The sequence below is a fragment of the Gemmatimonadota bacterium genome (assembly GCA_026706845.1).
Classification (GTDB): domain Bacteria; phylum Latescibacterota; class UBA2968; order UBA2968; family UBA2968; genus VXRD01.
The window spans coordinates 1-56,851 of record JAPOXY010000063.1 but is presented as its reverse complement, the minus strand read 5'-3'; the positions used below and the strand labels follow the sequence as shown (position 1 = coordinate 56,851).

Genomic DNA, 56,851 nt, shown 5'->3' with positions numbered 1-56,851 from the left:
CCTGTTCAGTGCCCCTTGCAAAATTTTGAGAGGCAATAAATACTTATAGCGCATCTTGCGGCGAAATTGTGACAGCGTTGGATAGGTCCACGGCGTCACCGCAATGGGTTTGCCATTGCGATCTCGCATTGGATTATTCACAAAATACTCGTACACATACCGGGCAACCTCACCCATCTTCACCGGATTCTTTGCACTTGTCGTCACATGATAAACCTTCAAATCGGTATTTTCACGTATGAAAGGCAAAACACCGATAATCACATTGATAATAATATCCACGGGAATAATGTCTAAAATCGCTTCGGGGCGTGCGGGAAAATCCGTCAAACGCCCCTTGCCGTAGTGTGCAATAAGCGGATCGGCCACTTTTAGCCCCTCCAGCCATCCCGGCTCTGGATCGGACAAACTGCTCTCAATAATAGAAGGGCGCACGATCACCGTTGGCAAATCGCCCCGGGCCCTGGCAATCATCTGCTCGCCCATGGCTTTGGTAAAAGAATAACTGTCGTGCCAGCCCAACTCTCGCCCACGCTTTATACCGCGTGTCACCATCCGTTCCCGCACCCAGCGCTGGCGCAAAGCCTCCAACTGATGCTCCCGCCGATGCGCTGTAACGCGCTTGCCCCGGTCCTGTCGGTCAAGCAACCGCGTAAATTCCGAAAATCGCTCGGGACTCCGCGACGCCACCTCTACCTCGCGGCTATACGCCAGAATATCTTCAATTTCCGAATCCAGACTATAATCGGGCGCGCGACCATTTCCCATCTGTTGTGCCACAGTTTGATCGGGCACGGGCGCGTCTTCAGAAATGATCCTCTTTTGCCGCCCATTGACATAAGCCGTTGAAACATGCACGAGCACAGCATCTCGACACGCCCTGGCAAATTCGACCACGCGCCTGGCCCCAAGCGTATTTTGCATCAGCGCCGTATCCAGTGGCTCGTCAAAAACCACATTGGCTGCGCTGTTAATCACAATATCGACTTCACGGGTTAACCGCGCATATATCTCGGCGTCCATGCCGAGGTGGTCTTGTGTTAAATCGCTCGGCACTGCAATGACTTTTTCGCGCATCACAGCATCAAAACGATCCCCGAGTTCTGCGCGCAATCGCGCAAAGGCACTGGATTGCAAAATCTCCTTTTGCAGCCGGTCTTCGGCACTAATGGGCTTGCCCCCTCCCCGCCTTTGGGGGCGCACCATAAGATAAATGCGCCCAACATCTGGCACCTGGGAAAGGATTTTTTCCACCAATCCCTTGCCCAAAAAACCCGTTGCACCCGTAATAAAAAGAACCTTGTGGTTCAAAAATGGGATAACGACACTCATAACAAAGACTCCGGCATTCCAAAAAAATTAAAACGCAACAGCGCTAAAAACCGCCTTCCCAATTAAAGGCGACCATTGGACTTGTGTCAACCTCTTTCTCGCGCAGTTCACAAGCGCAAATCCTTATCAAAAATGGGGTTGACAAAAAAATGATCAACTCCTATCTTGTCCATCTTCAAGCCGATCTAAGCCGTATTTCTCACATGGAATTTTATGCATGGAACGCACCTTGCTCATCGTCAAACCCGACGCTGTTGCACAAAATGTAATCGGTGAAATCATCCGCCGTCTCGAAGAAAAAAACTTTCGGATTGTAAACCTAAAAATGGTTCGCCTCACGCGCCAACAGGCCGCCGAGTTTTATGCAGTACATCGCCAACGGCCTTTTTACAACGACCTGCTCGATTTTATGACCTCTGGCCCCTGTGTGCCCATGGCACTCAATCGAGACAATGCCGTTGCATTTTTGCGCGAAGTCATTGGCAGCACCAATCCCGAAGAAGCCGCGGAAGGCACCATTCGCAAAGACTTTGCAACCGATATTCAAAACAATGCCGTACACGCCTCGGACTCACTGGAAAACGCGGCCAAAGAAGTGGCTTTCTTCTTTGGCTAAACGCAGTCAGCTACCCTATGAAAATCGACCTGAGAGATATACAGGAAGGCGAAACCGAATTTGCGTTTGAAGAAACGCCAGCCGACCTGCACATTACCGAAGAAGACACCCAATTTACAGGTGCCATAAACACCCGTCTCGTCGTGTACAAATACGGCGACTCGCTCTCGGCCAAAGGGCAAACCACCTGTCTGGTGCGCCCCGAATGCGCGCGGTGCCTGGAACCCATCGAATTCCCCATCGCCATCTCATACACATTCGTCTTTCAAAAAGGTCGTCCCGACCAGATGGACGATGACGATGATGAAACGCTGATTTGGCTCAATGAAGAACCCGGCGAAATAGACCTGGGTAATGACGTAAAAGATTACATTTTGCTCGAACTACCCATGATTCCAACATGCGCTGCATCTCCTTCTGGCCCTTGTGAACGCTATGAACAAGATCCCCACGAATTGCTGGAATACGAGCGTGAAAAGAGCCACGATCCACGTTGGGATGCACTCCGCGCACTCAAAGAAAGCGAACAGTAAACAGAGCATCAATTAAAAAGGAATATCCCATGGCTAATCCCAAACGAAAAAGTTCAAATTCTCGCACCGGTAAACGCCGTGCCAATTGGAAACTGCGTCAACCCACCTTTAACGAATGCCCCAACTGCGGGCAGCAAAAAATACCCCATCGGGTCTGTGGAAATTGCGGTTATTACAATGGGCGCGAAGTTATTGAAACCGACGGCTTTTAGTTTGGTCTAATGTCGCGCAGACTTTGAGGAGCAGAGTAATTATTATGTATCCCCTTACAGCCACCATCAGCGGGGTGGGGCACTACGTACCAGAACAAAAGCTGACCAATGCCGACCTCGAAAAAATGGTCGATACATCCGACGAGTGGATCACATCCCGCACAGGCATCAGAGAACGCCGCATCCTCGACGAGGGATTGGGCACATCTTTCATGGCTCTAAAATCTCTGGAATCCATTCTGCACAACAAAGGACTCGATGCCAGAGATATCGACCTGATCATCGTCGCGACCATCACGCCCGACATGGTATTTCCGTCATCAGCCTGTCTGGTACAGGACCAAATTGGCGCCACAAATGCCTGGGCTTTCGACCTATCGGCAGCTTGCAGTGGTTTTCTATATGCTCTAATGGTGGGAGCGCAATTTGTTGAAACAGGCGCACACAAACGCGTAGTCGTCATTGGAGCCGACACAATGAGCAGCATCACAGACTATACCGATCGCGAGACCTGTGTGCTCTTCGGCGATGGCGCGGGCGCGGTTTTACTCGAACCCGGCGAACCCGGTTTGGGACTTAAAGACTTTATCCTCTATTCTGATGGCAGCGGCGTAAAATATTTGCGCCAACCCGCTGGCGGCAGTCTGCTTCCGGCCTCTCGTGAAACCGTCGATAAGAAAATGCACTATATTTATCAAGATGGTCGCGAAGTTTTTAAATTTGCAGTTCCCAAAATGGCCGAAGTTTCCGCTCAAATTCTCGAACGCAACGGCCTTGTCGGCAAAGACATCGCGCTTTTTGTACCGCATCAGGCCAACAAGCGCATTATCGACGCATGCGTCAAACGCACGGATATACCCCAAGATCGCGTTGTGGTCAATATCGACCGCTATGCCAACACCTCGGCTGCCACCATTCCCATTGGCCTATCTGAAGCGGTCAAACAGGGCCGCCTCAGCCGCGGTGACAATGTGCTGCTCGCCAGTGCCGGTGCGGGATATACCTGGGGCAGCACCCTGCTAACCTGGGCTTATTAAATGACAAAAAAAGCTTTCCTATTTCCAGGGCAAGGCTCCCAATCTGTTGGTATGGGACACGACCTGTACAGGACCGCACCAGAAGCACACAAAATTTTTGATCTTGCCGACGACGTGCTCGACATAGAAATCAAATCATTCTGCTTCAACGGTCCTGCCGAGTCACTCAAACAAACCGCAGTCACACAACCGGCAATTTTTGCCCACAGCATTGCCGCCCTTGAAGTGCTCAAAAGCCGGGGGATACACCCCGACCTCGTGGCTGGACACAGTGTCGGAGAACTCGCCGCTCTCGTTGCGGCAGGTGTCATGCGCATCGCAGACGGCTTTCGGGTCGTCAGCGTTCGCGGACATGCCATGCAAGTCGCAGGAAAAATTCGACCAGGTGCCATGGCTGCAGTACTCGGTCTCGACGACGACGTAATGATTCAGCTTTGCGATGATCTCAGTTCTTCGGGCCATGTCACAACAGCCAATTTTAATTGCCCCGGGCAAGTGGTCCTATCTGGCGAGGAAAACGCCGTTGACGAAGCACTCGAAAAAGCCAAGGCATTGGGAGCCAGGCGGGCCGTGCTATTGCCCGTAGGCGGCGCATTTCACTCGGCCCTGATGCAGCCAGCCATAACAGCACTGACCGACATACTCGACGATGTGCCATTTGCCCAGGCGCAAATCCCCGTGATCCCCAATGTCACGGCTGAACCCACACGCGACCCGGCTCTGCTCAAAGACCTGTTGATCGAGCAAGTTATTTCGCCGGTTCGCTGGACCGAATCCATGCAACAACTCATTGCAGAAGGCATGACCGAGGCTCTCGAAGTGGGGCCAGGCAATGTGCTCAAGGGTCTCATGCGCCGAATTAACCGAAATATTCCAGTTCACGAAGCCGGCACATTGGAAGCTATTGAACAACTTTAGAGTATTCAACTGACAGGTAACTATACTCATGAACCGACTCACAGGTAAAACAGCCCTTGTAACGGGCGGATCTCGCGGCATTGGCGAGGCCATTGCCCTGCGCTTCGCGCGCGAAGGAGCCAACATTGCCGTATGTGCCAGCCAAAGTACAGAAGCTGCTGAAGCTGTAGCCGAAAAAATCCGCGCACAAGGCCGTGAAGCCCTTGTACAACAGACCGATGTCTCCAATGCCGAATCTGTTGAAGCCCTTGTCGAGACCGTCCTCGACACCTGGGGCAAAATCGATGTACTCGTCAACAATGCGGGTATCGCCCGCGACAATTTGTTGATGCGTATGAAAGAAGACGAGTGGGATGCAGTTCTTGACGTCAATCTCAAAGGTGCGTACCATTGTATCAAAGCCGTCACCCGTCCCATGATGAAAGCGCGAACTGGTCGCATCATCAATGTCTCATCGGTCGTGGGACTTCTGGGCAATGCCGGGCAGATCAATTATGCCGCATCCAAATCGGGTCTTATTGGCCTGACCAAATCCGTAGCCAGAGAATTGGCCAGCCGCAATATTACGGCCAACGCCATTGCGCCCGGTTTTATTCCAACGGACATGACCGCCAAACTCAACGCCAAAATACAAGAACAGTTGATCGAACAGATTCCACTGGGCAAACTCGGCAGCCCCGAAGATGTCGCTGCTGCCGCAGCCTTTCTCGCCTCTGACGACGCGGCCTATATTACCGGACAGGTGCTCGTTGTCGATGGCGGAATGGTGATGTAAATAATCACTACACACTAATCACGGAGGGCTTTACATGACCGATGATATTAAACAAAAAGTTACCGACCTGATCGTTGATCAACTCGGCGTCGATGCCGATAGCGTCAATGCCGACGCCCATTTTATTGACGATCTGGGCGCAGACTCGCTCGACACAGTCGAACTGGTCATGGCTTTCGAAGAAGAATTTGACATGGAAATATCCGATGAAGACGCCGAGAAGCTCGAAACAGTTGGCGACGCCATCGCATACTTAGACGAGCGTCTGGATTAACTCGGAAACTGGAGGCTGGAACCAATCTCCAGCCTCCAGGAGGTCATTTAGTGAACAGACAACGCAGAGTGGTCATCACCGGCCTGGGTACACTCGCCCCCAATGGCAATACCACGGAAAGCTATTGGGAAGCATTGTGCAATGGACAAACAGGTGTTGGCCCCATAACAAAATTTGACGCCACTGATTTCCGCGTGCAGTTTGCCGCCGAAATCAAAAACTTTGATCCAGCGCACTTTGGCATTGACAGTCGAAGCCAGCGGCGCATGGATCTCTTTACACAGTATGCCATTGCATCATCTGTACAGGCTGTAGAAAATGCAGGTCTCGATATCAGTAATGAACAGCCCGAACGCATCGGGGTTGTATTTGGCTCGGGCATTGGCGGCATCCAGACTTTTGAGAATCAGCACGAAGCCTATCGCAAAGATGGTCCAAGACGCATCAGTCCGCTTTTTGTACCCATGATGATCCCCGACATGTCCGCAGGTCAGGTATCCATCCACCTCGGTGCCAAAGGCCCCAATTATACCACCGTCACAGCTTGCGCCTCGGCAGCCCATGCCATTGGCAACGCAGCCCGCGAAATTTGGGACGACGAAGCCGATGTCATGATCACAGGGGGGGCAGAAGCTGCCATTACCCCAATGTCAGTCGGTGGATTTGCCGCAGCGCGAACGCTTTCAACCCGCAACGATGCCCCAACGCAAGCCAGTCGTCCCTTTGACGCAGACCGAGATGGATTTGTAATTGGCGAAGGCGCTGGCGGGCTTGTTCTGGAAGAACTCAAACGCGCAACACAACGGGGTGCCACTATCTATGCCGAAGTTGTAGGAACTGGCTACACTGGCGATGCCTATCACATTACCGGTATGGCACCTGGCGGCGAGGGGGGTGCCCGCGCCATGTGCCGCGCCATGCGACAGGCGCAGATCAATCCCGAAGACGTGTCTTATATCAACGCACACGGCACATCAACACCTGTGGGCGATCCGGCAGAAACAGCCGCCATCAAATCCGTATTTGGCGACCGGGCCAAAAAGCTCGCCGTCAGTTCGACAAAATCCATGACCGGACATCTTTTGGGAGCTTCGGGTGCGATTGAAACCATCGCAGCAACCCTATCAGTTCACCACAATGTAGTACCGCCCACGATCAACTATGAAACACCCGATCCAGAATGCGACCTCGATTACGTACCCAATGAAGCGCGAGAAATACCCGTTGAAATCGCCATCAGTAACTCTTTTGGCTTTGGTGGTCACAACGCAGTACTCATCCTGCGTAAGTTTCGCAACTAACGAGACCATACATGCTACGCGAATTGAAAGGAGGCGGTTTTATCCGACTCGGAACCGTCTTACAAACGATCAGACGCTGGTCCGCAAGCGGCAGGGTGCGTTCCCAGGAAGAACTCCAACGCAAACTCGGTTACACCTTTTCCAATACCGCTTTACTCGAACAAGCCCTTAAACACCGGTCCCATGTTTACGTCACCCAAGAAGGCAGCATTGCTTCCAACGAACGCCTGGAATTTTTGGGCGACGCAGTGCTCGATCTCATTGTGACAGAACATCTCTACAATCAGTTCAAAAAGAAAAGAGAAGGCGAACTCACACAGATCAAGTCTCTGCTCGTCAGCAAGGTCGTTCTGGCCGAAAAAGGCCGCAAAATCCAACTCGGAGAATATCTCTATTTGAGCAAAGAAGAAATCTCATCTGGCGGGCGCCAACGCACCTCAATTATCGGAGATGCTTTTGAAGCGCTCTTAGGTGCGATTTACCTCGATGGCGGGCTTGAGGCTGCTCGCTCATTTGTCGAACGCACAATTCTAACCAATGTTGAAGAAATCCTCGCCGACGGCAACTATCTCAACTTCAAAAGCCTGCTTCTCGAACACACGCAAAGTACGGGACAGGGCCATCCGCGATATCAGCCCATATCCGAAGAAGGTCCAGATCACCGAAAAATTTTCTTCATCGAAGTAACCCTTCAGGGCGATCGATTGGGCGAAGGACAGGGGCGTAGCAAAAAAGAAGCCCAACAGATGGCCGCAAAAGACGCGCTCAGACATCTGGGCCTGCACTAACCGTGACACAATCTAATCCCCCCACATGGCGTTTCCTGAATACCCAACATGGAAACGCCTTTTTTAATATGGCAGTAGATGAAGCCCTCGTGCGATCAATAGCAACAGGTGCTCAGCCCGCCTTTCGCGTTTATGGGTGGCAACCACCCGCGGTCTCCTTTGGGTATGCCCAGCGTATCAGCCGCGAAGTCGATGTCCAAAAAGTGCGCGAGCGCGGTATCGACATTGTCCGTCGTCCCACCGGTGGTCGCGCTGTCTTGCACTGGAACGAACTGACCTACAGCGTTGTCTGCCCTGCCGACAATCCCGTAATGGGGGGCAATATCAACGAAGCCTATCGCAAAATCAGCGAGGGTCTCCTGGCGGGTATTCGCGCTCTCGGCGTCGATGCAACCTTTGAATCCCGTCGCCAAACACAGCCCTCACCGCGCGGTAAAGAACTCACCGCGCCCTGTTTTACCAGCACGGCGCAATACGAAGTCAAATTTAAGGGGCGCAAACTTATCGGCAGTGCGCAGCAGCGCATCGGCACAATGCTCTTGCAGCACGGATCGCTCCTGCTCGGCGCAGAACACAAACAAATCGCCGACCTTCTGCCCGGCGACAAACCAGGCCTGCAAAAGCGTTTTGCAGGCGAACTCGACCGCCACACCACCTCGCTCTCTGAAGCCCTCGCATACCCCATCAATTTCGACACAGCGGCCACAGCCATCCGGCAAGGCATTCAAAATACCTTTAACATCCAGCTTGTTGAAACCACACTCAGCGAAACCGAAATCGCCGAAACCCAGCGCCTCATCGCCGAAAAATACGCAACCTATGAATGGAATGACAAGTATTGACGCTTCAAAAACCTGGACCTCACATCCCCTGCGCGAAGAGCCTTTGGCAAAATCTGTTTTACTCGTACTCATCATCCTGGGCGTCGCGTTTATTGTCGGCGTGAGCTTTCAGAGCATCACCTTCGCCTTTCTTTCACTCGTATTGCTCACCGCGGCGATGACCCGTTATTTTTTTCCAACGCACTATGTTCTCAATGATCGCGGTTTTACCATTTCACATATCGGTACGCACAGGCAATATTTATGGACAAATTTTCGCCGCGCCGCACATCATCCCGACGGCGTCTTCTTAAGTCCTTTTGCCAAACCGCATCGCCTCGACACATTTCGCGGTCAATTCCTGCGTTCGAAAAATCCCTCAGAGATCTACCATGTCGTCCAAAAACACATCAATATTGACCCGGCTTAAGAATTACTGCGCCCATGCCTTTGCCGTCTCCCCCCCCGAAAGTGCCATCACCAAAGAAGACGAAATCCTCGCCGAAAAAGCCGCCGCCTTCATCGTGAAGCGCAGACTCACAGCACCTGCTATTATGTTACTTGAAACCGGACGACCCTTTAACTATATTGGCAGCCAACTTTTGACTTTTTTGTCGCCCTTTGTATCCATCATCTTTTCTTCAACAGCCGAGTTTGACCGCTTCACGCGCTTTCTGGAAAAGCGAGAAAGCATTCCCTGCCTCATTCGCCATATTGAAACCCTGGAAAACAAAAACCATGGATAAACTCGACGTCATCATCGCTACCGATTGCGGCAGCACCACGACCAAAGCCATCCTCATAGAAAAAAAGGGCGATGTCTATCGCCAAACCTATCGAGGCGAAGCACCTACCACAGTTGAAGCCCCCTATGAAGACGTCACGCGCGGCGTACTCAACGCCATTCAAGAAGTCGAAGAACTCTCTGGCAGGCAAATTCTCGACGGCGAAACCATCATCACACCCGCGCAGGACAATCTCGGGGTTGACATCTACATTTCTACCAGCAGCGCAGGCGGCGGTCTGCAAATGATGGTCGGCGGCGTCATTCAGGCCATGACAGGCGAAAGCGCGCAGCGTTGCGCCCTCGGCGCAGGCGCAATTGTCATGGACATTCTCGCGTCCAACGACGGGCGGCAGCCCCACGAAAAAATCGAACGCATTCGCCAGTTGCGCCCCGATATGGTACTCCTTTCGGGCGGCACAGATGGCGGCACCGTTTCGCACGTCGTCGAACTGGCCGAATTTATCTCCGCAGCCGACCCCAAACCGCGATTTGGATCGGGATATCAACTGCCCGTCATTTACGCGGGAAACAAAGATGCCGCGCCGGAAATCGAACGCACCCTGGGCGACAAAACAGCCCTCACCACCACGGAAAACATCCGTCCCACGCTCGAAGAAGAAAATCTCGGACCGGCTCGCCACGTGATCCACGACCTCTTTCTCGAACACGTCATGGCGCAAGCCCCCGGCTATCGAAAACTCATCTCCTGGACAGGCGCGCCCATCATGCCCACACCTGGCGCAGTTGGCCTCATGATGCAAACCGTCTCCAAACAACAAAATATCAATGTCGTGGGCGTTGACATAGGCGGCGCCACCACCGACGTATTCAGCGTCTTTGACGATATCTTCAACCGCACGGTATCTGCCAATCTCGGCATGTCCTACAGCGTATCCAACGTACTCGCAGAAGCGGGCCTCAACGACGTCATGCGCTGGGTACCTTTCAAAATCGACGAAGCCGACCTGCGAGACCGCATCAAAAACAAAATGATCCGCCCCACCACAATTCCGCAAATGCTCGAAGAACTTCAGGTCGAACAGGCCATTGCCCGCGAAGCCCTGCGCCTGGCCTTTGTTCAGCACCGCGCACTGGCCGTGGGTCTCAAAGGCGTACAGGCAGAGCGCACTCTGTCCGATGTATTTGACCAATCCGCAGGCGGCGAAAGCCTCATCAAAATGCGCGACCTCGACCTCCTCGTAGGAAGCGGCGGCGTTCTATCTCACGCCCCGCGTCGAATGCAAACAGCCGCCATGCTCATCGACGCCTTCCAGCCCGACGGCATCACGCGCCTCGCCGTTGACAGCATCTTTATGATGCCACACCTCGGCGTACTTTCATCGGTCAACGAAATCGCCGCCACTCAGGTTTTTGAACGCGACTGCCTCATTTACCTCGGCACGTGTATCGCGCCCATCGCCCAGGGCAAAATCGGCACACCCTGTACGCAATACGAAATCGGCCTTCCCGACGGAACCCAATCCGGCACCCTGAATATTGGCGACCTTCTACACTTCCCCCTCGAAGCCGATCGAGAAGCACACCTCACCTTGCAACCCGAGCGCAACACAGACGCAGGTGCAGGGCCGGGTAGAGAACTGAACACCACAGTCAAAGGGGGCACCGCCGGGCTGATCCTCGACGGACGCGGTCGCCCCATTGTATTTGCCGAAAATCAATCCGAACGCGCCGATCAAATAAGCCAGTGGAGCAAAATCCTCGACCTCTATCCCCGGTAAAAGCAAGGCCATGATTTAATTTATTTTCTTGTAAAGTAACCCACGCATTGTATATTCCGTTATCCAATTAACTCAGGTATTACTCTATGGCACATGCATACACACCCGGCCTTCGCGTCACCCCGCAGACCCTTCTTCAACGCCAGCGCCAACTCCCCCTCAAAGGTGAGGTCGTCGTATCACAAGGCGATAGCGTAACGCGCGATCAAGTCGTCGCACGTACGCACCTGCCCGGCAACGTCACCACCCTCAACCTGGTCAACATCTTGAGTTGCACGCCGGAAGAACTGCCCAATTACATGCTCAAACGCGAAGGCGACCCCGTCGAAGCCGACGAACCCATTGCCGAAACCCGTCCCTTCATCAAATGGTTCAAAACCACCGTTAAAGCACCCATTAGTGGCACCCTCGAAAGCATCTCCAAAATTACCGGACAGGTCATCTTTCGCGCGCCCCCGCGCCCCGTTCAGGTACAGGCATACATAGATGGCAACGTGATCGAAATCCTGCCCGAAGAAGGCGTCATTGTCGAAACCACAGGTGCATTTGTGCAGGGCATCTTTGGCGTAGGCGGTGAAACCTGGGGGCCTCTGCACGTCATCTCCGAAGAGCCAGATCAAATATTAACCCCCGACCAAATCGACGACTCGTGCGCGGGAAAAATCGTCGTAGGCGGCAACCTGCTCACCCTCGACGTAATTGACAAAGCGCGAGAAAGCGGCGCCGTTGGCATCATTGGAGGCGGCATCCGCGACGCCGATTTGCGAGACCTGCTCGGTTACGACCTCGGCGTAGCCATCACCGGCACCGAGAATATTGGCCTCACCGTCATCGTCACCGAAGGCTTTGGCCCCATCGCAATGGCGCACAAAACCTTTGACATACTGAGCGAAAACAACGGCAAAGAAGCCTCTATCTCAGGTGCCACCCAGATTCGCGCAGGTGTTCTGCGTCCCGAAATCATCATTCCAGAATCCAGCATCCACGAACAAACCGAAGAATCCGATCATCCAGGCCTCATTGAAGGCGCACTCTTGCGCGTGATTCGCGCGCCCTATTTTGGTCAGGTGGGCAAAGTCACGGCACTGCCCCCCGAATTGCAAACAGTCGAATCCGAAACCCATGTGCGCGTACTCGAAGTCGAATTTGACAATGGCGAAGGCGCCACTGTCCCGCGCGCCAACGTCGAACTCATCCAAGAGTAAACGACCCATCGGGAGATTGCGTATGAGATATTTTTTGTGTTGCATCACACTCGTGCTCTGCGCGGCACAGTTGTATGCACAACAACCCACCGGTGTCAAAGCCGAAGACACCCCCAACGACTCAGGAGGCAGCATCACCGTCACCTGGGACTACCCAGAATCCTATGAGAGAGCCGAACAAATCAGATACACAATTTCAATCGGCGAATCTGAAAATGGGCCTTTTCATGCCGCTAAGTTCGATGCAGCGAATCTGCAATCCACCGATCCTGCCACCTTTGGACATGGCGAAGAGACATACAAAAAAATCTTTGCCAAAATCACCGCATATGTTGCTCCAACCGACCCACCTAAAAGAATCGCCATTGAAAATGGCAAAACCTATTACGTACAGGTCACGGCTCATCTTCCCTCTGGCGAATCATTTCCCTCTGCAATCGCAAGCGCAGAAGCCTATGAAAATTTTTTCAACTGGACCAAAGATAACAACTTCGTCATCGGCACAATCTTCTCTCTCATCATTTTAGGCGGCATTCTCCTCGCCCAAAAACGCGAACTCTTCATCCGCCGCATCGCCGGTCTCGAAGCCCTCGACGAAGCCCTTGGTCGCGCCACTGAAATGGGCAAACCCGTGCTCTTTGTGCATGGATTGCATGACATGGACAGTGTTTCCACCATTGCGGCAATCAATGTTCTCTCTCGTGTAGCCCACCGTACAGCCGAATTTAATACCGAATTGCGCGTTGCCAATCGCTACTCAGTTGTCATGGCCGTAAGTCAGGAAGTCGTTAAAGAATCCTATCTCAATGCGGGCCGTCCCGACGCATATTCCGACGACATGGTCTTTTTGGCAGCGACAGAACAATTCAGCTATGCCGCAGCCCTCGACGGTATGATGGTGCGCGATAGACCAGCCACCAACATCATGATGGGATCCTTCTACGCCGAATCGCTCTTGCTGGCAGAAACAGGTGCTTCCATCAATGCTATTCAGATCGCGGGCACTGACTCCTACACCCAACTACCCTTTTTTATTACTACCTGCGACTATACGCTCATGGGTGAAGAACTCTATGCAGCAAGCGCGTACCTCTCTCGCGAACCCAAACTGCTGGGCAGTCTCAAAGGACAGGACATCGGCAAAGTCGTGCTCTTAATCGCCATGATTTTGGGCACGCTCCTGGCAACCCTTGGAAATCAAACACTCACGCATATTTTCACGGCATATTAACAGGGGATTCTTTTATGCTTTTTTTACGACGTACATTTCCGCTGATCATCGCCTTTGTTCTGGGTATGATTGGTATTCTCGTTTACTACATTCCATACAGCGGCGCCCAAAATCTCGAGCAGGACTTGACAACCTGGAATCGAATTATCGCGGCCTTCGCTCTGGTGTTGGGCATCTACAGCCTGATGCGCTTGCACTGGAGTCGCGTTCAGCGGCAACAAGCCGGATGGGGATATAGTTTCCTTGTATTCGTGGGCTTTGTGCTCATGTCCATCTTCGCAATCTACAACAATGGACAAGGTCCTTTCACCTCCCAGGTACTTGATTCGGGTCCTTTTGACTGGATGTTTAAGTATGTACAGGTACCAGCTGATGCCACCATGTTCTCTATTCTCGCGTTTTTCATCGCATCTGCTGCCTATCGAACCTTTCGCGCACGCACGCCAGAAGCGGCAATCCTGCTCGTATCGGCTATTATCGTGATGATCGGCCGTGTACCCATTGGCGCATCAATTTATCAGGAGCTTCCCCAAATTGCCCAATGGATGATGGATGTGCCCAATCTGGCGGCCAAGCGCGGCATTTTGCTCGGCGTCAGCCTTGGTGCTGTCGCCACGGCATTACGCATCATTTTTGGCATCGAACGCTCTTATCTCGGCGGAGGTGAATAATGAAAGAATTTTTGCTCAATATCGACCGCCGTATCATCTTTGTCTTTGTCGCGCTCGGTATCATCATTCCCTCGTTGGCTGCCATACGCCTGCCTATCCACATCACGGAAGATGTCAAAGCGATTTACGACACGATCGAAGAAGTGGCAGAAAAAAACGGCACCATTCTCATCTCCTTTGACTACGGACCCGGATCCATGCCCGAAGTACAGCCCATGGCCATTGCAGTTTTGCGCCACTGTTTCAAGCGCAATGTCAAAGTAGTTGGGATGTCACACTGGGTAGATGCTGTTGGCCTTGCACAAGAAGCATTTGATACCACATCAAAAGAATTTGGTGCACAATACGGTGAGGATTATACGTATCTGGGTTATAAAACGGGCTTCGGTTCACTGGTCATCAACATGGGCAACGACTTTCATAATGCATTCCAAAAAGATCTGCAAGGTAGCGATACGACCGAATTACCTGTCACCAAAAACATAAAGGGATTGGCGGACTTCGACTATGTGATCTGCCTGGCATCGGGCAACACGCCGGATGGTGTCTGGATACCCTACGGGCAAGAACGCTACAAATTCAAATTTGGCATTGGCTGTACTGCTGTTATGGCACCCGATCAATATCCCTACTTACAATCGGGTCAAATGAACGGCATGATGGGCGGATTAGCCGGTGCCGCCGAATACGAGACCCTGATTGAGACATCGGGCAAAGCCACCGCGGGTATGGGTGCCCAATCCGTTGTACATCTCATCATCATCGCCTTCATCCTCCTGGGCAATGTGATGTACTTCCTTTATGGACGACAGAGAGGAGGTGCCCAGTGAGCCGCGATCAGGTCATTTTTATTGCCTTCTTATTCATATTTGCCGCCATCAATATCTACCTCTTTGGCTGGGACAAACTCTCCGCAAACTGGACCGGCTTTGGCACGTTTATTGCAGCTGGCATCACCTTGTCGCTCTATAGCTTTCTCTACAAAGACAACCCCCTCTTCAAATTCGCCGAAAATCTCTATGTGGGGGTCGCAGCCGCATACTCTCTCACCCAAATTTGGTACACCGTGCTTTGGGCCGATGTCGTGGAGCCTTTCTCTGAACTCGACAGTGAGAGCATGAGCGATTTGTGGCTCATCGTGCCCACATTGCTCGGCCTCTTCATGCTCACCCAACTCTCCTCGGCGAAATTTAGCTGGCTCAGTCGTATCGCATTCGCATTTGTGGTCGGTCTGGGAGCGGGACTGACCATCCCACGTACTATTGCGGCCAATTTGCTGGCCCAAATGGAACCGACCATGCAACCCATATCAGCTACCTGGGAAGGATTAAATCTGCTCATTATTCTGGTCGGCGTCGTTACAGTACTCGTGTATTTCTTTTATTCTGTCGAACACACTGGTCCCGTGGGCGTGGCGTCCAAAATTGGCATCTGGTTCCTCATGATCTCGTTTGGCGCATCATTTGGCTACACCATCATGGCGCGTCTCTCACTGCTGATTGGGCGCGTCGGATTCTTGCTCGAAGACTGGCTCGTGCTCCCATTGCCTTATTTTTAATTCGTGGAGAAACGCGTGTCCATTCGCGCATCTCCCTAAAAAAACGGGAACGTTCAAACCCGTATAGAAGTCCAAAGAAACATTACATGCCCAATTCCGTGCTGACAGTTGACAACCTCCAAACGCATTTTCACACAGACAGCGAAACAGCGAGGGCGGTAGATGGCGTATCATTCACACTCAACAGGGGCGAAACGTATGGCCTTGTTGGTGAATCGGGGTGCGGAAAAAGTGTCACTTCGCTGTCAATCATGCGATTGGTACCTCATCCTGGCCGCATTGAAGGTGGGCATATTTTTTTTCAAGACCGGGACCTGGTATCCCTTTCAGATACCGAAATGCGCGACATACGCGGCAATGACATTGCCATGATCTTTCAGGAACCCATGACCAGCCTCAACCCGGTTTACACCTGTGGGTTCCAGATTGACGAAGCCGTAAGGCGGCATCAGGGATTAGAAAAAACAGAAGCGCGAAAAAAAACAGTTGAAATGTTCCACCTTGTGGGCCTGCCCGATCCCGAACAACGCGCAAACGAATACCCGCACCAATTATCGGGCGGGCAACGCCAGCGCGTGATGATCGCCATGGCCCTCTCGTGCAATCCCAAAGTGCTGATAGCCGACGAACCCACAACGGCACTCGATGTCACCATACAAGCGCAAATCCTGGACCTGTTGCGCGACTTGCAACAACAACTCGGCATGGCAGTCCTGCTCATCACACACGATTTGGGTATTATTGCCGAAGCCGCCGATCAGGTCGCGGTCATGTACGCAGGAAAAATTGTAGAAACCGGACCATCAGACGCGATCTTTCACAATCCCAGGCATCCCTACACGCAGGGGTTACTCGCATCAGTGCCCCGTCTGGATATCGCGAACAAGCGCCTCAGAACCATTCCGGGCACAGTACCCGAAGCCACGCGATTTCCATCGGGATGTCGATTTGCAGATCGATGTGAAAAGGTCGATGCAATTTGCAGGGAAACCACACCGCAACTGCAAATAATTGACGGCGATCACCAGACCGCGTGTTGGATGGCATAAGGCGAGAAATTGTGCTACTTCAAGTTCAAAATCTAAAAAAACACTACCCCATTTCTCAGGGACTCTGGGGGCGCAACACCGGGCATGTCAAAGCAGTAGATGACGTGAGCTTCGATATATCTCCCGGCGAAACCCTCGGCCTGGTCGGCGAATCCGGATGCGGAAAAACCACAACAGGACGCGCCATATTGCGCCTTATTGACGCGACATCAGGCACCGTGCGATTCAAAAATAACGACATCCTCTCCCTGAAAAAAAAGCAACTTCGAACACTGCGCCGACACATGCAAATCATCTTTCAGGACCCCTACGGATCGCTAAACCCCCGCCTCACCATCGGCGGCATCCTCTCGGAACCTCTGAAAATCCACGGCGACAAAACAAGAGATCGAGTCGCAGACCTGCTCAACACCGTGGGCTTATCTCCCGACGTCGCGCGCCGATATCCGCACGAATTTTCCGGTGGACAGCGACAGCGCATTGGCATTGCCCGCGCATTGGCCGTAAAACCGCAATTCATTGTCGCGGACGAACCCGTGTCTGCACTCGACGTATCGATTCAGGCACAAATTGTAAACTTGCTCCAGGATTTACAGACACAGTTTGGCCTCGCCTATCTATTCATCGCGCACGACTTAAGCGTGGTCAAACACATCTCCAATCGCGTAGCAGTCATGTACCTGGGCAAAATTGTAGAACTGGCAGAAAGCCAGGAACTCTACGACAATCCGCAGCATCCCTATACGCGCGCATTGCTCTCATCAATCCCCATACCCGATCCGCGCGTCAGGGGATCGCGCACCATTCTAACAGGCGATGTGCCCAGCCCGGTCAACATCCCTTCGGGCTGTGCATTTCATCCGCGCTGTCCCGAAGCAACCCCGGACTGCGCCCACCGCAAACCCGAACTCTTAGACATCGAACCCGGCCACAGCGTGGCCTGTATCTTGCGGCACAATTAATAAGCAGGAGCCCAATCCATCCACCATCTCAAGGAGTCATAAGTGAAGGTCTTCAAAATATTAACGTTGCTGTGTCTCACCGGCCTCATATCCCACACCGCCCTGGCACAGCCCCCCTCTTTAGGTCCCGCCAAAGCCATTGGTGTTGACCTCGCCAACACCCCGTTGAACCGTCCGTCTCCCGATCAAAAAAGCTACACGTATTGGACGTCCGAAACTGCCGACGGCTTCTTCCCAGCGCTTTTGGGACTGCGTGCGGCCAGTGCCAAAATGATTCGCACCAGATATTTCAACATCTACTTCTCCACAGCCGAAAAAACCGCACGCCAAATTGCCGACTTCTGCGATGAGGTCCTCTCGAATCTCATGCGCCATTATCCCACCTTTGTCGATCGCATCGCACCCATCCATGTCGTCGTTGACGATCAAGCGGATTATCTGGGCAATGCCTTTGCCGTGTACAGCGCCAATTATATCCACTTCTGGACCAACCCCATCGACTGGGAAATCCGCGGCACCAGCGACTGGGTACGCAATGTTTTTGTCCACGAACTCGCCCATATCGTAACACTGAAAGCCGCCTATAAGGGCTTGCCATTCCAAATTGGCATAGTCAACGCCTCTCGCGCCAATGAAAATCCCGATTTCAGCTTTACACTTGGCCTGTATCATCTCGCCGTCAACTCGGGTTTTGCCGAAGGCATCGCGCAATACGAAGCCACCCAATACGGCGACGACCACTGGGACACACACCGCGATATGCTCCTGCGCATGGCCGCTCTCGAAAATGATCTGCTCTCCCTCCCCAGCATGGGACAACTCGGCGGCAAGGGCAATTACCACGGCGAAATGGTCTATAATCAGGGATTCGCCATGCTCAACTACATTGGCGAACGCTTTGGACCCCCCGTTGTCAGGCAAATTTTTGAACACAGACCCATTATCAACTTCAACTCCTCGCTCAAAAAAGCCACTGGTGTATCGGCCAAACAACTCTACCGCGACTGGAAAGCGCATATTGAAGAACAATACAGCGCGGTTCAAAGCGACATCCAGGAAGCTGGTGAACGCGAAGGCGAAATGATGGTCGATAGGGGCAATTTGGACTATCACCCGGTCTATTCCCCCCAGGGCGACAAGCTGGGCTTTATCTCCAACGACGACAGCGACTATTTCATCACCGAACTCAAAGTGATGGACCTCACCACCAAAAAAGTCACAAAAATAGCCGATCGCGTCGATAATCGCTTTGTCTGGACAGCCAGCGGCGACAGCCTGATGTACATCAAAGCCGTAGGCGCGCGTTGGGACATCTTCACCTATGATACTAAAACGAAAAAAGAAACCCGCGTCACCGTGGGTCTGCGCGGCAAAGACCCCACCCTCTCCCCCGATGGCAAACAAATCGCCTTTGTAACCATGAGAGATGGCACGGCGAACATCGGCCTTGTAAATACCGACGGCACCGATGTGCGGTATCTCACAAACAACAACGACGCCACGCAGTATTTTGGCCCAAAATGGTCGCCTGACGGCAAACACCTGCTCTTCAGCATATTCCGCACGGGCGAAGACCGCGACATTGCCATCATCGACGTGGATGCCACAACCTGGGAAAAGAAAAAAGGCAGACGTTCACTGAAAAAAGAAGAAGTTGACACACAACTCGACAGCCTCCAGCAGGCAAAGGCCGACAGCCTCAAGGCATTTCCCGACAGCCTCGCCTATGCCAACAATGCCAACTTCAAAGCCATCGTACACTCCACAGCCGACGAACGCGACCCCGTCTGGCTGCCCGATGGCAGCGGATTCGTCTTCAGTTCGGACCGCACGGGCATCTTCAACCTCTACACCCACGACATGGCCACCGGAGAACAAAAGCAACTGACCAATGTTGTGGGCGGCGCGTTTTTGCCCACTATTTCTCCCGATGCCAAAGACGTGATCTACGCGGGATATCACGCGGCGAACTACAACCTCTATCGCATACCCCTATCCGAGGCTGTTGCCATTGATCCTCCCGAGGGTATTGCGCGAGACTATGCCGAAATTTACACCGGCAAATCCATCACCGAACTTCACGACATTGGGCGGTATTCCACGCGCCTCGTCTCTTATGGAATCACACCCATCGCATTACTGGGACCCACATTTATCGGCAACCGATTCGGCCTGGATCAAATCAGCGCAGGTGTTCAATGGGCCTGGGGCGATCTGCTCGGCAGCGACGTCTTTGTAACCACCGCCCTGATCGGCAAAAACTTCAAACGACAACAAGACTTCAACTCGGAATTCGCCTTCTACTACCAGAACAGTCTCACGCCCATTCTATCTGAACAAAGCACCTATGTCCCCCGCATCTTTTTTGGCGGCAGCAGGCAAACCATCAACAGCATCGTGGATTTGGGTATAGTCCAAACCGTGCGCGATACACTCAGCGGCACATTGATCACCCAAAACGACGAAGGACAACAGGTTCTAATCCCCAATGTCACGCAGCACTTAGACCTCACGGTCACAGAAGAAGACGATTTTAAGGATGTTTTCTCAGATTTTACGGTAGGTGCCCAAATGGGAGCAGGCCGCGGACACTATTTTAGCCTGGCCTATGGCTACCGCAAGTATTCTGAAAACTTGCACGCCGTTCAGGTCCTCCACGACAGCTCTCGCGTCTTCCAGACCGATTTGGGGACCGGTGCTATTGAAGACATCACCGATCAGATCCCCGGTCCGGGCTATGCATCGCAGGAAACCCTTCTCGACGATTTTCTCTACAAAGAACTCGACTTCTTCAAAAGTCACGAATGGATGGGCGGTTGGAGTTACATCACCCTCAAACCCGCCACCGACCTCTACATCAACCCATCGGGCGGTCGCGCAATATCCTTCCGCTATCGGCGCATCAATGCAACCGTAATAGATTCACTGGCCCGCACGCCCGATGTGAATGAGGACTTTGTCCCGGACCCAATCGGTGAAGACCTGTCGCCCGCATTTTTCCGAGGCGATAAAGTCAACGTGGGTTTCAACGAATACATCGCCTCCTTCAACGAATTTATCCCGCTCTTCGGCCGCTCTACACTCGCACTCCAGGTCTTTGGAGCCTACAAAGACAGCTATGTCAAAGAAGTACAACAAGAGGGCGGCACATTCGAAGGCGTATTCTATTACCCCCTGCGCTATTATCTCGGTGGGCTGGGCACCTTGCGCGGCTATCCATATTTCACAATCGCAGGCGGCAAAGCCCTCTTTGGTCGCACCACGCTGACCCTGCCCATCTTCAAGCACATCGGCGCGGAACTGCCGCCCCTCTTCTTCGACAAAATTTACGCCTCGCTCTTCTTTGAATTTGGCGGCACATCCAACGCCGCCAGTATCGGCGATATTTTTGATGTAAACGAAGAAGTACACAGTGGGCGATGGGACAAATTCAAAAACTCTTTCCTATTTGACTACGGCGCCGAAATCCGATTCCAGATGTTTTCACATTACCGCCTGCCCCTGTTTGGCTATTTCATCGTCGCCCGTCCCACCAAACTCGAAGTCCCAGCCCGCAACAATCCTGAGATCATCGAAGAGGTAAGTGGGATGCGCTTCTATTTTGGTTTATCATTGTAAAGCCATCTCTCGCAATCCAGTGCTCCGCCTATAAATCGGCGGGGCACTTTTCGCTGTTCTAACGCTTATGCTCCAACTCATCCACGCGATGCGCCCGCGCGAATGGGTCAAAAATGTCTTTGTGCTGGCCGCGCTCGTTTTTACCAAACGCATTTTTGAACCCAGCGACCTCCTGCAAGGCAGTCTGGCCTTTCTCTGTTTTTGCCTCATCTCTGGCGCAGCGTATCTCTTCAACGACATCCGAGACAGAGAAAACGACCGCCAGCATCCCCTGAAACGCCATCGCCCAATAGCCTCGGGTGCCCTCCGCGTCTCTGTCGCCGCCATCGCCGCTGTCCTCCTCGCCCTGATCGCCCTGATCGGGGGATTTTACGTGCATCCCCATTTTGGGATCGTCCTCCTCATTTATGCAGTACTGAACATCGCCTATACTCTGTACCTCAAACACATCGTCATCCTCGATGTAATGATCATTGCCGCGGGATTTCTTCTGCGCGCCATCGGAGGTGCAGTGGCGATTCAGGTCGCCATTTCCTCCTGGTTCATCCTCTGCACCATGCTGCTGGCACTATTTCTCGGCTTTGCCAAGCGCCGGCATGAACTCGCCCTGCTCGAAGGAGATGCCAGCACCCACCGCCGCATCCTCGCAGAATATTCCCCACAATTTCTCGACCAGATGATCGCCATCGTCACAGCCGGTGCACTGGTATCCTACGCGCTTTACACCATGTCGCCCGAAGTCATTGAAAAACTCGGCACCAAATACCTCAACCTCACCGTACCCTTTGTGATCTACGGTATGTTGCGCTACCTCTATCTCATCTACAAAAAAGACGGGGGCGGCAACCCCACCTCCACCGTATTAGGCGATATCCCTCTCCTGATCGCCTGCGCACTGTGGTTACTAACTCTGGGCGTAATACTCTACGTCTGACCTCTCAGCCGGTTCACTACTGAATCGGCTTTTATTTTACCCCTGCACGCGGGCATTGTGAAAAGAGTTTGTATTTTGTATTTTGAACCTCCTGACAGTTTTTAATCCCTTCACACAAGGAGATCCCGAATGGCAGAGCAACCAAATATTTTGCTGATTATGAACGACGATATGGGCTATTCTGATATTGGATGTTACGGCGGTGAAATCCACACGCCAAATTTAGATCAACTTGCTGCCAATGGGTTGCGATTCACCCAATTTTACAACACAGCGCGGTGCTGCCCCACGCGGGCGTCGTTGCTCACGGGATTGCATCCCCATCAAGCCAGTGTGGGACACATGATGGATGACCGGGAATACGAAGGGTATCGGGGCGATCTGAACTTTAAAAGCGTAACCATTGCCGAAGTACTCAAAACCGTGGGATATGCGACCTATATGAGCGGCAAATGGCATATTACGCGGCATACAGATGCAGACGGTCCCAAACACAGTTGGCCCTGCCAGCGCGGATTTGATCGCTTTTTTGGCATCATTACTGGTGCCGCCAATTATTGGAAGCCGCAAACACTCACGCGAGACAACGAGCAAATTACAGTGGATGAATTTCCAGAGGATTTCTTTTTAACCGATGCTATCAGCGATCAGGCGGCGGATTATATCCGCGAACACGCGCAGACAAACAGGGATCAGCCATTCTTTTTATATACCGCATATACTGCGCCCCATTGGCCCCTGCACGCGCACGATGAAGATATTGCAAAATACAAAGGCCGTTTTGCCGCGGGATGGGATCAACTGCGCGAAGAGCGTCTGGCGCGCATGCGCGAAATGGACATCTTAAAACCCGAATGGGGACTGAGCGACCGCGACCCCTCTCAAGTACCCTGGGAAGAAGCCGACCACAAGGCGTGGCAGCAACGGCGCATGGAAGTTTATGCCGCGCAGGTCGATCGCATGGATCAGGGCATTGGGCGCATCGTCCAATCCCTCGAAGAGACCGGGCAACTGGACAACACCCTGATCGTATTTTTAGCCGACAATGGAGGATGCGCCGAAGAACTGGGAGGCGGCATGCGACGCAGCGCGATTGCACCGGCCACCACGCGCAATGGACAGCCAGTCCAACGCGGCAACGATCCAAACATCATGCCGGGTGACGAAACTACGTACCAGAGCTACGGAGTACCTTGGGCCAATGTATCCAACACGCCATTTCGCCTGTACAAGCACTGGGTTCACGAAGGCGGCATTGCAACGCCCTTTATCGCACACTGGCCCGATTGCATAACGGATCACGGCGCATTGCGCGAACAACCCGGTCAGCTTACAGACGTCATGGCAACCTGCCTCGATATAGCAGACGCAGCGTATCCCGAAACTTATAATGGACACGAAATTTTGCCACTCGAAGGCACCTCGTTGACCCCAATTTTTGACAACCGGGACAACGGCAAAGAATATTTGATATGGGAACACGAAGGCAATGGCGCAGTTCGCAAAGACAATTGGAAACTGGTAAAGCGTTACCCGGGCGATTGGGAACTATACGATATTGAAGCCGACAGATCGGAACTCGACGATCTGGCAAATGAAAATCCCGATGTCGTAGCCGAACTCGCGGCAATTTACGACACCTGGGCAGAGCGGTGCGGGATTGAACCCTGGGACAATATCCTCGCAAAGCGTGGATAAGTAAAAAGGAAAAAACCATGACACCGACAGATATCACAGATGAAATGCTGGCAACATACCGGCGCGATGGCGTCATAAAAATCCAGCAGATCATCTCACCGGATGAAGTTGCAAAATTTCGTCAGGCATCCCTGGATATTCTCGAAGCAATGCCAAAAGATCCAAACCGTCCATTTAACCAAAAAGTAAATGTATGGCGAGATGACGAAGTATTGCGAAACTTGACACAACACCCGAATGTCGCCGCAGTCGCAGAAAAAATTGCGGGCGTGCGATTGCGGATCTGGCACGATCACATTCTGGCAAAAATGCCAGAACTCGAAGTACCAACGGCATTCCATCAAGACCTGGTGAAATGGCCCTATGATCGCAATTCCAATGCCCTATCGGCGTGGGTCGCGCTACAGGACACACCCGTAGAAATGGGATGCATGTCATTTGTACAGGGATCGCACGAAATGAAAGACGTACCGGACATGGCGACAAATAATCAGGAAGGATGGCGGGAATTCGCACCGGAAATCGCGTGGCGCACCAGGGTAACGCATCCTCTTCAAGCAGGGGATTGCACATTTCATCACGGAATGACATTTCACACCGCGGGACCGAATCAAACCGATGATTGGCGGGTGGGATACGTGATAATTTTCGTCGATGCGGCGGCGAAATACACCGGCAAAAAACATGTCGTCACAGATCCCTTGAGACTGGTACCCGATACATTGCCGCCAGATGATCATTTTCCACCTGTAGCGGAATTTTATGGAGATTAAAAAATGAGCAGCCCCAACATAATTTTAATGATGTGTGACGACCTGGGATATGGCGATGTGGGATTTAACGGAAATGAGATAATCAAAACCCCGAATTTAGACCGCCTGGCGAGCAATGGAATCCGATTTACGCGATTTTATGCGGGAGGACCAGTGTGTTCCCCAACGCGAGGGACGTGCTTAACCGGACGGCATTATTTTCGATACGGCGTAACACACGCCAATCGCGGGCACTTACCCACACAGGAAATAACGCTGGCGCGAATGTTAAAATCCTTCGGCTATGCGACCGGACACTTTGGCAAATGGCATCTGGGAACCCTGGACCCGAATTATTCGGGCAAGCCCAATCGCAATCCAGCGCGCAACTACGCCCCGCCCTGGGAGCGGGATTACGATGCGACATTTGCCACAGAGTACGCGGTTCCCACCTGGGATCCAGCAGTAGATATTAACCAGAGAACCGGAAAACGCCTGGACCGCCCCTGGGCCTCGCCATATTACGAAAATGGAAAACTGGCAACGGAAAATCTGGAAGGATGCGATTCCCGGGTATTGATGGATCGCGCAATTCCATTTATCGAACAAGCTGTTGAAAATGGCGAGCAATTCCTTACGACAATCTGGTTTCACGCGCCCCATAGCCCGGTCGTTGCCGGACCGGAATATCGCGCAATGTATGCTGAGTACAGTGAGGATGAACAACACTATTACGGCTGTATAACCGCGATAGACGATCAGGTGGGGCGGTTGTATCACGCATTGGAAGCATGGGGTGTAGCCGACAACACCATGATCTGGTTCTGCTCGGACAACGGGCCAGAAGGACGCACGGGGCGAGATGGCCGCAACCGGGGATCAACAGCCGGCTTGCGCGGGCGAAAACGATCTCTATTTGACGGCGGCGTGGGCGTACCTGCGCTATTGCACTGGCCGGGCCATGCAGAACCCGGGCGCACAGTGGAAATGCCGTGCAGCACACTGGATTACTTCCCCACAATCGCCGAGGTCATGGGATATGAAATGCCCGATAATCGCCCCATTGACGGCATCAGCCTGATACCGACAATTGAAGGAAACATGACAGAACGCCCCACTCCCATTCCGTATCGGTTCAACAGTCCTAAAAACGCAATGTTTGACGCCCCGACCATCGCGATGATCGACAACCAGTATAAATGCCTGACCAATCTATCGAACGATGGCAGCGAAGATTTGTGTTTTGACATGATTGAAGATCGCGCAGAAACGACCAATTTGGCGAATGAGCAACGCGAGCGGATGGGGCAAACCCGCGAGACCCTGCGCCAATGGCTCCGCTCGTGCGAAGCCAGCCATAACGGTGGGGATTACGACGAGGCATTTGAACCCGTCGCGCCATTTGAAAAAGTCACCGGAGACTGGCCCTCAAGAGGGAATAGAAATTAGAGGTATTGAATGGCAACTCGATTTGGCGATGAACGCGATTGGTTTTTGGAAAAGCGATTTGGTATGTTCGTCCACTGGGGAATTTACGCAATCCCTGGATGGCACGAACAGCACCAGTGGCGCGGACGCATGCCCGCAAATGAATACGTGAAATTAGCCGAGCAGTGGAATCCCACAAACTTCAATCCCAACGCGTGGTTAGATCTCGCAGAAGAAGCCGGGATGCAATACATCATCGCGACAACCAAACACCACGACGGATTCTGCTTGTGGGACACAGCACACACGGCATTCAACACAATGAATACGCCGTACGGAAAAGACCTGATGGCAATGCTCGCCGATGCGTGTCACAAACGCAACTTCCCCCTGGGCTTTTATTATTCAATTGCCGACTGGCACCACCCCAATTATCCCAATCAGGGACGCCATCACGAATTGCCCCAACCCAAGCCGGGAGATAATCCCGACTTGATGAAATACCTGGACTTTCTGAAGGCGCAAGTATGGGAATTGTGTACCCATTACGGAAAACTCCACGCATTCTGGTGGGATATGAATGTAGATGAACACTTCGATCCATCCATCAACGCGATGATTCGGTCGCTACAACCCGCGGCAGTAATCAACAATCGGGGATTTGACCCCGGTGATTTTGGAACTCCCGAGCGCGATCATGTGCAAGGCATAGATACCCAACAGTCATTTGATCGACTGACCGAAGCGTGTCAGTCCGTCGGAATCGAAAGCTGGGGTTATCGGATAGATGAGGATTATTATACAGACCGCCATTTGATACGGAGCATCGATCGGTATCTCGCGCGCGACGCAAACTACTTGCTCAACATAGGTCCCAAACCCGACGGCACAATTCCGGACGCATCCAAACGCATCTTGAAACGCATAGGAAAATGGTATCGCGCAGTAGAAGAAGCGGTCAAAGACGTAGAACCCGCGTCGCACCTGACGCGCAATCGCGATATACTATTGACGCGCCGGGACAATGTGATTTACGTACACCTGGTAAACGACCCGCGAACAAGCGGCGTAAAACTCGACCCAATTGCAATCGCGCCAAAAAGTGCGACCTTGCTAAACATAGGTGAACCTGTAGATTTCACAGTGGATCTGGTACCGACCAATCACATAGAACACAAACCCTATTTGAGGCTGCAAAACTTGCCAGTAAATGAACTGATCAACACCGTAATAGTAGTAAAACTCGAATTTGACGAAACACCTGAGTAAAGATAGCAGGAGAGAATCATGTTTGGCGACATCCGAAATAAAAACGGCGAAAAACTCGACTATACTTTTCACAGTGGAAATCCCGAAAGCAAACACATCATCGTCCTGGGCCATGGCGTAACCGGCAACAAGGACAGGCCATTTCTGGTCGCACTGGCGCATGCACTGGAAGCCGAGGGATTCAACGTCCTGCGTTTCTCTTTCGCAGGTAATGGAAACTCAGCAGGGCGGTTTGAAGACGCGACCATAACAAAAGAAGTAGAAGATCTGGGCTCAGTCCTGGATGCCTTAAACGGATATACAATCTGTTATGCTGGACACAGCATGGGAGGTGCCGTAGGTGTATTGCGGGCGAGCACAGATACGCGCATTCAACATCTCATCTCGCTGGCGGGCATGGTAGATACAAAGGGATTTGCACAGCGCGAATTTGGAGATGTCACCCCCGATGCAGGCAACATGTGGGATGACCCGGATTGCCCGCTGTCCAGCGCATATATGGACGACTTGACAGCGATTGACACAGTGGTAGATCGCGCGTCTCAAATCTCGATCCCGTGGTTGCTCGTACACGGCACAGAAGACGATGTAGTGCCCATTGAAGACTCTCAGACAATATTCGAGCAAGCCAACGAACCAAAAGAACTGGTAGTACTACCCGGTGCAGATCACGTATTCAGCGATGATGCAACACCCGCCATGATACAGGCCGTTATCAATTGGATTGCAAAACAGGAGTAATAATGTCTTCTAAAACATACCGAGCCGCGGTAATCGGCCTGGGAATGATCGGTGGATCAGATCAAGTCTCAGGAGATGTATTGGGTCAGCGCGTGGACAGTATGGACGGCACGCATACTTTTGCGTATCAAAACCATCCGCGCATCGATCTCGTGGCCGGATCAAGCCGCGACCAGGGGCGACGCGAGCGCTATGAAGCGCGCACAGGTGCTATAACATATGAGAATTGGCGTGAGATGATCGCCAACGAAACACTCGATATCGTCAGCATAGCGACCTACACCCCTACCCATGCGGAAATTGCCATAGCCTGTGCCGAACACGGCATACCCGTCATCTACTGCGAAAAACCCGCGGCAACCACAGTAATAGATGCCCAACACATGCTCGAAGCACAAAAACACGGATTATTGGTCTTCAACCATCAGCGAAGATTTGATCCCAATTACCGCCGGCTCAGCGCGCTAATTGCCGAAGGAAAACTGGGCACGCTTATTTCCGCTTCTCTCCAATGGCCGACGGGACGATTGGGCAATGTGGGCACCCATGCAATTGACGCCCTCTTGATGCTCACCGGGCATCGCGTCCAATCAGTCTCTGCAACGCTTGATCTGGCTGGAAAGCCAGATTGTCGCGGCGATGAATTTCGCGATCCCGGGGGTTGGGGTGTCATGCGTATGAACGATGGACTGATGGTGACAGTAAGCGCACCCGATTATTCCGCAGCACCGCCGCGCACGGAAATTAACGGACATAAGGGACGGGCAATTATCGAGGCAAAAGGCATCACACTTGAATACTGGACCGGAGAAACAGAACAGTGGCCACCCCATAAGGATAGTGTTTCTGGGATGGATCGCGCCGTATCGGAAATCATTGCCTATCTGGATGATCGCGTCCCATTCTCTTATAACCCCGAAGAAGCCGTTCACACACTCGAAGCCATTGTCGCCTTCCACGCTTCTCATAACAAAAACGCAGCCTATGTTGACCTTCCCCTGTCAGGAAGCGACCGCGAGATTGTCGTGTTAAGTGGATGAAAGGAATCTATGCCGACTATTGGAACACCGCTTTCACCAACCGCAACCAGAGTACTCATGTGTGGCTCTGGCGAATTGGGAAAAGAAGTTGTAATTGAACTCCAGCGCTATGGCGTTGAAGTAATCGCCGTAGATCGCTACGCCAATGCGCCCGCGATGCAAGTAGCGCATCGGTCGCATGTCATTACCATGCTGGATGGGACTGCCCTGCGCGAAGTCATAGAAAAAGAACAGCCCGACTTAATCGTGCCCGAAATTGAAGCAATAGCCACAGATACACTCGTCAAATTGGAAAAAGAAGGATTCACAGTAATCCCAACAGCCAGAGCGGCTCGACTCACAATGAATCGCGAGGGCATCCGTCGGTTAGCCGCCGAAGAACTGGGACTAAAAACATCACCCTACCGATTCGCGTCGAATATAGAAGAATACCGCGCAGCAGTTCGTGAAATCGGTGTACCATGTGTCATAAAACCAACCATGAGTTCATCGGGCAAAGGACAAAGCACCGTAAAAAACATGGCCGACGCCGAAAAATCGTGGACCTATGCACAGGAAGGAGCGCGCGGAGGCGCAGATGCGGTCATCGTGGAAGGCTTTGTAGATTTTGATTATGAAATTACGCTATTGACCCTGCGCTATGAAGGAGACACGAGTTTTTGCGCGCCAATAGGACATCGGCAGGTAGATGGCGACTATCACGAATCGTGGCAGCCACAGCCTATGAGCGAGGCCGCACTTGAAGGCGCACAACGGATTGGCAAAGCAATCACCGACGCACTGGGCGGCCGCGGCATATTTGGCGTAGAGCTATTTGTAAAAGGCGATGACATCTACTTCAGCGAAGTATCACCCCGCCCACACGACACGGGCATGGTAACCATGATATCGCAAGACCTGTCTGAATTTGCCCTGCATGCGCGGGCAATTTTGGGATTACCAGTGCCAAACATCAAACACCACGGTCCCTCTGCTTCGCATGTAATCCTGGTAGAAGGACACTCGCAACAAGTACAATTCGGCAACCTGGGCGTAGCACTCACTGAACCCGATACAGAAATCCGCTTATTTGGCAAACCCGAAGTACAGGGAGAACGGCGAATGGGAGTCGTCCTTGCAAGAGGCGCGACACTGCAAGAAGCGCGCAAAAAGGCAAAAGCGGGAGCAAGGGCAGTCAGTATCGCACTTTGAAAAATCTCTTATGGTGTATTGTAAAACTGCCGTGCTTATTGCGCGGTAGTTTTTATTTATGATAAAATCAATTGCGCAACAGCATCTTCGTTAAGCGTAATACCGAGGCCGGGTTTGTCACTCAGAGTAACATGCCCATTTTCAAGCAACAAAGGCTCTGTAAGAAGCCCATTACCAAAAGGACCGCGCGCAAAACCGCTGGGGCATTCAGAAATAAAGCAATTGGGAGTCGCCGCGCCGACATGCAGACCCGCCATGAGATGAACAGGAGTACTCGTACTCACATGGGACGCCCAGGACACGCCAAACACATCGGCTAATTGTGCGATACGCAGCGTCTCAGAAATACCACCAGCCCGGCAGACATCGGGAAGAATGAGATCGCACTCTTTATTCAGCAAACGATCTCGCACAACATAGCGGTTGCAGTCTGTCTCCCCAACAGCGATTCGAACAGAAGTCGATTGGGTTAGCTGCCGATAACCCTGATGATCTTCGGGCAACAGAGCATCTTCAAACCATTCCACATTGCCGAGATCCTCGAGAAATCGGACAAAACGAAGAGCATCCTTAATATCGAATCCGCCGTGTGCATCAACGAGAAGCTTGCCGCGGTCTCCCACAGCGCGGGACATCTCTCGAACGACGTGCATTTGCTCGTCTATCGTCCCTCGTCCACAGGATGTCTTCACAACAGAAAACCCATCATCCAGAACCCTTTCAATCCCCTCGCAACGAGACTCAATAGTCTGGCCCGGCGTACCCGATGAATACACGGGAATTTGCAAGCGATAAGCACCACCGAGCAACCGCCAGATCGGTTCATTGTAGTACTTCCCGCGTATATCCCAAAGCGCGATATCGATCCCCGCAATCGCCTCCAGTGTAAACCCCTGCGTATGGGAGCGCAGGCGCATCGTCGAAAACATGCGCTCCCACAAAACGTCGATCGAGCGCGGATCCTCCCCGATAAGCACCGGACACAACAAATCTTCCACAATCGTTTTGACAACGCGGGGCGCAGCCGGAGCGTGGGCTTCGCCAATGCCCTCAATACCTTTATCCGTACGCACGCGAATAACCGCTGTCGAACGCCCCGAAGGATAGACACACAGGTGGCGCATATCGGCTCTGCCGGGAAAGGTCTGTGTAGATTGGGACGCGACTTGCGGAAATTTTAATCCTGCGGTATCTTCATATCGCGTCGCACCCTGCTGACGAGCGGTAGAGAGAATATCGCAGGTAATAGAAGTGATTTTCATTTGCGGCTCCTGGGGTGTATTGTAAAAAATACGTACAGACATGAAAATAGGACGGAAACCTGCTAATTTCTAACAAAAATTTTAACAGGAGGCAAGCTGTGGCCGAACAATCACATCTATTAAACGACGAGGCGATATTGCATTTTATTGCGCGGGGATACTGTGTGGTCAAAACAAATGTCGCGCCGCATATCCACGCACAAATTCTGACAGATGCAAAAAAAGCCATGGCAGAGGGAAACCCGGGCAATGACATATTGCACGCCGCACCGGGCTTGCGCGAAATTTTTGACGACGAAGCAATGATCGGCGCACTATCGAGCCTCCTCGGCAATTCTTATGTGATGCACTGCCACAGGCATTGCCATCGCAATACCGCAGGTACAGAAGGCCGAAATTTTCACCAGGACGGTTCAACGCGTCGCTTCGCCGGCTGGAGCCGACCGTGGCGGCGTCACCATCGCCCCCGAACTGTAATGGCAATTTGTTATCCGCACCAGACGCCGATTGAAATGGGACCCACTGGCGTGATACCCGGAACACAGTATTACAGTGCAAAACCGCAAAATGAGTTCGATTACGAATTCCCATTTGCAGTTGTCGATCCCGGCGATGTATTGCTCGTACATTTTGATTTGTTCCATCGCGTATCCAGCAACACAAGCAACCGTGATCGGTACATGATGAAATTTTTGTTCAAACGCACAGAAGAGCCAACAGCACCGAATTGGCATGCCGCATCGGATTTCGATCCCGATTTCGACACCCTTGCCCACCGAATAAAACCCGACCATCCATCCGATGTTTTATTGCGCCATCCCCTCGTATGGGAATTTATGTGGCGCTGGATGCGCGGTGAAACCCCGCCTACTTGGGGAGATGACGCACCCGTCTCCGTGGATGACATGATGCACAACCTGAACAGCGATGATCCAGGTGTCGTGCTAAATGCGACATACGCACTGGGGAGATTGGGCAAACACGCTGTACCAGCATTAATGGACGTATTGCTGGGACCAGATGAAGCACTTCGAGAGCAAGTACCCGCAGCACTATCAGCAGCAGGTAGGTACGCTGTAGATCCACTCGTCCAGGCATTGACACACTCGGATGACTGGGTGCGCGCAACGGCTGCGGATACCCTGGGCGACATTGGCTTACCAGCCCTCGACGCGCTACCCGCTATTCGCAACGCACTTTCAGACCGGGACGACTGGGTGCGCCACAATGCCACGCGCGCATTGACCATCTGGAGCAAAGCCGCCGAAACCGCCCGCAATGACCTGCTCACAGCACTAAAAGACGCCGAGCCTTTTGTCGGCTTCAACGCGCTAACAGCTCTGGAACACATGGACAGCGTTGACGATGCACAGGTACTGCCATTGTTAAAAACAATGCAAAACCATGAACACTCGCGATTGCGCTATCAAGTGAACGAAATGCTACAACGCGTAGCCTGACCGAACGTTAAGGAATACAATGTCTTCCAAACGCGAACAGTTAATTCAAGAGGGATTCTGTGTATTTGAAAATGTACTCACCCCCGAAATGGTTGCGCGCACAAACGCAGTGTCCAATCGCCTGTTAGACGCGCAAGACGCCGAGTATTTTGAGGAACAAAAATCGACGGGCAGTTTGATCAGCATTTACAATGACGACTTTTTTGCCGAACTGGTCACATGGTCAAAAGCACTAAATGCTTTGCGAGAAATGGGCTTTGATCACCCCACCTTTTCATCAGGCTATATAATCAGCAAACCCCCGCATAGCCCACCCCTGTTCTGGCATCAGGACTGGTGGGGATGGAATGATCCCATCAGCTACGAGCCCCTGCCGCAACAGGTATTTTTGATGTACTATCTCGTAGATACCTCGCGTAAAAATGGGTGTTTGAGATTAATCGAAGGCTCGCACTTAAAACGACATCTCCTGCACGACATAACCCCCGAAGCACATACCGATGATTTGAGGCGCGTATCCGATCCAGACCATCCGGCCTATCAGTCGTATCCCGACGAGCGCGATGTTCCCGTGCGTGCTGGCGACCTGGTCATCGGCGATTCGCGGCTATTGCACAGCGCACACGCCAACAAAACGGATCAGCGGCGGACAGTCATCACACTGTGGTACCACCCGATATACAACGAACTACCCGACGGCATGCGCGCCCGCCTGGCGAACCGGCACCCAATACCAGATCACTGGTCTGAAGAAGCCACCCGCAAAATCGCGCCACTAATGCCCATTTACGAAGGCGAATGCGAAGAACTCGAATGGAATCGCATTCCCGGACCTGCATTAGTGTAATCGAGAGAAAAGACAAAAAAATGAAAATCGCCGCTCTCATTTCCGGTGGTGTCGATAGTTCCGTGGCTTTGAACATATTGAAAAATGAAAGCCACGACCTGACGGCATTTTACTTAAAAGTATGGCTCGAAGACGAACTCGCTTTCTTAGGGGAGTGTCCCTGGGAAACCGACCTGAAATTTGTCCGGGCCGTATGCGATCAACTCAATGTACCACTGGAGATAATCTCCCTACAATCTGAATACCTCGAACGCGTCGTATCTTATGCACTCGAAGAACTGCGCGCTGGACGCACACCCAGCCCAGATATATTTTGCAACCAGCGGATCAAATTCGGCGCATTCTTTGACCACATAGACAGCAGCTATGAAAAAGTGGCAACCGGACACTACGCCCAAATCGCACAGAGCAACGGAACTTATCATCTAAAACGCGCACCCGACCCCATTAAAGACCAGACCTACTTCTTATCCGGCATGTATCAATCACAGGTCGCGCGGGCATTATTTCCCATCGGAAACCTGATGAAAAGCGAAGTACGCCAACTCGCCCGAGATTTTGACCTGCCAAATCAAGCGCGAAAAGACAGCCAGGGAATATGCTTCTTAGGCAAAATCAGATATCCAGACTTTATCGCATTTCACCTGGGCGAAAAAAAAGGCGATATTATCGACAGAGAAACCGGACGAATCCTGGGACCCCATCGGGGCTACTATTATTACACAATAGGACAGCGGTATGGCCTGGGATTGGGCGGGGGACCCTGGTACGTCGTCCAAAAAGATATCGAGCGCAACATCATCTATGTATCCCACGCCACGAAGCACAAGAACACATCGCGGAACCAATTTGTCGCCACAAATCCCAACTGGATTGCAGAACCACCTGACAAAACCGCCCTGCAATTAAAACTGCGCCACGGTCCAGAATTACTCAACTGTGAAATCGAAGCAACAGACGACAACCGCTTATCCGTAACCATAGCAGAAAAAGACTCCGGCATAGCGCCCGGACAATTCGCCGTATTTTACGACGGCGACCTCTGCCTTGGTAGCGCGGTAATTGACCACTAAAAAAGAGAGAGCATAATGAGCATTGAAAAGGCGCGTGCCGCCGTCGAATCCGGCGATATACATACCCTGAAAAGACTGATAGCAGAAGATCCGCAACTGGCCAATAAAACCACAGCGGACAATCCCCGCACACTTTTGCACACACTCTGCGATTATCCCGCACACAGACCCAGAAGCCGCGAGTCCGCAAAAATATTGATACGCTCAGGCGCGGATGTCAATGCGCGGGCAAAGTTCGAGGGAAAAACTGACCCTGGCGAAACACCCTTGCATTGGGCAGCCAGCAGCGACGATGCGGAAATGATTGAAATACTTCTCGACAACGGTGCGGAAATCGACATCGATGGCGGGGTCATTGCAAACGGCACACCACTCTGGGAAGCCGTGATATTCGGCATGCAAAACGCAGCGGCAAAACTGATCCAGCGCGGGGCAACCTGCAACCTGATGATCGCTGCTGGCGTGGGGCGACTCGATCTCGTTGAAAAATTTTTCGATAAAGAAGGCAATATAACCGATACGGCGGGCGTCCTGCCCGGATGGTCAGAACCCCGATCTGAACGAGACTGTATCGACAGTGCCTTCGGAATGGCATGCCGCAATGGGCACCTCGAAACCGCCAGATGGTTGCTGGGGAAAAAACCGGATATCAACCGCAAAAATCCCGTCGGGGAAACGCCTCTGGATCAAGCCGTGGACAGAAAACACACCCAAGTAGCGAACTGGCTGATGACAATTGGCGCGAAACGATCCGCGAACCTGTGATGCCATCGCATTGAGGGGAAACAACTTATGAACAAAGTAGGACTGGTTCAACATCCCGATTTTCAAAAACACGACACGGGAGGCGCGCATCCCGAGCGTCCCGAGCGACTGCAAACACTGCATGCCCATCTCGATGCAACGGGCCTGACAAAAGACCTCATAACACTCGAACCCCGACAGGTCGATACATCCTGGTTGGAAAAAGCGCACACCCCCGAACATATTGCAAACGTAAAATCTCGATGTACACAAGGCATCACGTACATGGACGATTTTGACACCAGAATCTGTCCACTATCTTTTGACATAGCCCGACTCGCTGTTGGCGCAACATTTGAAGCCATTGACGCGGTCATAGCCGCGCGCGTACACACGGCTTTTTGTGCCGTGCGTCCCCCCGGACACCATGCCGAACGCAATCACGCAATGGGATTCTGTCTATTTAGCAACGCGGTCATAGCCGCGCGATATATACAAGAAACATATTCCCTTGAACGCGTGGCAATTGTAGATTGGGACGTGCATCACGGCAATGGCACACAGCACATATTGGAAACCGATCCCTCGGTATTCTTCTTTAGCATCCACCAATACCCCCATTATCCCGGCACGGGGCGGGATGACGAAACCGGTATTGGCGAAGGAGAGGGATTCACACTAAATGCACCCGTGCCCGCAGGCAGCGATGACGCGATGTACTTGCGTATATTCGACGACGTATTCTTGCCCGCCATGCACGCATTTAAACCGCAATTTGTCATTATCTCCGCTGGATTTGACGCGCATCGGTCCGATCCCTTATCGGCCACTCAAGTGACGGAATCCGGTTTTGCCGAAATGACAAAGCGCGTAATAGCTGTCGCACGAGACCACGCAGAAGGAAGGTTAATCTCTGTCCTGGAAGGCGGATATGATTTGGGCGGCCTCTCGCGCAGCGTAGAATCCCACATAAAGGAACTAATGAATGGGTAAAAAGAAAAAAATAATAGTCGCATTTCAAGGTGAACGCGGTGCATTTAGCGAAATGGCCGCGCGCTCGTACTTTGGCAAAGATGTCGAAGTCGTACCACAACGCAATTTCTCAGCCCTGTTTGCCGCAGTCGAACACGAAGAATGCACGCACGGCATGGTACCCATTGAAAACTCATTGATAGGTAGCATTCACGAAAATTACGACCACCTGTCAGCCCATCATTTACAGATCGTCGGCGAACTAAAATTGCGCATTGTACACAACTTAATTGTAAATCCAGGCGTGAAATTAAAAGACATCCGCTATATCTATTCGCAAGCACCTGCCCTGGCTCAGTGTACACAATTCACTGCATCCCTATCGCAGGCCGAAACAGTTATGACCTCCGATACCGCAGGAGCCGTAAAAGCTTTGAAAACATCGGGCGCACGCGATGCGGCTGCAATAGCGAGTGCCCAGGCGGCCTGGGATTGCGATCTGGAAATCTTGCAGGCGGGCATTGAAGACGACCATCAAAACTACACGCGATTTTTAGTCGTCACATCCGAGTCTCTAATACCTGAAAATCCAGACATCGAAATGCCCGCAAAAACATCGATCGTATTCGCCATGAAAAACGTGCCCGGCGCATTGTTTAAGAGCTTGAGCGTATTTGCCTTGCGCGACCTCAACCTGCTCAAAATCGAATCTCGCCCCCTCGCCGGCAAACCCTGGGAATACGCCTTCTCGCTCGACTTTGAGGGCCATATCCGTCAAGAACCCTGTACCCGCGCCATTGAACACCTGCGCGAAATCGCCACCTTTGTAAAAATCCTCGGTTCTTATCGACAGGGGGACATGGTCGAAGGCAAAGTTTGGAAAGACGAAAAACGCAAAACGTAAAAGCCCCCTCTCACCTTCTCTTAAGGATCTTACATGGCAAGTCAAAGATACGAAAACCTGTACGAAAAAATAGAAACAGCACTGCGAGAAAAACCAAAACGCACACAACTCTACAACGCAGTCAAACGGGCGCGAGATGCACGGCGCACGGCAATTGACATTCTGCCGCAAGGAGAGGCATTTCGCAAAGAAGTCCGCGACATCAAAGTGCGGTGCCTGCACAAATTGGACGACCTGGTCGATCAATTTGCCGAGAAAGTCGAATCGCGCGGGGCAAAAGTCTTCCTCGCGAAAGACGGTGCTGCTGCGATTGACTACATCTTAAAACTATCAGCAGAAAAAAATGCCGAGACCGTGGCAAAATCAAAATCACTAACCAGCGAAGAAATCGAAGTCAATCACCCGCTGGAAGACGCGGGCCTGGAAGTCATAGAAACCGACCTCGGCGAGCTTATTATCCAAAAAGTCCACGAAAAACCATTCCATCTGGTATTCCCCGCAGTCCATAAAACCGCCGTTGAAGTCGCCGAAATATTTAAAAAAGAAACAGGTGAGGACGTACCTAATGATGTAGATGCAATCATGAGAATCGTGCGCAAATACCTGCGGCCGATTTTTCTCAACGCCGACATCGGCATGACAGGCGCAAATGTAGGCGTAGCCGAATCGGGCACAATCCTGATCGAAACTAACGAAGGCAATGCCCGTCTGGTATCGAGCATACCCGATGTACACATCTGCATTATGGGACGCGAAAAAGTCGTGGAAACGGTAGAAGACGCATTGCAAATGATGCTGGCGCATCCGGTCAGCGCTGTCGGCCAACACACGACAACCTATGTAACGTGGATGAGTGGCAGATCGCCTCTGGGCGAAGGCGAGGGACGCGCACCGCGAGAATCGCATATCATCATCCTGGACAACGGTCGTACCAGGATGCAAGAAGACCCCCTGTTTTCAGACGCGCTCAACTGCATCCGCTGCGGCGCCTGCATGAATATCTGCCCGACATACGGCGTAGTCGGCGGACATACATTTGGATACATATACCCCGGACCGATTGGCATACCCTGGACAGCCGAAGTTCACGGCGTAGATAAGGCCGGCGACTTCGCGCCGCTGTGTATTTCGTGTGGCTTGTGCAAAGAAATATGCCCCGCAGAAATCGACATCCCAATGATGATAGCCGGGGTAAAAGACCGCGACAGCGAAGCCAATCCGCATCCGCGCGTCAACAAAATGCTGATGGCCGCTGAAAAAGCTGCAAAAATGAGCAGTTTGACAGCACCCATATCCAACTGGATGATGGACAATGGACTGGTGCGATGGGCAATGGAAAAAGTGATGGGCATTGATCGACGCCGTCAGCTACCCAAATTCAGCCGAAAGACACTCGTAAAACGCTTCGCAAAACGCGGACCATCTCCCGTATCGAACCCCGTTCGCAAAGTAGCCTTTTTCACAGATCTGTTTGCCAATTACAACGACCCCGACCTGGGAATGGCGGCAATTGAACGCCTGGAAGCACTCGGTTGCGAAGTCATCATCCCCCCTCAGAAAAGCAGTGGATATCCCTATATCGGGTACGGCGACCTGAAAAATGCGAAAAAAATTGCGCGCGAAAACGTGGATCTCCTCCTCCCCTATATACAACAGGGCTATGAGGTCGTTGCAACAGAACCCACGGCAACATATTGCCTGAAAATCTCATATCCCAAATTGCTCGAAAAAGCAGACGATGCCGTATCTGTCGCCGAACACACGTATGAGTTTTTCGAATTCCTATCCCTGCTCGAAAGCAATATTTCAGATGAAGAGCAAAATGTCCTGCGCGGACGCGCATTTGGATTCCACATCCCCTGTCACCAGCGCCCCCTGGGAGCAGGTGAACACGCAATGGCATTCTTGCGCCAGCGCGGTGCAGACGTCGCCCTCATCGAAACGGGCACCTGCTGTGGCATGGCGGGAACATTTGGCTTGAAAGCCGGACCCCTCGGTTACGAACTCGCACAGGCTGTTGGAGAGCCTCTCTTCGAAGGCTTTCGCGAAGCCAGTATAGAAGCCATCGTAACAGAAAGCAGCGTATGCGCCATCCATCTGTCTGAAGGAACCGAACTCGAAGTCTGGCATCCCTTAAACCTGCTTCGTCTCCTGGAGTAGAACACATCCTGTCCTGCAATCGAAGACAGTTTTTAGAAAAAACTTGCATCCCTAATACAAGTGTATTATATTAGTAATACAGTAATTCACTATAAGAGAATGCCTTATGTTGATCTCGATTGACCATCACAATGGCATCCCCGTTTTTCGCCAGGTTATCGACCAGGTGAAATTCTACATAGTCAGCGGGCTCCTCGCGCCGGGTGACGAACTGCCCTCAACCCGCGCATTATCGGGACAACTGGGACTCAATCCAATGACAGTGAGCAAAGCGTACAGCCTGTTGGAAGCAGAGGGATTGGTCGAGCGGCGACGCGGACGGCCTCTAACTATAAAACCACTACAAGATCAAATCGTACACGCCGAAAAACTGGAACAACTCAAACCACAACTCACGCAATTGGCAACAATGGTTCGACAATTAGGGGTAGATCGGGCGGAAGTCGTGGATCTCTTCATATCCATCTTAGATGCTCTGGAGAAAGAAAATGATAACACCTGATCAGACATCTGTATTTGAAGCCACATCACTGACCAAAAAATTCGGCGACACCATAGCGCTCAACTCCGTAACGCTCTCTCTTGGGGCGCATCGCGTAATTGGATTGATCGGACGCAATGGCGGGGGCAAAACCACCTTAATCCAGCACATGATCGGCCTGTATTTGCCCACAGAGGGCATGTGTAAAACACTGGGACGCGCGTGCGATCAGCTGGGTGCAAATGAACTCTCGCGCATAGGCGTGGTACATCAGGAAAATCGATTTTTCGAATGGATGACCGTCGAACAGCACCTGCACTACGTGTCCTCATTTTACGAGATATGGGACCGCGACCTGGAAGCGCATCTGTTGCGCGAACTCGAACTGGAAACATCTGCACGCGTGGGCAACCTGTCTTCGGGGAACATGCAAAAATTGGGAATCATTCTGGCAGTATGTCATCATCCCGAGCTATTGATCTTAGATGAGCCGGTCAGTGGCCTGGACCCCATTGCCCGCGAGACACTATTGAAATTTCTAATGAGACTCCTGGCTGAAGACGAAAACACAATCGTGATCTCCTCACATATCTTGCGGGACATCGAAAAAATAGTAGATTGGGTCGTATGCCTCGACGAAGGTGTGGTCAAAGCCGACAAGTCCCTGGACGATCTGCACCAGACTTATGCAAAGTGGACAGTCACGGGAAACAATCTGCCCCAGCAATTTTCTGAACCTTATATCCTATCGCAAACAGTGAACGGAGTACAGGCACAATTGATCGTCAATCAGGCACTGGGCAATGCACACCAATTCAAGCAGACCTATCAGGCTGATATCACCAGTCAGTCCCTGAACCTCGACCAGCTATTTCCCATCCTGATACGGGAGGATTCGTAATGGGTATTCTTCCGTTTTTCACATTTTGGCGAAGCCCTGTTTACATTATCATCGCACTTTGTGTAAGCTGGTTTCTCTTCCAAAACTCGGTGTCTTCCCACGCACATCGGTTCTCTTTTTTCTTTTTATTTTTCTTTATTGAACTTTACGGTGGGATTATCGGCAGTATTGTAGGAGAGAACCAGCATCGGATGCTCACATGGACCCTGCCGCATTTTCGCAAGCGCCTGATGATGTGGTCGATTATTGTCGGACTATTTTCCGTTGTCGCGTGTACTATTGTGCTGACTTATGCTCCCCTCAATGCATCCTGGTCAACGATTTTGCTGCTGAATCTGAGCCTCTATTGTATTGGATTTGCCTTTTCAGGGGGTTGGAGTTTTGGTATCCAGAACCCCGGATTGGCTTCCGTATGCCGGAGCCTCATCGTATTTCTGGGACTGGCATCAGCCTATTTGTGGCAAGAGGTACTCGCATTTGGAGAGCAACAAAAATTGGGGTTGGCTCTCATCGCATTCGCCATCGCAATTGGAGCTTATTATTTCGCCTTTAACCAGACAACTTTTCGAAGTAAGCCATTTTCTTTCGTTTTTCCACTGCGCTTAACCCTTTTTCCTCCAACCCGGGAGTTTTGGGAAAAAAATAGATTGAACAGGCGAAAGGCGAGTACCGGGGTATGGCATCTCGATCACATCGGCACAGGCATCTTCAATTGGCTGCGTGCCGGTCAGTACGAAAATTATGGTCAGAGTAGATGGGGATGGCCTCTTTCTGCATTTTCTGCAGTAGTGGCAATGGTATTCTTTCTTCTTGGCATGATCACGCATATGTTCGGGTTGTGGGATCGGTCTCCGTACGATTTTGAGACACTATCAAAAGTGATTTATCACATGATTTTTTATTTTAACCCGTTGGACTCCAAGATCACTGGGGATATATTCACTGCAGTATGTTTCGGCATTTCTATGTATCTTTTTACTCCTCCTACTTCACTGAAAAGAGGGTATGTCTATCCGCTTTCTCGCACCCAGCGGATGTGGATTCGGTATAGCAGTTTGCTGGTGCAAAATATTTCTTTTTTTGCAGTATCTATTCTGGTATTGGGGGTTCTGGGCATCCTGGCGGGGGCAAAGATCGGGTTTGTGTCTGAAGGGAATATTTCTCTGAGAATACTCTGTGTCTTTGGGTGGTGGGTCGTGCTTTTACCGATATTGCAGTGGTTGCAAGTCAAATATGACCTGTATGAATTTCAAAGAATGCGGCAACAGGTATGGGGGATGGCTTGTCTGATCCTGGTCCTGATTTTGTCTCTTGTCTTCACTGGTTTCACCAGTCTGATGCGCGTCTGGTATCCCGATTTGATGTTGACCTATGAAGCGCCGATCCTTTTTGTCTGTTTTATTCTTTTGCAATGGTTCCTGTTGGCTCGGCTCAAACGGTATTATGCCACACAGGATCTGGTTTAGTGTCTGGTTTATTCTTTGTCTAAACACTTGTTATTTTTAGATATGTAAACGTTTTTTGTTCTAAATATACATCGAATAGCACTTGCTTAATCGGCACAACAAACGGCATCCAAATGGGGATGACACCCTCCTGTTAGATGCCGTTTATTTTGCTTTTTGACATGGGATTCTCGACAGATTTTTGGTGATGGGAGGAATATAGCAATGCAAAAATCCGGTCTCGATAAATGGCCCCTCATTGGACAACACCCCACACTCTTAGACGTACAAAAGCGCGCATGCCGCGTGGCGAATAGCGAATTACCCGTCAACATCAGTGGAGAAACTGGCACGGGCAAAGAATTGCTCGCCCGATATATCCACGGCATTAGCCACCGCAACAGGGGACCATTTGTAACCGTTGACTGCGGCCTGCTCACTTCTGAAATGGCGCGCAGCGAGCTATTTGGATATGTTCGCGGTGCTTTTACGGGCGCCAGTGAAACGCGTCTTGGACTGGTTGAATCTGCCCGAGGAGGTACGCTATTCCTCGATGAAATAGGCGAATTGCCGTCCAACCTTCAGTTGCAATTGCTCCGCCTGGTACAGGAACAGGAATTTCGCCGCGTAGGCGAAGCATCCATGCGCCGATCCAACGTGCGCCTGATCACCGCGACACACTGCAACTTGCGAAAAATGGTACGAAAAAAGTCATTTCGAGAAGACCTCTATTACCGTTTAAATGTCGTACCCATACAATTGCCGGCCTTGCGGAAGCGACTGAGCGACTTACCACTATTGATCGCGCATTTCTGCCAGGAAATGAAGGAATACAATCGCGTATTTTCCTCCGAAGTAATTCAAAGGATGTCGCATTATGCCTGGCCCGGCAATGTTCGAGAACTGCAACACGAAGTCGCCCGATTGATGGTCATGGGCGAAGGTAAAATTATCCGCGTATCCGATCTGCGCTCTCGCATTCGAGGGTCCAAACCCGAAGTCGATGTATTTGACCTGCCATTTAAGGAAGCCAGACAACTGGCGAATAGCCAGTTCATGCGAGAGTATCTCGACAGAGCATTGAAGAAAACACAGGGCAATGTATCGGAAGCAGCGCGGCAATGCGGGATTGGCCGACAGTATTTCCAATTGCGCATGTCTGAACACGGGCTAAGATCGGCATATTACAAGAAAAAATAGTGCCTCGCGATATACTAAAAAACGTCAATAGAAAAACCCATTGACGTTTTTCCTTGCAGGACGTTTCTTGAGCTTATCATGCAATACATCGCCGACATACACCTGCACTCGCGCTTTGCCCGCGCAACCAGCAAAACCCTGAACCCCGAAAACCTGTATCGGTGGAGCCTCATCAAAGGTCTGACAGTAGTGGGCACCGGAGATTTCACCCATCCGGTATGGTTTGAAGAACTGCGCGACCAACTCGAACCCGCCGAAGAAGGGCTATATCAATTGCGCCCAGACCTCAGGCGAGGTATAGACGCCGAATTGCCGCCAGCCTGTCGCGGACAAATGCGGTTTGTACTCTCAGTCGAAATCAGCCTCATCTACAAAAAAAACGACAAAACCAGAAAAATACATCACGTCGTCACAATGCCGAGTTTTGACGCTGTAGCGCGTTTAAATGCGCGGCTCGGTGCAATAGGCAACCTGAAATCAGACGGACGCCCCATCCTGGGTCTGGACAGTCGAGACCTGGTAGAAATATGTCTGGAAGCGTGTGACGACGTCCTCTTTATACCCGCCCACATCTGGACCCCTCACTTCGCGGTCCTGGGCGCGAGTTCCGGGTTCGACACCCTCGAAGAATGTTTTGAAGACATGCTCCCCTACATCTTCGCCGTAGAAACCGGCCTGTCTTCTGACCCACCGATGAACTGGCGCCTATCCATGCTGGACAACTACGCAATCGTCTCCAATTCAGACGCGCATTCCCCGCAAAAGCTCGCCCGCGAAGCCACCTGCTTTAATACCGATCTATCCTTCCGCGGAATGTATGACGCATTGAAAGACCGAGACCCAACGCGCTTCACAGGCACACTGGAATTTTACCCCGAAGAAGGCAAATACCACTTTGACGGACATCGAAAATGCGACATATGCTGGAAACCCGTACAAACCCTCGACGCAAACGAAATCTGTCCGGTATGTGGCCGCAAATTGACCGTTGGCGTACTCCACCGCGTTGAAAAACTCGCAGACCGCGCAGACGGCGACCGCCCCGACATCGCGATGCCCTTTGAAAATCTGATCCCACTGCCGGAAATCATCGGCTCAGTCCTCCAGGTAGGTCCCACCAGCAAACGCGTACAAACCGTGTACGAACAAATGCTATCAACACACGGGGCAGAATTGAAAATCTTGCGCGAACTGCCCATCGAAGAAATCGCCAAAACGGGAGATCCCCTCATCGCCGAAGGCATTCGACGCATGCGCGAAGGAAAAGTACACATCGCCCCGGGATACGACGGCGTGTACGGAAAAATTCAAGTCTTCTCCGACGAAGACCGCGCACTTTTAAGCGGACAGGAATCGCTATTTCACATACCAGCCGCAGAGCCTTTGAAAGAGGAAGAAGTGAACGCAAGCCTGGACAAGAGCACAGAAACCGCGATCGTCAAAGAGTCTCCCGTCTCACTTCACACTTCTCACTTCCCCCTCCTCGACCCACACCAGCAAGCAGCCGTAACCATGGACAAAGGACCCGTCATCGTAACCGCGGGACCTGGCACAGGAAAAACGCGGGTACTCACCCATCGCGTAATCGACCTGATCCAGAACCGCGGCGTATCACCCGCTTCTATAATGGCCGTAACATTTACCAACCGCGCCGCAACTGAAATGTGGGAACGGATCGTATCCCTATCCTCCGGAGGCGAAGAACTCGTCCCCATGCGCGTGGGCACATTCCACCGCCTATCACTGGACCTCCTGCGAGAATACGCCCCCGAGCGAATGGGCGCAATAGCCGACCGCGGAGAAGCCCGCGCCGTCTTACAAGAAGCAATCGCCGACATCAACACCGAAATATCGGTCGATGACGCGCTCTCCCAAATCTCGCAATACAAAGCTACAGGACAGGAAATATCCGACATCACCGACACTGAACTTCAAACCATTTACACCAATTATCAACACCGCCTGACCGCTTATGGCCTCATGGACTTTGACGACATCTTGCTCATCCTCCACAATGTACTCTGCGACGACATTTTGCAAACAGTCCAGGCGCGTTTTACCCACGTACTCGTCGATGAATTTCAGGACGTCAACGCCGTACAATACGCACTGATTCAAAAATTAGCCGGAGATGGATCGGGCCTCTTTGTCATCGGCGACCCCGATCAAGCCATCTATGGTTTTCGGGGCGCGAGCGCGGGGTATTTCGCACAATTAAAAGCGGACTATCCCCACGCGAACGAAGTGATCTTACAACAATCATATCGCTCCACCCCTCAGATCATCTCCGCAGCATCCAGCCTGCTTCGCGGACGATCGTACATCCCCATACGAGAAAATGGCCCAAATCTGAGAGCCTTATCCACACCCGGCGAAACCGGCGAAGGCATCGCCATCGTCGAAGAAATCTCCCGAATGGTCGGCGGCGCAGACTTATTGCAAGCCAACGAAGAAGGCAAACGCAGCCTGGACGACTTCGCCGTATTATTCCGCACCGGACGTCAGACAGACGCCCTGGAAACATGCTTCTTACAGGCCGGGATCCCCTATCGCGTCGTCGGACAAAAAAATTATCTGGATGCGGCTTCAGTACAGCACGCCCTATCGTTTTTTAAGTGCGTCCTGAGGGACGACATTTCCAGCGCCCCAACCACCAGAGATATAATCGACCTCCTCTCCATCCCCGCATTTGACCCTGGCAGAGAAGTCCGCGCATCAATACGCCAGCAAATTCAAAACACCGCACTATCAGACGCTGTACAGGAAAAATTAGACGCCGCGCTGGGAGCTGTAGATCGCTTCCGCAATGAAACATCCCACCTATCGCCTTCTGAACTCATAGCAAAATGGGCAGAAGAATTTGCGACATCAGAAGATATCGACCTCGAAAGATTGAGCCTATTGGCTCAAGGCGTGGATACCATCGCAGAGTTATTGGAAATCATCACCCTGGGACAGGATGGCGACTTTGTACGTCGTGGAAAAATTGCGCGGCCCGAAGCCGTCACACTCATGACCTTGCATGCGTCCAAGGGTCTGGAATTCCCCGTGGTATTTATCTGTGGGGTTGAGGAAGGATTAATCCCGCACGCCGATGCGGATATCGAAGAAGAGAAACGCCTGTTTTTCGTCGGCATAACCCGCGGACAAGACGAAGTAATTTTGACCCGCGCCCGAAGCCGCAGGCGATTTGGCGAACGCATCACACCCGAAATATCGCGCTTTGTAGCCGATATCCCCGAAGACGTCATCGAATTTGTCGATTTGCGAACCGAAAGACGCAAACCCGCCGAACAATTATCCCTGTTTTAAAATATCGAGCATCTCGTGTACCGCGTCGTGAATGCGGTCTTCTGTATCTTCAACGAAGGGACCCGTGCGTTTCCAGTGTTGCTGATTGAACCAGACCTCGTAGCCCCCTTCTGGAATCTGCCTTTTAACGGGAATATAACCGACAATATCATTCGTATAAGCCGCCACCAGAAGATTGTCAAAATAAGGCGCCAGTTCTCTTTTCAAACGCAACCCGTGCTCCACATTCATCTCCGCGGCAAGCCCGACGATAGCCAGCGCATCGCCAAAACGCACAGTCTGGATCTCAAACGGAAAGCTGGTCGCAACCGGAATATTGTTTTTAACGCTATCGAACAAATGTCGCGCCCATGCCCGCACATAGTCCGAACCGGCGTCCAGGCCGGACTTGACCAAATCCATATCGATGGGTTCGGTCTCTATACTGAGAATGGTCTGCGCAATAGAAATCGGACCGCTGATGTGCCGCAGGTCTTGAGAAGCGAGCACCCGGGTAACGGACTCACCCAATTCGACGCCAATATCGCGGATCTCATCGACCTCCCGCTGAACAAAAACATTTGACATCGGATCGACTGGCTTCGTCTTCTGATCTCCGGCACAGCCCTGCAAAAAACAAGTCTCGACATCGGGATACACCGCTTCGATATGGTCGTAAGCAAAACACACGTAATCCCCCCCAATAAGCGTCCCGCTGCGGCTGGTGGGATGACAGGCATAAGAAAAAATAACACATCGCAACTCGCCTTCGGGAGACTCCACCGCAATAACCGGAACATCGTGGTCGTGAGGCGCTTCCAGAGAGGGCACCCACGCCACACCACCCTTTCCATCTGGCTTGCGACGGGACCTCGCGATATCACAACTCCCCGTACCAAAACCGAGACGCGCAGGAGACCGATCTTCCCAGGCCATTTTTGCACAGCGCGCGACATTTTCAAAAAGATCTTCGAGATAATCGTCGTCCAGTTCCCCGTGCCGCTCCCTGTCCATCTCCCGGATACAGGGACCGCAATGCGTATGCGAACCATTGAGAATAATATGCGCCGGATCAATACCCGTAGCCGCGTTAATCCTGCTTCTCACCTCGTCGGTGCGCTCGTAAAAACCCAGAATCTCGGCACCGACAATAAGCAGCGGTGTCTCGCCGTCGTCTATCGCGACCGCCGTAGCCTTCAAAGGGTGATAAACTTCGGTAGAAGGCTCTTGCCTCGCCGCAAACCCGGCCAGATAAATCCCCACGGGTGGGGTAATATCGACCGTGCTAACGCCGACTTGATAGGTATGATTGGATGATGACATGACATATATTCCCTATAAAAATCGCGTAATTTGATACGCATCAATCTCTGTCTCGAGATCTTTCCCCAGAACCAGATCCGCGATGAGTTTCCCGCTATAAGGACCGAGTTGCAAGCCCGTGGGACCGTGCCCGGTAGCGAGATAAATATTTCGAATATTTGGAACGCTCCCCAGCACCGGCAAATGATCCTCCGTGTACGGACGCAGCCCAACCCGAATCTCCCGAACCTCTGCCTGCGCCAGACCCGGCGCCACCCGCAGGGCTTCTGCCAGAACCTCGAGCACCCCCGCGGCAGTCGTGCGCGCCTCAAAACCGGATCCCGTCTCCCGCGTAGCACCTACAACCACGCGGCCATCCGGCCAGGGAACCATATAGTGACCGCGCACAGCACTGATAATGGGCCATGACGACGTATCCGTATCGCCCAGACCCAGATGAATAATCTGACCGCGCTGCGGTTCAACCGGAATATGAACGCCAAGCTGATCCCCAAATGCCTGTGACCACGCCCCACCCGCGATAACAACCTTACCAGCAGAGACAGTTTCTCCATCTGTAATAACACCCGTAACCGCATCATCCTGGATCAAAAGCTGTTCAACTCCCGCGTGCTTAACCACAAGCCCCTTCGCTTCCGCAGCCCGGTGCAGGGCAGCCGCCAGAAGCCGACCATCCACGCGGGCGGCATCGCGGTAGAAAATCGCACCGCGCACATCTCCCAGAGTGGGAAAGCGTCTGCGCGCTTCATCCGAAGAAATCTCGTACAAATCTTCCTCAGCCGGTTCACCGCGTTGATCCCGGCGGTTAAAAATATGTTGTCGCGCAATAGCAAAAGACTCTATCTCATCATAAGAAACAGCGACGAGCATCATCCCACAAGTTGCAAAACCCGTCTCTCCATCCTGTTCCGCCTGCAAATTATCCACCAATTGTGGATAATATACGGAAGCAAACGCAGCAAGCCGCAGCCAGGGATCTGGATCGCGGGTATTGGTAGCAGGCGAAAGAATACCCGCACCTGCATCCGTAGCGCGGCCTGCATCCCTCCGATCAACGAGCAAGGTCTTTGCCCCGTCGCACACCAGATGATACGCGGCAGAAATCCCGACAACACCACCGCCGATAACAATAGCGTCATAACTCATTTTTTTCATCTCTTTCCATATTATCCCGACAGACCCCATATCTCAGCCGCAGTCCCGCCCAGAATGCGTTCTATATCCCCATCCGTCAGAAAGGGCAACCCCTCGCGAATAAGGCGAAGTTCATCAGCAAGCGTGGGCCACTTGTGCTTGACCCGGTGATACCCGGGATAACCAGTCCCCCAGACTGTACGCTGAGCAGTAAAAACCCCCAGCGCCGCCTCAATATAGGGATGCACATCTTCGTACGGATGAGCTTCTTGAGAACGCCCAGCCACATCCGAAAGTTTAAAAAACACATTGTCAAAACGCGCCAGATCCAGAACAGGCTGATATTTAGCAAGCGGACGATCTATTTCTGGATATCCCATATGGTCCAAAATAAGAACAGTATTCGGACACCGCCTCGCAATCGCAGCGACCTGATCCGCATCCTCGGGCCGCAAATGAAACTGGATAACAGCGTCGAGCGCCGCGATCTCTTCCCACATCGGACCATTCTGCTCCGTAAGCAAAATCTTTTCATCGGGATAGTACATCGGATGCAAACGAAACCCAACCAGACCGCGCTCCCGAACCCAGTAGCGCACCTGCTCGGCATTGTCGGGATCCTGGGGATCAACAAGACCATGCCCGACAAACCGATCCGGATACCGAACAACCGAGTCCGCGATATAACCATTATCCCAGGTGGACCAACTCGTTTGCACAAGCACAGTCCAATCCACCCCTTCGGCATCCATATCAGCCAAAAGTTCCTCAGCAGTACCCGGCTCATCCGGATAGCTATTCCACGTCGGCGCAGTAGGACCAACCGGATACTTATCCGAAATTTCCCAAATGTGAACGTGCGTATCGACAATCATAAATAAGTCCTATAAGAAACAAAAGCCCGATAGAATCGGGCTTATTCATATAATTTGCGGGATATGCATAATTCCATATAATCGCGTCACGCATCCAACGCCTGCTCAAATGCCTCAAGGCTGGACACCTGGATCGCTGCACGATGCAACTGCTTGAGACGTTGCAAATCGTCAATGGCCGCAATGCGAGCAGATAGGGGATGTGTCTCGTACATATCAAATCGAATCTCCAACACTTCAAGGATATCTTCGAGCGTGCTTTTTCTTTCGCCCTGCTCAATACCCAGTTGCTTAATGTATTGTGCAAACGACGATTCGCGCATAATGGCATCCATAAGACCCTCCTGTAATAGAATACGATTGATCAGTGTCTGATCATACGCTAACCCACTCAATATCATCAACCTGCCCAAAATGTCAACCTTTATTGATTCATCCACCCGCAGCGCATTCGTCGCGTCAACACAGTGATGTAACCACGCCTCCGAATCTATCCCAACAGGACGTTTCATCAACGGCACGAACGGAAACAAGCCCGAAGGTCCGCCATCTATAATATCCTGTCCGTCTATTTCACTCAGCCGAATCACGCTATATTTGATCACAGCAAGATGGCCGGACATTTTATGAACAAAGTGCCCCGGATCGCGCCGACCTGCACCGCGCCGCAAGTAGATCACACTCGAATAAATCGGCAGGTTGTGCTGCTCTATCGCACGTATCATATAGCCCGCCATGCGCAGCGGCATAGACGGATCGTCAGTGGTTTGAAACTCCGTATGGATCAACGCCTCCTCACCTGCGATAAGGACGCGGATAAGGCTGTCCATGTGTCGTGTTTCAACGGTGTTTTGCTCTGTGTCGAGGATGTCCAGGACTTCTACATCGTCCTGTCCGAATGTGAGGCGGATGAAGTCTTTGGGGTAGGTTTGGATGAGGTCTTTAGAGATGGTGTCATATTCGGCCATGTGGGATGCCCTGAGTCTGATGGGTGAATTTGATCAGACACAAAGCAAATATCAGGCCAACATCACAGAATTGAGCGATAAATTGTATAGACAGAAATTCAAGAACCCTCATCAGGCTTTTAATCGGCTGTATTGCGTCCTTACCTTGACTGTAAGGATCACACCTGGAGGCACATACAAACCGAACGCGCCGGGATACAAAAGTGTACGTTTTGATCCATGAATGATGGGGTATCATGAAAGATTTTTACATTTAAAAAAAATAGCGGTTGGACTTGATCCGTTTTGCGCTGGACTCCATCCATCCTTCAATCGTGAAAATCATAAAAACAAAAGAATAAGGTGGACAAATCAATGTTGTTTATCCATCTCATTAATGGAAAATTTCGGTCACTTTTATATATAATTCTCTAAATTTCTACCTGAGCTTACTTTCTTCTCTTTCAATAATCTCCAGTTGCGCCTCTATTGCTGCGTAGTAATCGGGTAGTGGTTCAACCTCATATAGCATATCAACACCCTGCTGCTGGCAGTTAGCGAACAGGATCATGCCACCTTCACTCGGCTCCTCCACGTTCTGCACAGTCTCTCGGAGGTCGGCATAGAAACCTCTCCAGTCTGCATTCTCGGTCTTCAATTCTCCAGATGCCATTCTATAAAATGTGGTCTTTGCACTCGGGAATACCATTCGTTTGAAGAATCCCTCCTCAACCACCTGCCTGTGACAACTTATTAAACGCGACTCGAAAAATGAGTTCATTGCATCTATGATCGTCCGGTATTGGTACAAAAATTCATCTCGGAAATTGGTAGCGAGATCCTGAAGCTCCTTAACAGCTCTTCGAAGATGCCGTCCCTTGAACCACCCGCTGATCCCTTTACCGGTAAAGACACCGATCAAGCTGCCTATCATGGTAGTCACAGCCGGTATAATAATAGCTGATGTGCCTCCAGTCACGGGAGCCAACACCAAGCCTAACCCAAGACCGACCTTACCTCCGACCCAGCCTCCGGCACCGACAGCAGCACTGTCAAGCGCGGTATGTTCCACCGCAGTCTTTCCATCGAGATCACCTTTGTGCCATTTATAGGCATTCTTACTTGCGTTGATCGCCAATGTGATGATGGGGATGCTGTCGATCCCATCTCCGAGATCGGCTATTCCCTCAAACGTGTCGGCAGTACTATGAAATACTTCTTGAGAAGAGAGATTAGGATTGATTATAACTCGCGGGTTGTCGCGAAAGGCATCAGCCATTTCCTGGTTCGCGATCACGTCTATATCCGGATGCTTGTCGAGATGCTCCTGGATGTAATGTGGATCATGTGTAACTTTGACGTTGTATGGCTTCCCGTCTATTATATGGTCCACTCCCTCTGCGGTACCTGACTCAGGGGTTTCAACGTTATGCCCTCTCGCCGAATAGTAATCGGCCACAGCCTCCTCGCCAGTGTAGCCCTTGTATTTGTGGATCATTGATCGCCAAGCTGCTTCTCCAGGCTCGGACCTGATGATCTCGCTTTTCATGAAGCCCATGAGATCATCAAGGCTCTCGAAGTCTTGTGCGTGGTGTAGATGCTCCATCCCTCTCAGGGCTTGGGAATCCAGCTTCATAGTGTTATAGAGCACATCGAACACGCTCACACCAGTCACAACTGCGCCATCTACCCCCAATTCTCTAGCTACACGATTCCGCAGTGATTCGTCAACCGTGAGCGTTTTTGTGAGAAAGGTCCGCTGGCGTGACCGATGGATGTATGAGACTGTGCTGAGTGTGACAGTTGCAATAGCTATACAGATGAAAATAACTTCCATACGCGATTCCTTTCATCTAATACCTGTTGACACGCAGTCTAGTTAAGAGGGGGACTGTCAAATGCTGTGGATGAGTACGAGCGTAGCTGCTCAATGTGGTAGTCTTTGAAGTTTTTATAGTTACTCATTTTCGGACTCTGTTGAATTATGCTCTGTAAAACAAAAGCCCGCTGGATGTCCATCCCATCGGGCTTTTTTATTTTTTAAATGCGTTCGCTTGGCCCCAATTTTTCTTACCTGCAAAATTCTCAAGTTATACTCTGGTCGAAGTTCATCCTGCATTTCTGTCTCATTCTGCTTCATAAATCTATTTCTTCACCTGAATTATTTCTTTTCAAAACCTACCCGCTGATAACCATTCCATCAGCCTTTTATTTTTCTAAAATTTCTCAGCTTTTGCCCAAACCTGAAATATTTTGGCCTTTCACAAGGACTTCTTGCTCCACTTCAAGGCGGTAGGTTTGTTGCAAAAAGTAAGTGAACCAAGTCTTGATAACGCGCCAAGTCCTATCTATCGGGTACGGTGCTGCCTCACCGAGTCGGTCTTCCAAAAACATCTGTGCCTGGCTATCCGACAGGCCATTGGATGCCAAACCATCAATCTCCGCTATAATAGGCATTTGTTTGAAGATGCTAGTAATGTAAGATACAAATAAATTTTTTGTTAGCCCTTCCGGTACTGAGAGGACGGTCAGGTCTTTTTGGGCTGCTTCCCAAGCACTAGTGACCATCTTATCCAGTCCTTGGCCAATATAAACATCCCACAGATACTCAGGTGTGGGACACCGAGGCACCCATTGTGAAGCGGGGGCGGCGGCGTTATTATTTTGATCTATCTCTGGCAGGTGAGGTAGCGCACCATTGGAGAGAAGACGATCAGCCTCGTGTCTGATATTTTCCTGAAGTTCCTGTGTAGCTGGAATTGCTGCATCAAGGAGTGCTGTTTCCCATTGCGTGAGGCTATCAAAATCAACTGGCAGTTCGAGTAGCAACTCAACATTTGCCGGCGTTGTCCATCCAAGTCCGCGGCTTGTGAGATTAGCTGAGCCTACTAGGCAACGACTATCGCCCCGATAGTACTTCGCATGTAGATGGGGATGAACTAAAAGTTTCCCACCTGGAAATCCCTCAATTACATCCAATATTTCTAAGTCACAAGCTCCTGCTGCTATGTCTTCCGGCAGCCAACGTGTTACGCATGTCAGGGAAATAGAGTTACTTGATATTTCATCAACTACTTTTTGAAGGGTTGTAATCTTTATGTAAGGGGCTGCAAGAAAAAGACTGTCTTTGGCAGAACGAATTATATTCAAAAGGTCAGCCCCAAGAGGTAACACTACACCCATTCTACTCATCCTCTTTTGGTTCTGTCAGGAAGACCTGCGCCATCTTTCCCCATTCTTGCCTCATTTCAAACAGTTTTATCTGGTCTCGCGTCTCTTCCGTCTCGTAGCGTGCCCAAGCTGCAAACAGCAAATTTAAAGTGTCGGCTGCTTGGTTTATTCGATCTATCAGTTTGGCGTCTGTCTCGTCACCAATATTAGGGTGGAGGGTTTCCATAAGCTTACTATAGAATGGATGATTCGTATTAAACACGATGGCTGTCAATCCACCATGATGATGCTCAACATCAAAAAAGGCGTAGCTTCTTAGGTCCTTGGTTAGGAACTCTATCTTGCGTTTGCGAGACAGAACCGCGTTTGCGATCTCTTGAGCAGCATTTTTGGAATAGTGTTTGTCAGTGATGAGATTTTTCTCAAACTCATCTCGATCTTTTTCTTTAAATTCCTCCTTGTCATAGCCGGTTTCGTACCCCTGTTTGACCCGCTCGCGGACCTTGTTAGTTGCAACATCTGCGACCGTAGGCGTATCATGGCGCTCTTTTTTAGCAGTACGCCTACCCTCGGTTTGTTTATCTAGTCGGGTTCGTACCTGTCCAATTTGTTGCCTAATGTGCTCAACGATGGGTATTAGGAGTGCTCGAGGATCGCTCTCAGACTGAATGCGATCTATAAACTCGCTAACGGAGGATTCACCGGATTCAGCCTCAGTCCGCCAATTGAACTGCGACATTCCTTCAAAGATGGTCGCACTCTGTTTGTTGTTTGTGACACCGAAGACTTCATCCAATGCCGGAGGGAACTCTACTTCCACACCCCACCAACGCTCAGTCGGATTATAACTGTTGGTCCAACTGCTATCCAAGGCTAGTTCACGACCAGCTCGAACAATAGATACTCCCAAATTCTTGGCTGCATGTTTGCCATAAGGCTTGCTACCACGGTCACCAATTTCTGGAATCGTTTCCTCGCGTGCCCAACTCATGCGGACTGTAACAATGTGCTTTTTATTACCATAATCAATGTGAAAAACCTCATCATCTTCACCCCATTTCTGAAACATGGGCTCCTTGTCAAATGGCGGTGGCGTAGAGGTGTTATTCATCAGATAAAGAGGATCGTTAATTTTAACATATTCGTTAATTGTCGGCATCTCATTCTCTAGAGCAAGTAACCGAATTGTTAGCTGACCTCTATCTATGAATTTTCGGTACATTCGACCAACGAGTTTTTCAGTATTGTCGAGTGTTGCCTTTGCACCTCGCCAAGTAAGACGGTGTGGATCAAAGTGACTCCAGAGGACAAGTGTTCCGGTAGTATCGACGATTTCAGATCGATCTCGCCACTCGGCTGGCAAAGATTGGACCTTTGGGGCAGGCACCATGGTGAGACTACCCTCCTCAATCTCATCCACATCAAGGTAGGTATAAACCGCGTTATCCGGACCATTCTGCCAAGTCCAGACTTCGACTCGGCGGCACTGAGAGATAGACGAGTTGGGTAATCCCATACCGAATCGTCCGATCCCTTTGCGATCATATAGATGGGTTCCATTGCCAAATTGCAACGCAATCTGAAGAATATCTGGCGTCATACCCGAGCCATTGTCAAGGACACCAATAGACTTGATTCTTCTGCTGTGACGTTTTTTGATTAACTTGCTTTCCTCAATGCAAATAACTTCTACATCGCTAGCATCTGCCTGAACCGAATTATCAATCAATTCGGCTAGGGCGGAAGCAGTGTTCCGATAGCCGCTGTCACGCATAGCTCGCACTGCTAAATTTGGCGGTATAATCACTGCTTCAGCTACTGCGGTTGTTTCAGAGACCATCACTCTTTCAGCTACTGCGGTTGTTTCAGATAGGCTCATTGCCAAACATCCTCCCAATTTTTAAATGCATCTGCGATACTGCCAAAGCCCGGTAGGTCCGGATCAATCACAGTAACAATTTCTGCTTCGGTGTTACCTCCAGCTTTCAGACCGCGTGTTGCGCGCCCTACCATTTGGCTATAAAGGACTAATGACCGTGTAGGACGGGCAATCATAGCCGCACTGATTTCAGGTGCATCAAAGCCAGTAGTCAATACACCATAATTGCAAAGTACCATCGGTTGTGGGTTGTTGCTACGGAAGCGTCTTATGACTCGGTCACGGTCAGACGTTCTCGTTTG

General features: G+C 51.4%; 51 protein-coding genes. 41 read left to right on the top strand and 10 right to left on the bottom strand.

The window, feature by feature from the left end; genetic code table 11:
- Positions 1 to 1,332, bottom strand: a 1,332-nt coding sequence (locus OXG87_06345) for an SDR family oxidoreductase (GenBank protein MCY3869159.1), incomplete at its 3' end; no start/stop codon positions are given.
- 217 nt (positions 1,333 to 1,549) lie between these two features.
- Here OXG87_06345 and ndk point away from each other — a divergent pair.
- The 29 genes from ndk to purT all read left to right on the top strand — a co-directional run bounded on the left by ndk (position 1,550) and on the right by purT (position 30,480).
- A complete protein-coding gene (gene ndk / locus OXG87_06340) occupies positions 1,550 to 1,948 on the top strand; it encodes a nucleoside-diphosphate kinase (GenBank protein MCY3869158.1) in 399 nt (132 codons plus the stop codon).
- A gap of 17 nt (positions 1,949 to 1,965) precedes the next feature.
- Positions 1,966 to 2,481, top strand: a complete 516-nt coding sequence (locus OXG87_06335) for a DUF177 domain-containing protein (GenBank protein ID MCY3869157.1) — start codon at positions 1,966 to 1,968, stop codon at positions 2,479 to 2,481.
- 29 nt (positions 2,482 to 2,510) lie between these two features.
- The gene (rpmF, locus tag OXG87_06330) at positions 2,511 to 2,693 is read left to right on the top strand and encodes a 50S ribosomal protein L32 (GenBank protein MCY3869156.1); all 183 of its coding nucleotides are present in this window, start codon (positions 2,511 to 2,513) and stop codon (positions 2,691 to 2,693) included.
- Between the two features lie 44 nt (positions 2,694 to 2,737).
- On the top strand, positions 2,738 to 3,730 hold the full coding sequence (locus OXG87_06325; protein ID MCY3869155.1) for a ketoacyl-ACP synthase III: 993 nt from the start codon (positions 2,738 to 2,740) through the stop codon (positions 3,728 to 3,730).
- Complete coding sequence (fabD, locus tag OXG87_06320; GenBank protein ID MCY3869154.1) at positions 3,731 to 4,648, top strand: ACP S-malonyltransferase; 918 nt, start codon at positions 3,731 to 3,733, stop codon at positions 4,646 to 4,648.
- A 28-nt stretch (positions 4,649 to 4,676) separates the two neighbouring features.
- Positions 4,677 to 5,423, top strand: coding sequence for a 3-oxoacyl-[acyl-carrier-protein] reductase (fabG, locus tag OXG87_06315; protein ID MCY3869153.1), 747 nt, complete (start codon positions 4,677 to 4,679; stop codon positions 5,421 to 5,423).
- A 34-nt stretch (positions 5,424 to 5,457) separates the two neighbouring features.
- Positions 5,458 to 5,697 (top strand): acyl carrier protein, encoded by a 240-nt coding sequence (locus OXG87_06310; protein ID MCY3869152.1) that lies wholly within the window; start codon positions 5,458 to 5,460, stop codon positions 5,695 to 5,697.
- A 50-nt stretch (positions 5,698 to 5,747) separates the two neighbouring features.
- On the top strand, positions 5,748 to 6,998 hold the full coding sequence (fabF, locus tag OXG87_06305; protein MCY3869151.1) for a beta-ketoacyl-ACP synthase II: 1,251 nt from the start codon (positions 5,748 to 5,750) through the stop codon (positions 6,996 to 6,998).
- An 11-nt stretch (positions 6,999 to 7,009) separates the two neighbouring features.
- Positions 7,010 to 7,786, top strand: a complete 777-nt coding sequence (gene rnc / locus OXG87_06300; GenBank protein MCY3869150.1) for a ribonuclease III — start codon at positions 7,010 to 7,012, stop codon at positions 7,784 to 7,786.
- A gap of 68 nt (positions 7,787 to 7,854) precedes the next feature.
- Complete coding sequence (locus OXG87_06295) at positions 7,855 to 8,628, top strand: biotin/lipoate A/B protein ligase family protein (protein ID MCY3869149.1); 774 nt, start codon at positions 7,855 to 7,857, stop codon at positions 8,626 to 8,628.
- Positions 8,606 to 9,037, top strand: coding sequence for a hypothetical protein (locus OXG87_06290; GenBank protein MCY3869148.1), 432 nt, complete (start codon positions 8,606 to 8,608; stop codon positions 9,035 to 9,037). Before OXG87_06295 ends, OXG87_06290 begins: the two co-directional genes overlap by 23 nt.
- The gene (locus OXG87_06285) at positions 9,000 to 9,353 is read left to right on the top strand and encodes a hypothetical protein (GenBank protein ID MCY3869147.1); all 354 of its coding nucleotides are present in this window, start codon (positions 9,000 to 9,002) and stop codon (positions 9,351 to 9,353) included. Before OXG87_06290 ends, OXG87_06285 begins: the two co-directional genes overlap by 38 nt.
- A complete protein-coding gene (locus OXG87_06280) occupies positions 9,346 to 11,133 on the top strand; it encodes a glutamate mutase L (GenBank protein ID MCY3869146.1) in 1,788 nt (595 codons plus the stop codon). Before OXG87_06285 ends, OXG87_06280 begins: the two co-directional genes overlap by 8 nt.
- Before the next feature lie 86 nt (positions 11,134 to 11,219).
- Complete coding sequence (locus OXG87_06275) at positions 11,220 to 12,338, top strand: hypothetical protein (protein MCY3869145.1); 1,119 nt, start codon at positions 11,220 to 11,222, stop codon at positions 12,336 to 12,338.
- Positions 12,339 to 12,360: 22 nt separating this feature from the next.
- Entirely contained in the window at positions 12,361 to 13,569 is a 1,209-nt protein-coding gene (locus OXG87_06270) for a hypothetical protein (protein ID MCY3869144.1), read from the top strand.
- Between the two features lie 14 nt (positions 13,570 to 13,583).
- On the top strand, positions 13,584 to 14,240 hold the full coding sequence (locus tag OXG87_06265) for a hypothetical protein (protein MCY3869143.1): 657 nt from the start codon (positions 13,584 to 13,586) through the stop codon (positions 14,238 to 14,240).
- Positions 14,240 to 15,070, top strand: a complete 831-nt coding sequence (locus OXG87_06260; GenBank protein ID MCY3869142.1) for a hypothetical protein — start codon at positions 14,240 to 14,242, stop codon at positions 15,068 to 15,070. Before OXG87_06265 ends, OXG87_06260 begins: the two co-directional genes overlap by 1 nt.
- The gene (locus tag OXG87_06255) at positions 15,067 to 15,798 is read left to right on the top strand and encodes a hypothetical protein (protein MCY3869141.1); all 732 of its coding nucleotides are present in this window, start codon (positions 15,067 to 15,069) and stop codon (positions 15,796 to 15,798) included. The genes OXG87_06260 and OXG87_06255 overlap by 4 nt, the downstream gene beginning before the upstream one ends.
- Positions 15,799 to 15,884: 86 nt before the next feature.
- Positions 15,885 to 16,847 (top strand): ABC transporter ATP-binding protein, encoded by a 963-nt coding sequence (locus OXG87_06250; GenBank protein MCY3869140.1) that lies wholly within the window; start codon positions 15,885 to 15,887, stop codon positions 16,845 to 16,847.
- 8 nt (positions 16,848 to 16,855) lie between these two features.
- Entirely contained in the window at positions 16,856 to 17,809 is a 954-nt protein-coding gene (locus tag OXG87_06245) for an ATP-binding cassette domain-containing protein (GenBank protein ID MCY3869139.1), read from the top strand.
- Between the two features lie 42 nt (positions 17,810 to 17,851).
- Positions 17,852 to 21,427 (top strand): hypothetical protein, encoded by a 3,576-nt coding sequence (locus OXG87_06240; protein ID MCY3869138.1) that lies wholly within the window; start codon positions 17,852 to 17,854, stop codon positions 21,425 to 21,427.
- A gap of 67 nt (positions 21,428 to 21,494) precedes the next feature.
- Complete coding sequence (locus OXG87_06235) at positions 21,495 to 22,361, top strand: decaprenyl-phosphate phosphoribosyltransferase (protein MCY3869137.1); 867 nt, start codon at positions 21,495 to 21,497, stop codon at positions 22,359 to 22,361.
- Positions 22,362 to 22,490: 129 nt separating this feature from the next.
- On the top strand, positions 22,491 to 24,059 hold the full coding sequence (locus OXG87_06230) for an arylsulfatase (protein ID MCY3869136.1): 1,569 nt from the start codon (positions 22,491 to 22,493) through the stop codon (positions 24,057 to 24,059).
- Positions 24,060 to 24,076: 17 nt separating this feature from the next.
- On the top strand, positions 24,077 to 24,832 hold the full coding sequence (locus tag OXG87_06225) for a phytanoyl-CoA dioxygenase family protein (protein MCY3869135.1): 756 nt from the start codon (positions 24,077 to 24,079) through the stop codon (positions 24,830 to 24,832).
- 3 nt (positions 24,833 to 24,835) lie between these two features.
- A complete protein-coding gene (locus OXG87_06220; protein ID MCY3869134.1) occupies positions 24,836 to 26,260 on the top strand; it encodes a sulfatase-like hydrolase/transferase in 1,425 nt (474 codons plus the stop codon).
- Between the two features lie 9 nt (positions 26,261 to 26,269).
- Positions 26,270 to 27,508: an alpha-L-fucosidase gene (locus OXG87_06215; protein MCY3869133.1), complete on the top strand. Its 1,239-nt coding sequence runs from the start codon at positions 26,270 to 26,272 to the stop codon at positions 27,506 to 27,508.
- 18 nt (positions 27,509 to 27,526) lie between these two features.
- Positions 27,527 to 28,249 carry an alpha/beta fold hydrolase gene (locus tag OXG87_06210; GenBank protein ID MCY3869132.1) on the top strand — a complete coding sequence of 241 codons (723 nt, stop codon included), beginning with the start codon at positions 27,527 to 27,529 and terminating at the stop codon, positions 28,247 to 28,249.
- Positions 28,250 to 28,251: 2 nt separating this feature from the next.
- Positions 28,252 to 29,289 (top strand): Gfo/Idh/MocA family oxidoreductase, encoded by a 1,038-nt coding sequence (locus tag OXG87_06205; GenBank protein MCY3869131.1) that lies wholly within the window; start codon positions 28,252 to 28,254, stop codon positions 29,287 to 29,289.
- Between the two features lie 9 nt (positions 29,290 to 29,298).
- Complete coding sequence (gene purT / locus OXG87_06200) at positions 29,299 to 30,480, top strand: formate-dependent phosphoribosylglycinamide formyltransferase (GenBank protein MCY3869130.1); 1,182 nt, start codon at positions 29,299 to 29,301, stop codon at positions 30,478 to 30,480.
- A 56-nt stretch (positions 30,481 to 30,536) separates the two neighbouring features.
- Here the strand turns inward: purT and OXG87_06195 are convergent, their stop codons facing one another.
- Positions 30,537 to 31,742: a mandelate racemase/muconate lactonizing enzyme family protein gene (locus tag OXG87_06195; GenBank protein ID MCY3869129.1), complete on the bottom strand. Its 1,206-nt coding sequence runs from the start codon at positions 31,740 to 31,742 to the stop codon at positions 30,537 to 30,539.
- 98 nt (positions 31,743 to 31,840) lie between these two features.
- Between OXG87_06195 and OXG87_06190 the strand changes: the two genes are divergently transcribed.
- From OXG87_06190 to OXG87_06135, 12 genes are all read left to right on the top strand, one after another.
- Positions 31,841 to 33,202: a HEAT repeat domain-containing protein gene (locus tag OXG87_06190; protein ID MCY3869128.1), complete on the top strand. Its 1,362-nt coding sequence runs from the start codon at positions 31,841 to 31,843 to the stop codon at positions 33,200 to 33,202.
- Positions 33,203 to 33,221: 19 nt separating this feature from the next.
- Entirely contained in the window at positions 33,222 to 34,049 is an 828-nt protein-coding gene (locus OXG87_06185; protein MCY3869127.1) for a phytanoyl-CoA dioxygenase family protein, read from the top strand.
- Between the two features lie 20 nt (positions 34,050 to 34,069).
- Complete coding sequence (mnmA, locus tag OXG87_06180; protein ID MCY3869126.1) at positions 34,070 to 35,122, top strand: tRNA 2-thiouridine(34) synthase MnmA; 1,053 nt, start codon at positions 34,070 to 34,072, stop codon at positions 35,120 to 35,122.
- Between the two features lie 15 nt (positions 35,123 to 35,137).
- The gene (locus tag OXG87_06175) at positions 35,138 to 35,887 is read left to right on the top strand and encodes an ankyrin repeat domain-containing protein (protein MCY3869125.1); all 750 of its coding nucleotides are present in this window, start codon (positions 35,138 to 35,140) and stop codon (positions 35,885 to 35,887) included.
- Positions 35,888 to 35,914: 27 nt separating this feature from the next.
- Positions 35,915 to 36,859, top strand: a complete 945-nt coding sequence (locus tag OXG87_06170) for a histone deacetylase (protein ID MCY3869124.1) — start codon at positions 35,915 to 35,917, stop codon at positions 36,857 to 36,859.
- A complete protein-coding gene (gene pheA, locus OXG87_06165) occupies positions 36,852 to 37,742 on the top strand; it encodes a prephenate dehydratase (GenBank protein ID MCY3869123.1) in 891 nt (296 codons plus the stop codon). Before OXG87_06170 ends, pheA begins: the two co-directional genes overlap by 8 nt.
- Before the next feature lie 33 nt (positions 37,743 to 37,775).
- Complete coding sequence (locus tag OXG87_06160; GenBank protein ID MCY3869122.1) at positions 37,776 to 39,902, top strand: LUD domain-containing protein; 2,127 nt, start codon at positions 37,776 to 37,778, stop codon at positions 39,900 to 39,902.
- 106 nt (positions 39,903 to 40,008) lie between these two features.
- Positions 40,009 to 40,404 carry a GntR family transcriptional regulator gene (locus OXG87_06155; GenBank protein ID MCY3869121.1) on the top strand — a complete coding sequence of 132 codons (396 nt, stop codon included), beginning with the start codon at positions 40,009 to 40,011 and terminating at the stop codon, positions 40,402 to 40,404.
- Positions 40,391 to 41,284, top strand: a complete 894-nt coding sequence (locus OXG87_06150) for an ABC transporter ATP-binding protein (GenBank protein ID MCY3869120.1) — start codon at positions 40,391 to 40,393, stop codon at positions 41,282 to 41,284. The genes OXG87_06155 and OXG87_06150 overlap by 14 nt, the downstream gene beginning before the upstream one ends.
- Before the next feature lie 191 nt (positions 41,285 to 41,475).
- Complete coding sequence (locus tag OXG87_06145; GenBank protein ID MCY3869119.1) at positions 41,476 to 42,750, top strand: hypothetical protein; 1,275 nt, start codon at positions 41,476 to 41,478, stop codon at positions 42,748 to 42,750.
- A 204-nt stretch (positions 42,751 to 42,954) separates the two neighbouring features.
- Positions 42,955 to 43,929, top strand: a complete 975-nt coding sequence (locus OXG87_06140) for a sigma-54 dependent transcriptional regulator (GenBank protein ID MCY3869118.1) — start codon at positions 42,955 to 42,957, stop codon at positions 43,927 to 43,929.
- 78 nt (positions 43,930 to 44,007) lie between these two features.
- Complete coding sequence (locus OXG87_06135; protein MCY3869117.1) at positions 44,008 to 47,241, top strand: UvrD-helicase domain-containing protein; 3,234 nt, start codon at positions 44,008 to 44,010, stop codon at positions 47,239 to 47,241.
- Here the strand turns inward: OXG87_06135 and OXG87_06130 are convergent.
- The 8 genes from OXG87_06130 to OXG87_06095 form a co-directional block, all read right to left on the bottom strand.
- Positions 47,227 to 48,543 carry a hypothetical protein gene (locus OXG87_06130; GenBank protein MCY3869116.1) on the bottom strand — a complete coding sequence of 439 codons (1,317 nt, stop codon included), beginning with the start codon at positions 48,541 to 48,543 and terminating at the stop codon, positions 47,227 to 47,229. The genes OXG87_06135 and OXG87_06130 overlap by 15 nt on opposite strands.
- A 12-nt stretch (positions 48,544 to 48,555) precedes the next feature.
- The gene (locus OXG87_06125) at positions 48,556 to 49,689 is read right to left on the bottom strand and encodes an FAD-dependent oxidoreductase (protein MCY3869115.1); all 1,134 of its coding nucleotides are present in this window, start codon (positions 49,687 to 49,689) and stop codon (positions 48,556 to 48,558) included.
- 20 nt (positions 49,690 to 49,709) lie between these two features.
- On the bottom strand, positions 49,710 to 50,552 hold the full coding sequence (locus OXG87_06120; protein MCY3869114.1) for an amidohydrolase family protein: 843 nt from the start codon (positions 50,550 to 50,552) through the stop codon (positions 49,710 to 49,712).
- Positions 50,553 to 50,638: 86 nt separating this feature from the next.
- Positions 50,639 to 51,520 carry a hypothetical protein gene (locus tag OXG87_06115; GenBank protein MCY3869113.1) on the bottom strand — a complete coding sequence of 294 codons (882 nt, stop codon included), beginning with the start codon at positions 51,518 to 51,520 and terminating at the stop codon, positions 50,639 to 50,641.
- Between the two features lie 418 nt (positions 51,521 to 51,938).
- Positions 51,939 to 53,336, bottom strand: coding sequence for a hypothetical protein (locus OXG87_06110; GenBank protein MCY3869112.1), 1,398 nt, complete (start codon positions 53,334 to 53,336; stop codon positions 51,939 to 51,941).
- Positions 53,337 to 53,725: 389 nt separating this feature from the next.
- Entirely contained in the window at positions 53,726 to 54,682 is a 957-nt protein-coding gene (locus OXG87_06105) for a phospholipase D family protein (protein ID MCY3869111.1), read from the bottom strand.
- Position 54,683: 1 nt separating this feature from the next.
- Positions 54,684 to 56,549 (bottom strand): ATP-binding protein, encoded by a 1,866-nt coding sequence (locus OXG87_06100; GenBank protein ID MCY3869110.1) that lies wholly within the window; start codon positions 56,547 to 56,549, stop codon positions 54,684 to 54,686.
- Positions 56,546 to 56,851, bottom strand: a 306-nt coding sequence (locus OXG87_06095) for a helicase-related protein (GenBank protein MCY3869109.1), incomplete at its 5' end; no start/stop codon positions are given. The genes OXG87_06095 and OXG87_06100, both read right to left, overlap by 4 nt.

Excerpts from the sequence above, each read along its gene's own strand:
- ndk (MCY3869158.1), top strand. The coding sequence starts at position 1,550 with ATGGAACGCACCTTGCTCATCGTCAAACCCGACGCTGTTGCACAAAAT.
- OXG87_06335 (MCY3869157.1), top strand. The coding sequence starts at position 1,966 with ATGAAAATCGACCTGAGAGATATACAGGAAGGCGAAACCGAATTTGCG.
- rpmF (MCY3869156.1), top strand. The coding sequence starts at position 2,511 with ATGGCTAATCCCAAACGAAAAAGTTCAAATTCTCGCACCGGTAAACGC.
- OXG87_06325 (MCY3869155.1), top strand. The coding sequence starts at position 2,738 with ATGTATCCCCTTACAGCCACCATCAGCGGGGTGGGGCACTACGTACCA.
- fabD (MCY3869154.1), top strand. The coding sequence starts at position 3,731 with ATGACAAAAAAAGCTTTCCTATTTCCAGGGCAAGGCTCCCAATCTGTT.
- fabG (MCY3869153.1), top strand. The coding sequence starts at position 4,677 with ATGAACCGACTCACAGGTAAAACAGCCCTTGTAACGGGCGGATCTCGC.
- OXG87_06310 (MCY3869152.1), top strand. The coding sequence starts at position 5,458 with ATGACCGATGATATTAAACAAAAAGTTACCGACCTGATCGTTGATCAA.
- rnc (MCY3869150.1), top strand. The coding sequence starts at position 7,010 with ATGCTACGCGAATTGAAAGGAGGCGGTTTTATCCGACTCGGAACCGTC.
- OXG87_06295 (MCY3869149.1), top strand. The coding sequence starts at position 7,855 with ATGGCAGTAGATGAAGCCCTCGTGCGATCAATAGCAACAGGTGCTCAG.
- OXG87_06290 (MCY3869148.1), top strand. The coding sequence starts at position 8,606 with ATGAATGGAATGACAAGTATTGACGCTTCAAAAACCTGGACCTCACAT.
- OXG87_06285 (MCY3869147.1), top strand. The coding sequence starts at position 9,000 with ATGTCGTCCAAAAACACATCAATATTGACCCGGCTTAAGAATTACTGC.
- OXG87_06280 (MCY3869146.1), top strand. The coding sequence starts at position 9,346 with ATGGATAAACTCGACGTCATCATCGCTACCGATTGCGGCAGCACCACG.
- OXG87_06275 (MCY3869145.1), top strand. The coding sequence starts at position 11,220 with ATGGCACATGCATACACACCCGGCCTTCGCGTCACCCCGCAGACCCTT.
- OXG87_06270 (MCY3869144.1), top strand. The coding sequence starts at position 12,361 with ATGAGATATTTTTTGTGTTGCATCACACTCGTGCTCTGCGCGGCACAG.
- OXG87_06265 (MCY3869143.1), top strand. The coding sequence starts at position 13,584 with ATGCTTTTTTTACGACGTACATTTCCGCTGATCATCGCCTTTGTTCTG.
- OXG87_06260 (MCY3869142.1), top strand. The coding sequence starts at position 14,240 with ATGAAAGAATTTTTGCTCAATATCGACCGCCGTATCATCTTTGTCTTT.
- OXG87_06250 (MCY3869140.1), top strand. The coding sequence starts at position 15,885 with ATGCCCAATTCCGTGCTGACAGTTGACAACCTCCAAACGCATTTTCAC.
- OXG87_06235 (MCY3869137.1), top strand. The coding sequence starts at position 21,495 with ATGCTCCAACTCATCCACGCGATGCGCCCGCGCGAATGGGTCAAAAAT.
- OXG87_06230 (MCY3869136.1), top strand. The coding sequence starts at position 22,491 with ATGGCAGAGCAACCAAATATTTTGCTGATTATGAACGACGATATGGGC.
- OXG87_06225 (MCY3869135.1), top strand. The coding sequence starts at position 24,077 with ATGACACCGACAGATATCACAGATGAAATGCTGGCAACATACCGGCGC.
- OXG87_06220 (MCY3869134.1), top strand. The coding sequence starts at position 24,836 with ATGAGCAGCCCCAACATAATTTTAATGATGTGTGACGACCTGGGATAT.
- OXG87_06215 (MCY3869133.1), top strand. The coding sequence starts at position 26,270 with ATGGCAACTCGATTTGGCGATGAACGCGATTGGTTTTTGGAAAAGCGA.
- OXG87_06210 (MCY3869132.1), top strand. The coding sequence starts at position 27,527 with ATGTTTGGCGACATCCGAAATAAAAACGGCGAAAAACTCGACTATACT.
- OXG87_06205 (MCY3869131.1), top strand. The coding sequence starts at position 28,252 with ATGTCTTCTAAAACATACCGAGCCGCGGTAATCGGCCTGGGAATGATC.
- purT (MCY3869130.1), top strand. The coding sequence starts at position 29,299 with ATGCCGACTATTGGAACACCGCTTTCACCAACCGCAACCAGAGTACTC.
- OXG87_06195 (MCY3869129.1), bottom strand. The coding sequence starts at position 31,742 with ATGAAAATCACTTCTATTACCTGCGATATTCTCTCTACCGCTCGTCAG.
- OXG87_06185 (MCY3869127.1), top strand. The coding sequence starts at position 33,222 with ATGTCTTCCAAACGCGAACAGTTAATTCAAGAGGGATTCTGTGTATTT.
- mnmA (MCY3869126.1), top strand. The coding sequence starts at position 34,070 with ATGAAAATCGCCGCTCTCATTTCCGGTGGTGTCGATAGTTCCGTGGCT.
- OXG87_06175 (MCY3869125.1), top strand. The coding sequence starts at position 35,138 with ATGAGCATTGAAAAGGCGCGTGCCGCCGTCGAATCCGGCGATATACAT.
- OXG87_06170 (MCY3869124.1), top strand. The coding sequence starts at position 35,915 with ATGAACAAAGTAGGACTGGTTCAACATCCCGATTTTCAAAAACACGAC.
- pheA (MCY3869123.1), top strand. The coding sequence starts at position 36,852 with ATGGGTAAAAAGAAAAAAATAATAGTCGCATTTCAAGGTGAACGCGGT.
- OXG87_06160 (MCY3869122.1), top strand. The coding sequence starts at position 37,776 with ATGGCAAGTCAAAGATACGAAAACCTGTACGAAAAAATAGAAACAGCA.
- OXG87_06155 (MCY3869121.1), top strand. The coding sequence starts at position 40,009 with ATGTTGATCTCGATTGACCATCACAATGGCATCCCCGTTTTTCGCCAG.
- OXG87_06150 (MCY3869120.1), top strand. The coding sequence starts at position 40,391 with ATGATAACACCTGATCAGACATCTGTATTTGAAGCCACATCACTGACC.
- OXG87_06145 (MCY3869119.1), top strand. The coding sequence starts at position 41,476 with ATGCTCACATGGACCCTGCCGCATTTTCGCAAGCGCCTGATGATGTGG.
- OXG87_06140 (MCY3869118.1), top strand. The coding sequence starts at position 42,955 with ATGCAAAAATCCGGTCTCGATAAATGGCCCCTCATTGGACAACACCCC.
- OXG87_06135 (MCY3869117.1), top strand. The coding sequence starts at position 44,008 with ATGCAATACATCGCCGACATACACCTGCACTCGCGCTTTGCCCGCGCA.
- OXG87_06130 (MCY3869116.1), bottom strand. The coding sequence starts at position 48,543 with ATGTCATCATCCAATCATACCTATCAAGTCGGCGTTAGCACGGTCGAT.
- OXG87_06125 (MCY3869115.1), bottom strand. The coding sequence starts at position 49,689 with ATGAGTTATGACGCTATTGTTATCGGCGGTGGTGTTGTCGGGATTTCT.
- OXG87_06120 (MCY3869114.1), bottom strand. The coding sequence starts at position 50,552 with ATGATTGTCGATACGCACGTTCACATTTGGGAAATTTCGGATAAGTAT.
- OXG87_06115 (MCY3869113.1), bottom strand. The coding sequence starts at position 51,520 with ATGGCCGAATATGACACCATCTCTAAAGACCTCATCCAAACCTACCCC.
- OXG87_06110 (MCY3869112.1), bottom strand. The coding sequence starts at position 53,336 with ATGGAAGTTATTTTCATCTGTATAGCTATTGCAACTGTCACACTCAGC.
- OXG87_06105 (MCY3869111.1), bottom strand. The coding sequence starts at position 54,682 with ATGGGTGTAGTGTTACCTCTTGGGGCTGACCTTTTGAATATAATTCGT.
- OXG87_06100 (MCY3869110.1), bottom strand. The coding sequence starts at position 56,549 with ATGAGCCTATCTGAAACAACCGCAGTAGCTGAAAGAGTGATGGTCTCT.